The organism is Microbacterium sp. CGR1 (genome assembly GCF_051062835.1).
In the GTDB taxonomy this organism is placed as follows: Bacteria; Actinomycetota; Actinomycetes; order Actinomycetales; family Microbacteriaceae; genus Microbacterium.
The window spans coordinates 1364679-1421370 of sequence record NZ_JAOTPG010000001.1 but is presented as its reverse complement, the minus strand read 5'-3'; the positions used below and the strand labels follow the sequence as shown (position 1 = coordinate 1421370).

Here is a 56692-nt window from a genome sequence, read left to right as displayed (position 1 = left end):
CCCGTCGCACATGATGTGGCAGAACATCGATCCGGTCGGGTTCATAGTCGACTTCGCCGACCGGATCTACCACGTCGACTGCAAGGACACCCGGATGCGCCCGCACAACGGCCGTGCCGGGGTGCTCGGCTCGCATCTGCCGTGGGGCGACCCGCGCCGCGGATGGGACTTCGTCTCGACAGGTCACGGTGATGTGCCGTGGGAGGATGCATTCCGCGCCCTCGAGGCGATCCGCTACGACGGTCCCATCTCGATCGAATGGGAGGATGCCGGCATGGATCGGCTGCACGGCGCATCCGAGGCCCTCCACTACGTGCGGTCGCTGCTGTGGCCGCTGCCCACGGCATCCTTCGATGCCGCCTTCAGCAACCAGGAGACCGGAGCCGCCCCATGACCATCCAGCACACCGTCGTCTTTCGTCTGATCCACGAGGCCGGCTCGGCGGAGGAACGCGAGTTCCTCGCCACCGGCCGGGCGGTGCTCACCTCGATTCCCGGGGTCGAGGACTTCACGATCCGCAGGCAGGTGAGCCCGAAGAGCGACCTCGAGCACCAGTTCTCGATGGTTTTCCGGGACACCGACGCCTACCGGGCGTACAACGACCATCCGGCGCACACCGCGTTCGTGTCCGAGCGATGGGTGCCCGAGGTAGCGGCGTTCCAGGAGTACGACTTCGAGGCGTGAGCGGAGAGCCCTGACCTCGGTCAGGAGGCCGAATCGCGCAGCTTCACCAGGCGTTCGTGTCCGGTCTCCTCGAGCTCGGCGATGTTCTCGCGCGACTTCAGGAAGTCGGAGAACGACCGGTAGCCGAGAGCCTTCTCGCTGAACGACGGATCCATGCGTCGCATGTGGGTCTTCACGGCAGAGCTGTGCAGCCACTCGTCGGCATCGGTCTTGTCGTGGCCGAGTCGCAGTGCCCGCTGCAGCAGCTCGGTCGCCTCGCCCTGTTCGGTGCCGTCGCCCTGCTCGTCGACCTTCGCCGGCGCCTGAGCTGCGGCCTTCGCCTTGGTGGTCTTGGCGGGCTGCCTGGACTTGGCCTTCACTGCGGGCTCCGGTTCGGCGACCGTCTCGGCGATCTCCACGGCCGCGGGGGCGGCGGCGGGAGCGGTGGCCTTGGTCGGCCGCACGACGCCCGGAAGCGAGTCGTAGGCTTCGAACTCGTCGCACGCGGCGGCCAGCGACTTGGCGGTGGAACCGGCGACGCCGACGCCGATCACATAACGGCCCAGGCGCTTGCAGCGCTGCGCGAGCGGCACGTAGTCGCTGTCTCCGGCGACGATCACGACGTGCGTGAGATCGGGAAGCCGGAACATGTCCTCGACGGCGTCGACGGCCAGACGGATGTCGGCACCGTTCTTCGCATAGGCCGCCGCGGGGAACAGCTGCACGAGGTCGACCGCACGCGCGACGAGCTGCGATCGGTACACCGCGTTCACCGGAGACGACCAGTCGGCGTAGGCGCGCGTGAGCACGAGCGTGCCGAACGAGGCGGCGTAGTCGATGATCGCGCCGACCTCGATCATCGCGCGGGCCAGCCGCTCGGTGACCTCGGGGTCGGAGGGGTTCTCGGTGATGCGCTGACGGTCTTTGCCGTAGGCGTTGCGTCCGTGCACCCGGTCGTACCAGGAGATGACGATGTTGTCGAAGTCGAGATAGACGGCGACGCGCGCGTCGTGTGCCTCAGCCATTGGTGTCTCCTTCGCCCGGGTACCGCACACCGATCTGGGCGCGGATCTCGTCGAGGGTGCCCATGATGGCGACGCTCTCGGCGATCGGCAGGATGTCGCCCTCGAGCAGCCCGTCACGCACGAGTCGCTCGGCGGCATGCGCCTGGTACTCCATGCCGCGACCCGCCACGTCGGAGGCGTACTCCTCGGCGATCGTGCCGTCGGGCAGCACGACGCGGAAGGTCGTCGGGGCGTACCAGACCTGGTCGATGTCGATGCGCGCCTTCGTGCCGATGATGCTCGCGGCGTTCGGGCCGGCCGCCCTCGACGACGACAGGGTGGTCGAGATCGCGCCCCCCTCGTGCGTCATGATCGTCGCGACCTCGGCATCCGCACCGGTCTCGATCAGGCGGGCGACCGACTGGATGCCGGTGGGGGCGCCGAGGATGTCCCACACGAACGAGATCGGGTAGATCCCGAGGTCGAGAAGGGCCCCGCCGCCGAGCTCGAGCGCGTTCAGGCGGTGCGCGGGGTCGGTGGGCAGGAGCTGCGTGTGGTCGGCGCTCACCGCACGGATCTCGCCGAGCGTGCCGGCGGCGATGATCTCGCGGATGCGGACCATGTGCGGCAGATACCGCGTCCACATCGCCTCCATCGCGAGGAGCCCTCGTTCGGCTGCCAGGCGCTGCAGGTCTTCGGCCTCGCCTCTGTTGAGCGTGAAGGCCTTCTCGACCAGGACGTGCTTGCCGGCCTCGAGAGCCAGGCGCGCGCCCTCGTGGTGCATCGGATGCGGCGTCGAGACGTAGATGATGTCGACGTCGGGGTCGGCGACGAGAGCGTCATACGACGGGTGCGCGTGCGCGATGTCGAAGCGGGCCGCGAACGCGTCGGCGGATTCCTGCGAGCGGGAGCCGACGGCGACGAGATCGAGCCCGGCGGTGCGCAGATCGGATGCGAACGCGCCGGCGATGCCGCCGGTTGCGAGGATTCCCCAACGAAGACCAGTCATGGTCTCAGCGTAGAGGGTGCGGCCGACAGCCGGGACGATCAGGCGAGAGCCGCGAGCGTGCGCTGCGGTACGAGCGGGAAGACCTGCTCGGCGATCCGCTCGAGCTCCTCGTCGAGTGGTGACGCCTGGATCAACAGCAGGGTGATCCCGGCATCCGCGTAGTCGTGGATGCGCTCGGCCACCTGCTCTGCCGTGCCGACGAGGTTCGGGCGCAGGCCCCTGGTGCCGACCGAGTACTCGCGACGGGTGAGCTCGAGCGACAGCTTCGAGTTGCGCTGGAATTCCTCGAACGACGCGTAGCCGGGGGAATCGGGATCGACCGTGGTGATGCGGTCGAGCTCGCGCTGCGCCTCGGCCTCGGTGTCTCGGACGATCACGTACGCCGGCATCCCGAACTCGGCGATCGGGCGGCCGTGCAGCCGCTCGGAACGCGCGTTCATATCGGTCACGTTGGCGCGGACCTCGTCGAGAGTGCCGCCGTGCATGACGTAGGCGTCGGCGAAGCCGGCGATCGACTCGCGCCCCGCCTCGCTCTCTCCGCCCGCGAAGATCACGGGATGACTCGAGGGCTTCGGCTCGACGATCGTCCCGTCGAGGGAGTAGTGCGACCCCTCGAACGAGTACGGAGTCTTCTCCCACAGGCCGTTCAACACCGTCACGAACTCCTCGGCCTGCACGTAGCGCTCGTCATGGGTCGTGAACTGCCCGCCGAACTGTCGGGCCTCCTCGGCCCACCAGGCGGCGACGACGTTGAGGGAGACGCGACCCGGGGCGATCTGATCAAGGGTCCCGACGGTCTTCGCGAGCACGGCGGGCAGATGGAAGCCGGGGCGCACGGCGGTCATGACGCGCAGGCGCTCGGTGACGGCGAGGATGGCCGCCGACAGCGACCAGGCCTCGAGGCTCGGTGCGTCCGTGCCCTTGCGGTCGTTGAGGTAGAGCTCCGGCACGAGGGTGGTGTGGAATCCCAGGCGGTCGGCCTTCGCCGACACCTCGCGGATGTACCCCCACGTGGCAGCCATCCGGCCTTCGTCGGTGACGTTGCGCAGGAATCCGCCGTAGACGGGGGTCCAGTAGCCGAGATCGATTGCCATGATGGCCCCTTCTGTCAGACCAGCGCGAGCGCGTGGTCGAGGTCGGCGATGAGATCGGCCGGGTCTTCGAGCCCCGCCGACAGCCGGATCGTCGTGAGCGAGATGCCTGCGGCTGCCCGCTGCTCTGCGGTGAGGTGCGAATGCGTCATGGATGCCGGGTGGTTCACGAGGCTGCGTGCGTCGCCGATGTTCGCCACGAGACGGATGACCCGGAGTGAGTCGATCACACGAGCGACACTGCCCTGGGTCTCGGCATCGAGCGGGACGGCGAGGTCGAACGAGAAGACCGAGGGCCCTCCTCGCGGCAGATAGCGCTGGGCGAGCGGATGCCAGCGGTTGCCCTCGAGCCCGGGGTGGTGCACGGTCGCGACGGCCGGATGCCGCTGCAGGTGCTCCGCGAGCGCGAGCGCCGTGGCGGTCTGCCGCGCGACCCGCAGATCGAGGGTCTCGACGCCCTGCAGGATCTGCCAGGCGTTGAACGGCGAGAGCGAGGGACCGAGATCGTGCACGTACTTGGACTTCACGAGCGCCGCGAACGCCTGACCGCTGCCGAAGCGCTCCCACAGGGTGAAGTCCCCGACGCGTGCGTAGGGCTCGGTGAAGTGCGGCCAGCGTGCGGGCTCGCGGCCGAAGTCGAAGGTGCCCTGGTCGACGACCACACCGCCGAGAGACGTGCCGTGACCGCTGAGGAACTTGGTCGCGGAGTGCACGACGAAGTCCGCGCCGTGCTCACCCGGCCGCACCAGGTACGGGGTGCCGACGGTGTTATCGATCACGAGGGGCACACCGGCCTCGTGCGCGATGTCGGCGACGGCGCGGATGTCGAGGACCTGGGCGATCGGGTTCGCGATCGACTCGGCGAACAGCACGCGCGTCTCAGAGCGGATCGCCGCGCGCCAGGCATCGGGGTCGTCCTGATCGACGAAGGTCACCGGGATGCCGAAGTCGTCGAAGGTCTCCTGCAGCAGATCGACCGTGCCTCCGTACAGCTGCGAGGCGGCGACGATGTGACCACCGCGGCCCACGAGCGCGAGCAGGGTCACGGCGACCGCCGCCTGCCCTGACGCCACGGCCACCGCGGACACCCCGCCCTCGAGGGCGGCGATGCGCTCTTCGAGGATCTGCTGGGTCGGACTCGCGTTGCGGCTGTACAGGTTGCCGGCGGTGCGCAGCGCGAACAGGTCGGCGGCGTCGGCGAGCGAGGCGAACTCGTAGGCGGCCGTCTGATAGATCGGCGGGACGGCGCTGTTCTGCGGAGTCCCCGGGGTGTACCCCGCCTGGATCTGCCGCGTCGAGAACTCGGTCATGCGGTCGCCACCGCCGCCGTCTCATGCGTGCGGACGATCGCGGCGTGCACGTCGCCGCCCCGCAGACGTTCGAGCCACTGCACGAGCGCCGCCGCGACGCTGCGATGCGACTGGTCGTTGAGCGCATCGTGCAGTCCGCCGACGGTCTCGACGATCTCGAGGTCGGGAACGGCGCGCAGCGCGTCGATCACCTGGGTCAGCGGAGAGACGGTGTCGGCGCCGCCGTGCACGGCGAGCACGGGGACCTCGATCGCCGCGAGGTCGGCGGCTGCCGGGAGAGGCTCGGCCGGAGCGACGTCGACGGATGCGGCCTCGGCGGCCAGCACGCCCAGATGCAGCGGGCACGCCGTGCGCTCCTCGGGGGACGGAAGGTCGAGCTCGGCATCCACCAGAGTGCCGGCCACGACCGCCGCGTCGACGGAGACGCCCTGCGCGATGAGGCGCAGCACCGCGGATGCTCCGGCATCCGACCCGACGAGCACCCGCGGGGTGTCGGTCGCCTCCGAGAGCCAGGCGCTCGCGGCATCGGCATCCTCTTCGAAGACGGCGACGGTGTAGCCGTCCGAGCTCAGACGGCGGCCGAAGCGCTCGTACACGCCTGCGCGCTCGCCGCGTCCGGTGACGAGGGCCAGCGTGCCGCGAACGCGGGCGGGAGGCGTCCAGAGCGCGGGGGAGGAGGTCGTGGTCATGCCCCCATCCTCCGATCGGCCGCCGACACTCACCGACGATGTGTCGCCGTGTTGCGCCCCGTTTCGCTGCGCTTCCCCGGCTGTTGGCGGTCGGATCCGGGCGCTCATACTTTCGGGGGCATGACCGAACCCCTCATCATCGGCGCCATGGTGCGCACCCTCGGCGCGTACCCGTCCGGCTGGCGGCAACAGGGCGCGCACCGCGACCCCTCGTCGGATGCCGACATCCTCCGCCGCATCGCGCGCGAGGGCGAGGATGCGGGGCTCGACTACCTGTTCTTCGGAGACTGGCTGGCGACGGGACCGGACCTGGAGTTCCGCGACCCGTATCTGCTGGCTCGCATCGATCCGGTGAGCGCGGTGCTCTTCCTCGCGGGCGTCACCTCGCGCATCGGACTCATCGCCACCGTGAACACGACCTATGCAGACCCGTACGCGACCGCGCGCTCGCTCGCCTCGCTCGACGTGCTCACCCGGGGCCGCGCCGGCGTGAACCTCGTCACGGGCGCCGAGCCGCGTGCGGCGGGCAACCACGGCCGCGATGCGCACGCCGACAACGAGACCCGGTACGACCGCGCCGAGGAGTTCGTCACGGCGCTGCGCCGCCTCTGGGACTCGTGGGGCGAGGACGCCTGGATCGCGGATGCCGAGCGCGGCGTGCTGATCGACCCCGACGGGCTCCGCAGCGCCGACCTGCAGGGCGAGCATGTGCGGGTCTCCGGCCCGTTGAACGTGGCGCGCCCGCCGCAGGGGCAGATCCCGATCGTGCACGCGGGCACCTCCCCGCGTTCGCGGGCTCTCGCAGCCCTCGAGGCCGACCTGGCACTGATCGCCGCCCCGAACATCGCGGATGCGATCGCCACCCGTCGCGACCTGCGCGACATCGCGGCCGCCGCGGGGCGCTCGCCGGAGGCGCTGAAGGTCATCGCCCCGGTGCTGCCCGTCGTCGCGGACTCCGACGCCGAGGCGCACCGCATCGTCGAGCGACTGCTCGCCCTCGTGCCTCTCGCGGAGGGGCATCAGCCCGCGCGCACCGCGTTCCCGCCGAACCGCTCGGTCACGGCGCTCGCCGATGCGCTCGGGGTGGCGGCGGACGATCCGCTGCGCACGGCCGACTTCGATCAGGCCGTGTCCGCAGACGACGCATCCCGGCTGGGTGATGCCGGCGCGGCACTGCTCGACAGGCTCGACAGGATCGCCGGTGTGCGCGTCGAGGGGCGAGGCGGCAGCGGCGAGCTGACCTGGCGCCATCTGGTCGCGGCGCACGCCGTGCCCGCCGCCTTCGTCGTGGGCGATGCCTCGACGATCGCCGACCATTTCGAGACCTGGCGAGACGAGGGCGCGGCCGACGGATTCAACGTGCTCTCGGCGTTCCAGCCGGCGCAGTTCGAGGCCTTCACCCGGCTCGCCGCTCCCGAGCTCCGTCGCCGGGGACTCCTCGGCCGCGCCGATGACGGTGCCCGACCCACGCTCCGCGACCGGCTCGGGGTCGGAGTCCGCGACGGCGCCGCATCATCCCTCGCCGCACTCTGAACCGTCGCATCCGTTACGCCGCGTTGCGCCGGGTGACCGGTCATGACGCCTCGTGACAGGTCACGTCCGCGCATGACGACTCCATTCGCGACAGGCGTCGCAGAGTCCCTAGCGTGACCTTCACCCGCACACCACGAACCACAGCATCCCTTCTCAGGAGGACCCGCATGACCCGCCGTCTCATCCGCGCAGCAGCCGTCGCGCTTCCGCTCGTCCTCGCGGCGGGCCTCGCCGCCTGCGCATCGTCCCCCGCGCCGTCCGACACCTCGGCCGCAGCCGGCGACCCCATCACCGGGGGCACGCTGACGTACCTGGAGCACCAGACGTTCACGAACCTCTACCCGCCGCAGGCGGGCTTCTACCCGAACGGCGGCGTGGTCAACAACATCACCGCCCGCCTCACCTGGCAGAACCCCGACACACTCGAGATCGAGCCGTGGATCGCCTCCGACTGGACCGTGAACGACGACGCCACCGAGTACACCTTCACCCTGAAGCCGGACGTCACGTTCTCGGACGGCACGCCCGTGGATGCCGCCGCTGTCGCGAAGAACTTCGACACCTACGGTCTCGGCGACGCCGAGCGCGGCCTGACCGTCTCGGAGGCGATCAACAACTACGCCGCCAGCGAGGTCGTCGACGAGGACACCGTCACTTTCCGCTTCTCGGCTCCCGCCCCCGGCTTCCTGCAGGCGACGTCGACGATCAACTCGGGACTCCTCTCGCCCGAGACCCTCGACGGCACGATCGAGGACTTCGGCGCCGGCAACGCCGAGGCCATCATCGGTGCGGGGCCCTTCACCGTCACCGACGAGAAGCTCGGCACCGAGTTCACGCTGACGGCCCGCGAGGACTACGCCTGGGCGCCGGAGAGCGCCGAGAACCAGGGTCGTCCGTACCTCGATGCCGTGCACGTGCTCGTGACCCCCGAGGACTCCGTGCGCATCGGCTCGCTGCTCGCAGGTCAAGCCGACTACGTGCGCTACGTCCAGGCCTTCGACGAGGACCGCGTCGAGAGCTCCGGCTTCACGCTCTACGCGCCGCAGACCCGCGGAGTGAACAACTCCATCTCGCTGCGCCCAGAGAACCCGCTGCTCACCGACATCCGGGTCCGCCAGGCGCTCGTCGCCGCCGTAGATGCGCAGGAGGTCGTCGACACCCTGTTCACCGAGAACTACCCCGTCGCGACGTCGGTGCTGTCGCAGGAGGCCCTCGGCTACAAGGACGAGTCGGAGCACTACGCCTACGACCCCGACAAGGCCGAGAAGCTGCTCGACGAGGCGGGCTGGGAGCCCGGTTCCGACGGCATCCGCGAGAAGGACGGCGAGCGCCTGTCGATCACCGTCTACGAGGCCGCCCCTCAGCCGCTCTCGAAGCAGACCCTCGAGCTCGTCGCCCAGCAGCTCGCCAAGGTGGGCGTCGAGCTCACGGTGAAGCCCGCCGACGCCGGCTCGTACGCGGCGGACACCCGCGATCCGCTCAAGACCGGCTTCTACCACTCGATGGTCGGACGCGCGGACTTCGACGTGATCAAGAGCCAGTACTACACGAAGAACCGCGACGCGCTGATCTCGAACGATGCCGAACTCGACGCCCTGCTCGAGGCCGTGGCCTCGGAGCCCGACACCGAGAAGCGGGTCGAGGCCTCGCAGGCCGTGCAGGACTACATCGCCGAGCAGGCGTACGTCATCCCGCTGTTCGAGGAGCCGCAGGTCTACGGTGCCGCCACCTACGTGCACGGTGTGGACTTCGAGTCGGTCGGTCGCCCCACCTTCTCGGGCGTCTGGCTCGCCGAGCACTGAGCCCGACTGACACGGTGCATCGATGAGCTTCGTCCTCCGACGAGCCGGGCAGGCCGCGATCGTTCTGATCGCGGCCTTCACGGCCACCTTCTTCCTGCTGCAGCTGCTGCCGGGCGATGCGATCCTGATCAAGTTCTCCGACCCCAGCCTCGGGCTGTCGCCGGAGCAGCTCGACGGGATCCGCGCCACCTACGGCACCGACCTGCCCTGGTGGCAGCAGTACGTGCACGCGGGGCTGGGCTTCGCGGCGGGTGACTTCGGATACTCGACGCAGTTCGGCACGCCGGTGCTGACCATGCTCGCCGAGGCGCTGCCGTCGACGCTGCTGCTCGCGTCGCTCGGACTCGTCGTGGCGCTGCTGATCGCGGTGCTCGTCGCAGGACTCTCCTCTCTCGCACCGTTCGCGTGGCTGCGCAACGGCATCCGCCAGGTGCCCGGCCTGTTCGTCGCAGTGCCGGTCTTCTGGCTCGGCATCCTGCTGATCCAGGTCTTCTCGTTCGGTCTCGGGTGGGTGCCGATCGTCGGCGCCGACCCCGTCGCGGGGCTCATCCTCCCCGTGCTCACTCTGGCCGTGCCCATCTCGGCCCCGCTCGCGCAGGTGCTGGTGCGGGCGATCGATCAGGTGCAGGCGCAGCACTTCATCACGGTCGTCCGGGCCAAGGGCGCACCGCCGTCGTGGGTCCTCACCCGCTCGGTCGCGCGCAACGCCGCACTGCCCACCCTCACGATCGCCGGTGTGCTCTTCGGAGAGCTGGTCGGCGGCGCGGTCGTCACCGAGACCGTTTTCGGTCGCACCGGCATCGGCCGGCTCACCGAGCAGGCGGTGTCGAACCAGGACATCCCCGTGCTGCAGGGCGTCGTGCTGCTGTCGGCCCTCGGCTTCGTGCTCATCAGCTTCGCCGTCGACCTCGTCACCCCGCTGATCGATCCCCGCCAGCGCGCCCTCTCGAAGGCAGGAGTCTCGGCATGACCGTCGCCGCCATCGCCGCATCGACCGACCCCGCCGTCGAGCCCCCGGAGCAGGATGCCACGGCATCCGTCCCGAGAAAGAGGGCCCGCGTTCTGCGATCCCGGCCCTGGGGTCTCTACCTCGCGATCGTCGTGGTGTCGCTCGCCGTGCTCTGGGCGCTGATCCCCGGTGTCTTCGCACCAGGCGACCCGCTCACCGGAACCCCCGCCGACAAGCTGCTGCCCCCGAGCGCGGCGCACTGGTTCGGCACCGACACCCTCGGCCGCGATCTGTTCGGGCGCGTCGTCCACGGCGCGGTGCACTCGCTCTCGGGTGCCCTCATCGCCGTCACGGTCGGGCTCGCACTCGGGACGCTTCTCGGCGCGATCGCCGGAGCCCTCGGCGGCGTCGTCGACGACATCCTGATGCGCGTGGTCGACGTGCTGCTCGCGATCCCCGGTCTGCTGCTGTCGCTGTCGGTCATCATCCTGCTCGGGTTCGGAACCGTGAACGCGGCGATCGCGGTGGGCCTCGGCAGCGTCGCCGCCTTCGCTCGTCTGATGAGGTCGGAGGTCGCACGCGTGCGGCGCAGCGAGTACGTCGAGGCGGCGTACGGCAGCGGAGGGACGTTCTTCACCGTCCTGCGGCGCCACGTGCTCCCCAACTCGCTCACGCCGATCGTCGCACTCGCGGCGCTGCAGTTCGGCACCGCGATCCTCGCGATCTCGACGCTCGGATTCCTCGGCTACGGTGCACCGCCCCCCACGCCCGAATGGGGGCTGCTCATCGCGGAGGGCCGCAACTACACCGCCACCGCCTGGTGGCTGACCGCTCTGCCCGGCCTCGTCGTGGTCGCGGTCGTGCTCAGTGCCAACCGCATCTCGCACCGCATCGGAAGGAACTCGCGATGACCGTTCTCGCCGTCGATGACCTCAAGGTCTCATACGCCACCCGCGCCGGTCAGCGCGAGGTCGTGCACGGCGTCTCGTTCGAGATCGCCGAGGGCGAGGCCCTGGCGCTGGTGGGGGAGTCCGGGTCGGGCAAGTCCACGACCGCGCATGCGCTGCTCGGCCTGCTGCCCGCCGGCGGTCGGGTCGAGGGCGGCACCGTGCGCCTCGGCGACCTCGACATCTCGGGGTGGACGGATCGCTCGCTGCGGAGCATCCGCGGGCCCGAGATCGGTCTCGTGCCGCAGGACCCGGTGACGTCCCTCGACCCCGTGCGCCCGATCGGCGCGCAGGTCGAAGAAGTGCTGAAGCTGCACGGGCACCGCGACCGTCGTGCGCGTCGGGCGCGGGTGATCGAGCTGCTCGATCGCGTCGGCATCGACGACCCCGACCTGCGCGTGCGCCAGTATCCGCACGAGCTCTCCGGCGGCATGCGGCAACGGGTGCTCATCGCGTCGGCGATCGCGCTGCGACCCCGGCTGCTGATCGCCGACGAGCCGACCAGTGCGCTGGACGTCACGGTGCAGCGCAAGGTGCTCGACCTGCTCGACGAGCTGCGCCGCGACGAGGGGACGAGCATCCTGCTGGTCACCCACGACCTCGGCGTTGCCGCGGACCGCGCCCAGCGCCTGGTCGTGCTCAAGGACGGACGCATCGTCGAGCAGGGCGAGAGCGAGACCGTGCTCGCGGCGCCGTCCGACGCCTACACGAAGCAGCTGCTCGCCGATGCCCCGGCGTTCATCACGGGGTTCCGCCGGCCCGAGGCTCCGCCCTTCCTGCGGGACGCGGCGGCAGTGGCCGCCGAGAACCCGTTCGCGATCACCGCCACCGGGCTCGTCAAGGAGTTCAGGGTCGCCGGTCGTGAGCGCTTCCGCGCGGTCGACGACGTCTCGTTCCGGGTGCGCCGCGGTACGACGCACGCGCTGGTGGGGGAGTCCGGGTCGGGCAAGACCACCACGGCGCGTCTGATCACGCGGTTCCACCAGCCGGATGCCGGTGCCATCGAGATCGACGGCGAAGACGTGACCGTGCTGTCGGGTCAGAGGCTGCGGGCGCTGCGCCGCCGCATCCAGCTCGTCTACCAGAACCCGTTCGCATCTCTGGACCCGCGGCAGCAGATCGTCGACATCATCTCCGAGCCGCTGCAGAACTTCGGTGTCGGCTCGCGTGCGGAGCGCAAGGACCGGGCGCTCGCGCTGCTCGACCGGGTGTCATTGCCGAGCGACGTCGCCACGCGCACTCCTCGCGAGCTCTCGGGCGGTCAGCGCCAGCGCGTGGCGATCGCCAGGGCGCTGGCGATCGACCCCGAGATCGTCGTTCTCGACGAGGCGGTCTCGGCCCTCGATGTGACGGTGCAGGCGCGCATCCTCGAACTGCTCACCTCGCTGCAGGCCGAGCTCGGTCTGACCTACCTGTTCATCTCGCACGATCTGGCGGTCGTACGCCGGATCAGCCACACGGTCTCGGTCATGCGCCGCGGTCGCATCGTCGAGGAGGGCAACACCGAGGAGCTCTTCCACGCCCCGCAGCACGAATACACCAGGGAGCTGCTCGCAGCCGTCCCCGGACGAACGGAGCAGCCCGTATGACCGCCCCCACGATCGCCTTCTTCACGCGCCTGCTCGACGACGCGGCCCCTGCCGAGCGGTACGCGCTGGCCGCCGAGCAGATCCGGCACGCCGAGCGATACGGCGTCGGCCGCGCCTGGGTCGCCCAGCACCACTTCCGTGCGGCGGAGGGCGGGCTCCCGTCGCCGCTCGTCTTCCTCGCCCATGTCGCGGCGCAGACGTCGCGCATCCGCCTCGGCACCGGCGTGATCACGCTGCCGCTCGAGGATGCGGTGCGCGTCGCCGAGGATGCCATCGTCGCCGACCTTCTCGCCGGCGGGCGCCTCGACCTGGGCCTGGGAAGCGGAGGGACGCCGTCGTCGTTCGTCCCGTTCGGCGAGGACGTGCGCGACAAGGCGCCGACCTACGACCGCAAGCTCCGCCTGCTGCTCGACGCCCTCTCGGGGCATGACATCGGCGCCGAGAACACCCTCTATCCGGATGCCGGCACGCTCGCAGACCGCATCTGGCAGGCGACGTTCTCGGCACCGGGCGGCCACCGGGCAGGCATCCACGGTCACGGCCTGCTGCTCTCCCGCACCCAGCCGCGGTCGACGGACGCGCTGCATGCGCCACTCTCGGCGCTGCAGGATCCGATCATCGACGCCTACCTCGCGGCGCTGCCCGACGGTGTCGCCCCTCGCGTGACGGCCTCGCGCACGGTGTTCGTCGCGGACGACCGCGCCGAGGCCCTGCGCTTCGCGGAGGTCGGACTGCGTCGCGCCGCCGAGGGCTTCCGACGCCAGGGGCAGACGATCCCCGGCGACGACCTCGACGAGCTGATCGTCGCGCTCGACACCCATCTCGGCACCCCCGAGGAGGTCGCCGAGTCGCTCGCCGCCGACGCCACCCTGGCGAGGGCCACCGAGGTGGCGTTCCAGGTGCACTCCGTCGACGCACCGCACGAGCACGTGCTGCGCTCGATCGAGCTCTTCGCCGAGCAGGTCGCCCCGGCCCTCGGCTACACCCTCACCGACACCATCAAGGAGAAGGCATGACCACCGACATCGTCGATCAGATCGTAGGGGTGACGCCCGAGCTGGATGCTCTGCGCCGGCGCCGCCCCGTCACCAGGGAGCAGCTCCAGGCGAGCTTCGACGCTCTCTTCGCGCCGGTGTCGACGACGGAGGTGTCACAGGCCGAGCGTGAGCTGGTCGCCGCGTTCGCCACGCGTCTCGCCGGCGACACCGACGCGACGGGCACGTTCTACGCCGACCGGGCCCTGGCGGCGGATCCGCAGCGCGCGACCGTCGTGATCGCCGAGGCCACGGACGCCGCGGTGACGGGACCCTTCGGCTCGTACACCGAGGCGGGCCTGCAGGACGAGAACACCGAGGGCGAGCGCTACACGCCGTCGCCCGAGGTCGCAGAGGTGCTCGGGGAGCGGCTCGCCGCGGCCCTCGCGCACACGCACCTGCTTGTGTTCCGGCCGCGCGAATCCGCGGCCGCGGACATCCAGCGGCTGGTGGATGCGGGATGGTCGGCCGACGGCATCGTCACCCTCTCGCAGCTCGTCTCGTTCCTCGCGTTCCAGCAGCGAGTCATCACCGGACTGAGGGTTCTCGCGGCCGCCGGCATCGCCGCGGCATCCGACTCCCAGGAGGAAGCAGCATGACCGAGCTTCTGCATGATGACGCACCGCACCCCGAGGCCTTCACCCGCGCCGAGGTCGGCTGGACGCCTCATCTTCCCCCTCTCGCCGAGGAGGATCTGACCGAGCGCCATTACGACGGACTCGTCGACGCCGCCCGTGCGAAGAACGACTACTTCCGGCTGCTGGCGCGCGACCCCGAGGTGCTCAAGGCGCGCACGCTCGTCGACAAGGACATCTTCTACAACGCCAAGGAGGGGCTTCCGCGTGCCGAGCGCGAGCTCTCGGCGACGGCGGCCTCGCGTCGCAACGGCTGCGTGTTCTGTGCCTCGGTGCACTCGCGCTTCGCGGCGCACCACAGCAAGCGCGTCGACGACGTCGATCTCCTGCTCGACGAGGGCGTGGACGCCGACCTCGGTGAGCGGTGGAACGCGGTGGTGGCCGCCTCCGTCGCCCTGACCGACACCCCGAGCGCCTTCGGCCCCGACGAGATCGCGCATCTGCGCGCAGCGGGGCTCGACGACCTCGAAGTGGCCGACGTCATCCACGGCGCGGCGTTCTTCAACTGGGCGAACCGTCTGATGCTCTCGATCGGGCGCCCGGTCGCGCCCGCCTAGACCCGGACGAGTTCTGCGTCAGCCCCCTCCCGCCGTCGAGGCCGGAGGGGGCTGATCGCTTTGGCGAGAGTATCGGCATTCTGCCTAGCGTCCTCATATGACGACGTATAGATTGCTAACGTCGACGCATGGCATCTGGGGGCGGAACTTCGTACGACGTCGACACCGACGTGTTGAGGGCGATGTCGTCGAAGGCCATTCGTGTCGTCGGAGAGTTGACCTCGCGTGAGGTGACGAAGCTCGGTGACGCCGGCTACGAGTGGGTGGTCGCAGCAGCGGCACGTTTCTGCACTGCGTGGTCCGACGGGCTGTCCGCCCGCGTGACCGACACCGACGACTTCGCCGACAGGTTGCGAACGACCGCACGGGTCTTCGACGAGGGCACCGATGCGGCGAAGGCCGAAGTCGACGCGATGATCTGGGCCGACTGATGGAGCTGGGGCAGACCCAGTCGCCGACCGACCTCGTGCCGGGGTCCGTGTCCGACGTCCGGGCAGCCGCGGAAGCGTGGAAGGCGCGTGGCACAGAAGCGACGCGGGTGCGCGATGACCTCGCCACGTTGGATGACGACGGCACGTGGAAGGGCGCCGCCTACGACGCATACCTCGAACGGTTCGAGCGCCAGCTGCTGCACTGGAAGCGCGCGGGGGAGTGGCTCCGTGCCGGAGCGAGCGCACTGTTCACGTGGGCCGACGCAGTGCAGTGGGCGCAGGACGAAGCCGACCGTGCGATCACGCTCTGGAACGAGGCGGAGCAGCAGGCGGCGGCGGCGCTGACCGCCCACCGTGCGCACGTGCGCGAACTGCGCGTCGGCCAAGGACTGCGGCATCCCGATGCGGACGTGCCCTTCATCGATCCGTCAGGTCCGGCGCACGACGAGGCGCGTGAAGTCCTGTTCAACGCGCGGATGACTCTCGAGGTGTACGCGGGACTGCGCGATCCGGTTGGACGAGGCCGCGGATGCGGCACGGATGCCGCTGACCGACGCGGAAGCCGCGACGCAGACCCAGCACGCGATGACCGAGGCGATCTTCACCCTCGCCGTCGTCCAGCCGTTCCAGGCGACGATGGACATGCTCGCGATCTCGGCGCAGACGCTGTGGGAGCACCCCGACATCATCCTCGAGCTCCTCGGCGGCGCTGCCACGTTCCTCGGCGGTGCCGCCGTTGCAGCCGGAGGTGGGGCTATCACCATCACCGGTGTCGGTGCGCTGGCAGGGGCTCCCGCACTCGCCGTCGCCGGAGTGGGAGTCGCCGGCGCAGGCGCGACGATTATGGGCGATGCCGCGGGACGGTGGCTCACCGAGAACCACGCGGGTGGTGATCGGATCAGGGGTCTGGATCGCGGTGACGGCCGTGACTACCTCGGCCATTTCGCCAAGGGGCAGAACAGTCCGCTGTGGGTGGATAAAGAAAGGATCGGTCTCGACAAGTTCGCGGATGAGCGCCATGTCGATGTGATCAGAACCAAGGTCAGAGTGGACTTCGACAATTCGCCGCAAAACGGTCGGTATTACGACGGCCTCGTTGAGAACTCCGACGGGACCTACACTGCAGTCGAGATCAAATCGGGGTCTGCCTACGACGAATACTTCCGCCCAGGAAGCACACAGAGGCAGTTCGACGAATTGGTCAACGGCGGCACGTCCGCGACTGGAAGGCTCGACGGCAATGACATAGCGATCACGCGGGTGATCGTGAGGAAGGAACCATGACCTCCTACGGACCGTTCGCCGAGAGAACACCTCGCGGCCAGGACGGATGGATCGATGAGGCCTTTCGAACGGCCGCGGAACACCTTCGTCTGATGCTCGGAAGCTTGGACGGTGAGGAGAAGCACACGTACATCGTCTGGCGCGGAGACGACCCCACAAGCATCGTCGGTTTCGGAGACCAGGCCAGCGATTCATTCATGCAGGCCGCAGGCTCCGCCGACGCGATGACCGTGGAGGTGCGGCTCCCGGGCCCTGAAGGTGAGACTCACCTCTACACCGTCGGCAGGCCCGATCCTGCTGACGGCGCGACCACTCTCCTCCCCATCAGTGATGACCGCGCGGTGCGAGTGTTCTCGAACGAGGTGTTCACCGCCGATGAGGCCGCGGTCATCTTCTACACCTACTACCTCACGGATTCCGTCTCGCAGCCCTATGTGCTGCGCGAACTGGATCTCTCGCACGAACTCTCGGAGGAACGATGACGCTCTACGGTCCATTCGCTCAGGCGACATCCAGCGGTCAGACAGGGTGGTTGACGGACGACTACCGGCCGATTCTCGATCAACTGCGCCGCATGCTCGACCTCCTTGGCTCAGAAGAGAGATACACCTACTCCATCTGGCGCGGCGCTGATCCGACGAGCATTGTCGGGTTCCGCGACTCTGCGACTGACTCATTCATGCAGGCCGCGGGTTCGGATGAGGGGGTGACCGTGGAGGTGCGACTGCCTGGCCCCGATGGTGAGAGCCACCTGTATGCGGTGGGACGTTCGGAACCTACTGATGGCACTACCACTCTCATCCCCATCAGCCATGACCGTGCGGTACGCGTGTTCTCGAACGAAGTCTTCACCGCCGACGAGGCCGCGGCGATCTTCTACACGTACTACCTGACGGACAGCGTCGCGCAGTCCTACGTGCTGCGCGAACTTGACCTCGCACAGGAACTCTCGGAGTTACGATGCCAGACAGTGCCGGACGCACGTACTCGGGACTGGTGAAGAACGGCGACGGCCCGAACACCTATACCGGCATCGTGATCCTCTTCGGTCCCGCGGTCGACGACTACTGCAGCCCGGAGAGCTTCGAGAGGCAATTCGACGAGGGGGTCAACGCCGGCACACCCGCGCATGGGGAACTCAATGGGTAAGCGATCGTCATCACTCGAGTGGAAGTGGAGATCATGCCGTGACAGATCACAGAACTCTCGCACGGGACCTCTCTGAGCTGCGATGAAGGTCTCGGTCCGCCACGACGCGGTCGTGGAGACGGTCGCGCAGCTCGCACTCGCAGTGAGAGCTTTCGAGCACGAACTCGACACCCTCGATTCCGAGATCGAACGGCTGGAGGCCGCGTGGGACGGGGAGGCACAGCGTGCCTACGACCTCGCACAACAGGAGTGGTCCGCTGCGATCGAGACCATGAACGGCCTGCTCGCCGAAGCCACGCGCCGACTGATCACGGCGAACTCGATATCGCTGGCCACAGCATCCACTGCGGCAGGCGTCTGGTCCTGACGCCTCTACGGGATCAGGACGATCTTGCCCGAGGCGGCACCGGACTCCACGAGTTCGTGGGCCTGCGCCGCTTCGGCGAGGGGAAGCTCGGGACCGAGCTCGATCGTGAAGTCACCGGCGGCGAGCAGGTCGACGGTCGCCGCGAGGGCCTCGGCGCGCCAGGCGAGCTCCTGCTCGGTCAGCGGCACGGGGGAGCCTCCGGAGAACGCGCGGATGCCGAACGATGCGGCGTCGGGTCCGCGCACGATCGTCGCGATGCGTTCGCGGTCGGCGACGAGTGCGAGCGACGTCTCGATGGCCTCGTCGGTGCCTGCACAGTCGAGCGCGACGGTCACGCCCTCCGGGGCAGCCTCGCGCACGCGCTCGAGCAACCCTTCGCCGTAGGCGACCGGGATCGCACCGAGTTCACGCAGCTGATCGTGCCGGGCGGGGCTGGCTGTCGCGATCACAGTGGCGCCCCAGGCGACGGCGAACTGCACGGCCGCCTGCCCGACCGATCCGGAGCCGCCGTGCACGAGCACCACGTCGCCCCTCGTGACGCCGAGCGAGCGGAGCGCCTGGTACGCCGTCCCCGCGGGGATGCCGATGCCGGCGCCCTCCGCTGCGGTGACCGCATCAGGGAGCGCGACGAGCTTCTCGACCGCCACGGCGAGCAGACTCGAGTACGTGCCGAGGGTGTCGCGGATCGCCACGCGGTCGCCCACCGCGAAGGCGTCGACGTCGTCGCCGAGAGACTCGATCACGCCGGCGCCGTCGAAGCCCACGCCGCGCGGTTCGGTGATGGGCGGCGACGGGCGCTTGGCCCCGCGGAGCTTGGCATCGATCGGGTTGACCCCTGCGGCTTCGATGCGCACCACCGCCTCGCCGCTCAGGGCGATCGGATCGGGGGTCTCGATCAGATGCAGCACGTCAGGGGAACCGAACTCTGTGTAGACGATCGCGCGAGCCATGCCTTCAGGCTACCCCCGTGCGGACAGCACCTTCATGATGCGCTGCGGGGAGACCGGCTGTGCGGTGCCGAGACGCTGCGCGAACACGCTCACGCGATACTCCTCGAGCAGCCAGCGCGTCTCGATGAGCGCGGGCGACGCATCCGGAGCGAGCGGGATCGTGCCCCCGGCATCCTCGAACACCTTCGCCATGCGCTCGAACTCGCTCATGCGGGTGCGATCCTTGCCGGGCTCACTCGCCAGGGTCTTCAGCCGATCGAGCATCCCGTCGAGGTAGCGCGGGAAGTGCGCGAGACGGTCGACGCCCGCCGCCGAGACGAACCCCGGATGCAGCAGGCCCGAGAGCTGCGTGCGGATGTCGTTCAGAGGCCCGAGCAGCGCGAGCGAGTTCTGCGACTTGATGCCGCGTTCGACATCACGCGTCTTGGTGAGGATGCGGGCGACGAGAGATACGCAGGCGAACAGCTGGTCGACCAGCGATGCCGACACGGTGTCGCGCACGCGCACGAACTCGGCTTCCGTGCGGATGATGCCGCCCGGGTGCTCCCGGTCGATCAGGTTCTGCACGACGGCTGCTCGGCAGTCCTCGATGAGTGCCGCGGCCGACTGATAGGGAGATGCGGCGAGTGCGAGCTTCTCCTGGCTGGTGAGGTGCTGCTGCACGTACGACGACGGCGAGGGTACGCCGAGCAGCACGAGGCGCAGGACACCTGCGCGGGTGGCTGCGGCCGCTGCATCCGCCGTGGACTCCACACGCACCGAGACGGTCTTGCCCTGATCGACGATCGCCGGGTAGCCGCGGACGACGCCGCCGGCGACGCGGGTGTCGAGCACGTCGGGCAGGTCGCCGAAGGTCCAGGTGGTGAGGCCGTCCTTCTCGATCGAGGAGGCGGCGGCAGCGGGCTGCGGTCCTGTCGACGGGCCGGGGCGGCGGGGCGGGGCCGCGATCGATCGTGCCACGCTGCTGCGCGCCCGGTCGGCGAGCTCGGCCTGCAGTGTGCTGAGGTCGCGGTTCGATCCCGCGACGCGCCCACGCTCGTCGACGGCACGGAAGTTCATGCGCAGATGCGCCGGCACCCGGTCGTCCTCGAAGTCGGCCGCAGAGACGAGCTGGTTCGCGAGCGGCTGGATCAGGCGGGCGAGTGCCTCTTTGAGCGTGCGGCCGGGAAGGCCCCCGTGCGACTCCGGACCTTCTCCCGTGAGCTCGGCGCCGAACTTGTCCGCCCAGTCCGCAGCGGGGACCACGTGACGACGGATCGCCTTCGGCAGCGCGCGCAGCAGACCCGTGACGAGTTCCGCACGAAGCCCCGGCACCTGCCAGTCGAAGCCCCGGTCCTCGATCTGAGCGAGCAGGGGGAGCGGGATCACGACGCTCACGCCGTCGTCTGCCGCGCCCGGTTCGAAGCGGTACGCGAGCCCGAGCACCTGATCGCCCTGCGTCCACCTCGTGGGGAACTCGTTCTGGTCGGCGCGGCTGTCGTCGTCGAGAAGGTCGGCCTCGCGCATCACGAGCAGCTTCGGCGTTGCGGCGAGCTGCTCGCGCCACCACTTCTCGAACGAACGCACGTCGAAGACGTCGGACGGGATGCGCTCGTCGTAGAAGCGGAAGACCGCCTCGTCGCCCGCGAGGATGTCGCGGCGGCGCTCCCTCTCCTCGAGCTTCTCGAGGCGCTTGCGCAGCTCGGCGTTGCTGCGCCAGAACGCGCTCACCCGCTTGTCGATGCGCGTCGGATCCCATTCGCCCTCCACCAGCGCGTGCCGGAGGAACAGCTCGCGTGAGGCGGGGCGGTCGATCCGGGCGAACTGCACGCGGCGGCGCGGGATGATCTCGACGCCGAACAGGGTCACCTTCTCGTAGGCGACGGCGGCCCCTGCATCCTTCGACCAGTGGGGCTCGGTGACCTGGCGCTTCGCGAGGTCGCCCGCGAGCGCCTCGGCCCAGGCCGGATCGATCGCGGCGACCGTGCGTGCGTAGGTGCGGGACGTCTCGACGATCTCTGCGGCCATGACCGCCGGCGGGCTCTTCTTGCGCAGGGCCGATCCGGGGAAGATCGAGAAGCGGATGCCGCGGGCGCCGCGATACTCGGCCTGACGGCGCTTCGCATCCTTCGGCGGGGTCTTGCTCTGGCCGCGGCTGGGCGTGTTCCGCTCGTCGAGGATGCCGATCTGCGACAGCAGGCCGGCGAGCAGGGCGCGGTGGATCGCGTCCGGATCCGCGGTGCCCGAGCCACCGGCATCCTTCTCCCTGACGAGCGATCGCAGCTGGCGGTGCACGTCGAACCACTCGCGCACTCGGACGTAGTTGAGGTGCTCGGAGCGGCAGAGGCGTCGGAAGGCGCTCGAGCCGAGTTCGCGCTGCTGCTCCCTGAGGTGGTTCCAGAGGTTGAGGATCGAGAGGAAGTCGCTCGTCGGGTCGGCGAAGCGCGCGTGCATGCGGTCCGCCTCGTCGCGCACGCCCTGAGGGGCGTCCTGCGAAGGTCGCTCGCGCACGTCCTGGATCGACATCCCGGCCACGATCGCCAGCACGTCGCGCGTGACGTTCGACGAACCCGATGCGGTGCGCCCCGCCTCGATGAGCATGCGGGCGAAGCGGGGGTCGATCGGGATGCGCGAGATGTCTCGGCCGATGCGGGTGAGACGAGGAGAGTCGCCGCTGCCGCTCACCGCGCCGAGCTCGGTGAGCAGGTCGACGGCCGCCTTCACGCCACGGGAATCGGGAGGGGTGAGGAACGGGAACGCGGTGATGTCGCCGAAGCCGAGCGACAGCATCTGCAGGATGACCGACGCGAGAGAGGTGCGCAGGATCTCGGGTTCGGTGAACTCCGCCCGCTTGTCGAAGTCCTCTTCGCCGTACAGACGGATCGCGATGCCGTCGCTCGTGCGCCCAGCGCGACCGGAGCGCTGGTTCGCCGAGGCCTGCGAGATGGCCTCGATCGGCAGGCGCTGCACCTTCGATCGGCTGCTGTAGCGCGAGATGCGCGCGGTGCCGGTGTCGATCACATACCGGATGCCCGGCACGGTGAGGCTGGTCTCGGCGACGTTGGTGGCGAGCACCACGCGGCGACGCACACCGGCGACCCGGCTCTTCTCGAACACCCGATGCTGTTCGGCGGCCGACAGGCGCCCGTAGAGCGGCAGCACCTCGGTGGGTGAGCGATCCTTCGAGTACGCGCCGCGCACGGCATCCGCCGCATCCCGGATCTCGGCCTCGCCGGGGAGGAACACCAGCACGTCGCCCGGCTCTTCCCTGTCGAGCTCGCGCAGCGCCGCGACGATCGCGGTCACCTCGTCGGACTCTTCGGTCTCCTCCGTCTGCGCCCGGTAGCGGATCTCGACCGGATACGTCCGTCCGGACACCTCGATGACGGGCGCGGGCTCGCCCTGCGGTGTCGCGAAGTGCCTCGCGAAGCTCTCGGGGTCGATCGTCGCCGACGTGATGATGACCTTCAGGTCGGGGCGCTCCGGCAGGATGCGCACGAGATACCCGAGCAGGAAGTCGACATTGAGCGAGCGCTCGTGCGCCTCGTCGATGATGATCGTGTCGTAGCGGCGCAGCAGACGATCGCGGTGGATCTCGTTCAGCAGGATGCCGTCGGTCATCAACGCGATGCGCGTCTCATCCGACACCTTGTCGGTGAAGCGCACCTTGTAGCCGACGAGCGTGCCGAGCTCCACCTGCAGCTCCTCGGCCACGCGTTCGGCGATCGTCCGGGCGGCGAGCCGGCGGGGCTGAGTGTGCGCGATGCGCTCGCGACCGAGGTCGAGGCAGATCTTCGGCAGCTGGGTGGTCTTGCCCGACCCCGTGGCACCGGCCACGATGACGACCTGGTTGTCGCGGATGGCGTCGGCGATCTCGTCCTTGGCGGCGCTGACGGGCAGCTCGGGAGGATAGATGATCACGGGGGAGGACATAGAACTCCCATCGTACGATTCATCCGTGAGCACTGTGTCGACGTCCTTCCCCGCAACGCGGTGGTTCCATGAGTTCGGGCGGGCTCCCCGCATCCTCGGTCTCGACGTCGCGAGAGGGCTCGCGATTCTCGGCATGGCGGGGGCGCACATCGGCGAGACCGAGGCGTTCGACCCGTTCGACCTGTCGACCTGGACCGACCTCGTGCACGGGCGCTCGTCGATCCTGTTCGCGGTGCTCGCGGGCATCTCGATTGCGCTGATGACGGGGCGAAGCACCCTGCCCGCCCCCGAACGGATGCCCACGATCCGTCTGCAGCTCGTCGGACGCGGTGCGGTGATCTTCGTGATCGGACTCGCGCTCGAGATGCTGAACACGCCGATCGCCGTGATCCTCACCCTGTACGGGCTGCTCTACGTCGCCGTCATCCCGGTCCTGCGCTGGCAGCCGTGGAAGCTGCTGCTGGCCGCAGGCATCCTCGCTCTCGCAGCGCCGACGCTGCTGGCGCTGCTCGCGGCACTGACGCTCAACCCCTACGGCGCCGGCATCAGCCTCGTGCTCTACGGCTCGTACCCGATCACCGCGTGGCTCGCCTTCGTGCTCGCAGGCATGGCCCTCGGTCGCCTGCACGTCGAGAAGCTCGAGACCGCCGCCATCGCGTTCGGTGCGGGCGTCGGCCTCATGATCACCGGCTACGGCCTCGGCCTCGTCGGAGCGGTCGCGGGGATCAACGGCTCGACGTCGGACGGCGGGTGGTCGTCAGGGTCGGGAGCGGTGTCGGGCTGGAGCACCTACCCGGATGCGCTCGCCGCAGCGGATCCGCTGGGCGCGGTGCTCCGGGCGATCTTCGGAGTCGATCCACACTCCGGCGGCACGGCCGAGATCCTCGGCTCGGGTGGTTTCGCGCTGTGCGTCATCGCGCTGTGCGTGCTGCTCAGCCGGCCGCTGCGCTGGGTGCTGCTCCCGCTGGGCGCACTCGGATCCATGCCGCTGACGGCATACAGCGTGCATGTGCTCTCGGTCGCTCTGATCGGCGGCCCCGGCGGGTTCTTCTCGAGCAACGCCTTCTGGGCGGCGACAGCGATCTGCCTTCTGCTCGCCACGACCCTGTGGTCGATCCTGTACGGCCGCGGCCCCCTCGAACGGCTGGTGGGCAGGGCCGCGCAGAAGATGGCTTCGGCGCCGGCGGGCCCGCCTGTCATCACAGGGTCATAGGGTGGGATCATGACGATTCCTGCACTCGAACTGAACGACGGCCACTCCATCCCGCAGCTCGGCTACGGGGTGTTCAAGGTTCCGGCCGACGAGACCGAGCGGGCCGTGAGCGAGGCGCTCGAGATCGGCTACCGCCACATCGACACCGCCGCCATCTACGGCAACGAAGAGGGTGTCGGCGCGGCCATCGCCGCCTCCGGCATCGCCCGCGACGAGCTGTTCATCACCACCAAGCTCTGGAACGACCGTCACCACGACGACGAGCCGAACGCGGCGATCGCCGAGAGCCTCGAGAAGCTCGGCCTCGACGTCGTCGACCTGTACCTCGTGCACTGGCCGACCCCGGCGAAGGACGACTACGTGCATGCGTTCGCCAAGCTCATCGAGCTGCGCGACGCCGGCCTCACCCGCAGCATCGGCGTCTCGAACTTCCTCGTGCCGCACCTCGAGCGCGTGGTCTCCGAGACGGGCGTGACCCCCGCGGTCAACCAGATCGAGCTGCACCCCGCATACCAGCAGCGCGACGTCGTCTCCTGGGCCACGGAGCACGGCATCCGCATCGAATCGTGGGGTCCGCTCGGACAGGGCAAGTACGACCTGTTCGGCACGCCGGCGATCGCCGAGGCCGCTGCCGCCCACGGTGTCACCCCTGCGCAGGCGGTGCTGCGCTGGCACCTGCAGAAGGGCTTCATCGTCTTCCCGAAGTCGGTGCGCGCCGAGCGACTGCGCGAGAACCTCGACGTGTTCGGCTTCGAGCTGACGGATGCCGAGATCGCATCGATCGACGCCCTCGACCCGCTCGACGGCTCGGGCCGGGTGGGCTCGCACCCGAACGACGTCAACTGAGACGCACTGCTTCGGCAGATGACGCCCCGTGTCGCTTCTCGCGACACGGGGCGTCGTCGTGAGTAGCGTCAACGGCATGACAGCTCCCTACCGCGTCGTCGCCGTGTCCGGCTCCCTGCACGAGCCCAGCAAGACCACGGCGCTCGTCCGTGCGATCGCCGCGGCCGTCGCCGAGCGCGCCGAGGTCGAGATCGAGGTCATCGAACTCACCGACATCGGCCCCTCGCTCGCGGGAGCCCTGCGCCGCGACCATCTTCCGGCGAACGTCGAGGAGAAGCTCCTGGCCATCGAGGCGGCAGACCTGCTCATCGTCGGCAGCCCCGTCTACCGGGCCTCGTTCACGGGCCTGTTCAAGCACCTGTTCGACTTCGTCGGTCAGTACGAGCTCGTCGGCAAGCCGGTGCTGCTCGCGGCGACCGGCGGCGGCGAGCGTCACGCGCTGATCATCGAGCACCAGCTGCGTCCGCTGTTCGCGTTCTTCCAGGCGCTGACCCTTCCGCTCGGCGTCTACGCCAGCGACACGGATTTCGACGGCTACGTGATCGCCTCGGACGTGCTGCATTCGCGCATCGCCCTCGCTGCCGAACGCGCGCTGCCCCTCGTCGGCTATGCGGCATCGCGGCCCGCGGAGCAGCTCCTCGTCTCCTGACCGGCGTAGCGTGAGCCCATGACCAACAGGCTCGCCGACACGCTCAGTCCGTACCTGCGGGCACACGCCGACAACCCCGTCGACTGGTACCCCTGGGGGTCCGAAGCCTTCGCCGAGGCGCAGCGTCGCGACGTGCCGCTGCTGATCTCCATCGGCTACTCGACCTGTCACTGGTGCCATGTGATGGCGAGGGAGTCGTTCGCCGACCCGGCGACCGCCGCGCTGATCAACCGCGACTTCGTGGCGATCAAGGTCGACCGCGAAGAGCACCCGGACGTCGACGGCGCCTACATGGCCGCGGCGTCCGCGTTCACGCAGAACCTCGGGTGGCCGCTGACGGTCTTCACGACGCCCCGCGGCCGCACGTTCTACGCCGGCACGTACTGGCCACCGGAGGCGCGGCAGCCGATGCCGGCGTTCCGCGACGTGCTCGCGGCCGTGCACGAGGCATGGACCGTGCGCCGCGCGCAGGCCGAGGAGTCGGCGGATGCGGTGACCGAGGCGCTTGCCAGGGCGGCGGCCTCGACTCCCTCCGACCTTCCGGATGCGGCGGCCCTCGCCGCGGCCGCCGACACGATCGCCCAGCGCGAGGACACGCTGTTCGGCGGGTTCGGCGGTGCGCCGAAGTTCCCGGTCGCGACGACCCTGGGGCTGCTGCAGACACCGCTCGTGCGGCGCGAGGCTCCGGACGCCGCAGCCGCGGCCGGTCGGGCGCTCGCCGCCATGTCGGCATCCGCTCTGCGCGACGCCGACGGCGGCTTCTTCCGCTATGCGACGCAGCGCGACTGGACCGTGCCGCACTACGAGCGGATGCTGACCGACAACGCCCAGCTGCTGCTCGTGGCTCTGGATGCGGGGGACACCTCGACCGCGCACGGTGTCGCTGCGTTCCTTGTGGGCACTCTGCGCCGCGAAGGCGGCGGATTCGGTTCCGCGCAGGATTCGGAGTCGTGGATCGACGGGCAGCGCAGCGAGGGCGGGTACTACCTGCGGCCGGTGTCGGAGCGGGCGGGGCTCGAGCCGCCGGCCGTCGACGGCAAGGTCATCACGGGGTGGAACGGGCTGGCCATCGCAGCCCTCGCCCGAGCGGGGGCCGCGCTCGGGGAGAGCTCGTGGGTGCAGGCGGCGGCCGATGCCGCCGAGTTCGTGCTGCGGGTCAACCGGGATTCGACGGGAGCCCTCGTCCGCGCGTCTCTCGACGGTGGCGCCTCGGGTGCGGTCGCGACCACCGCCGATGTCGCGCTCCTGGCCGACGGACTGTTCGCGCTCGCCGGGGCCACCGGCGAGGCGGTCTGGGCCGTCGAGGCGCGCCGTCTGCTCGACACGGCGATCGAGGGACTCGACGGCGATCCGCTGCTCGCCGCTCACGGCATCTCGGCGTCGCCCGATCAGACAGACGGAGACCTGCCGTCGGATGCGGCGGCCGTGGCTGCCGCATCCCTCACGGCGTGGCGGCTCGGCGCGGGGGATCGGTATCGGGAGGCAGCCGCCCGACGGGTGCGCGAGCACGCAGCACAGGCCGTGTCGCAGCCGTTCGCGCACGGCAGCCTGCTGCGCGTCGCAGCGGGTCTCGTCGATCCGCCGAGGCAGCTGGTCGTCGTGACGGAGGCGCGGGAGGGCGCACTCGCCTCCGCCGCGCGCACGGCGGATGCCGACGTGATCGCGATCGTCACACCGGTGCAGGCGAGGGCGTTCGCGGACGCCGGCTTCGAACTGTTCGAGGGCAAGGGGCGCGGTGGCGAGCAGGCGTTCGACTGCCGCGCGTTCGTGTGTCGGCTCCCGGTGAGCGACCCCGCCGAGCTTCCCCTCTCGCGCTGAGTCGTCAGCGAGCGTTGCGCGGGTGCTGCCGCGCGGCGCGCTCGTTGCCTCGGCGATAGTTCCCGGTCAGTCGTGCCATCAGCAGCTGCGCGTCGCCCTGATCCACCTGAGCCAGGAACTCGCTCGCCCTGGCTCCGCGCAGCACTGTCGCGGTGACCCCGTGATGACGGATGACCACGTCGTCGCCGCGCACCGCGAACTCGAAACCTGAGGGGCTGCCCATGCTGAGATCGTAGACCGCCCGCTTCACCGCGTAGGATGTGCAGTCTGCTCAGCGGTTCGGGGATCGCACCCCGCCGGTTGCGCGCGTTGCGCACCGGATGCTGCACCGATTGCCCACCCTCCGATTTTCGGTCTAGTGTTGCGCGACAGCAGGCGCCGCCACCAGGGGCGCCGCTGGATCACAGCAAGGATGCTCTGAGAATGCCCCTCCCCACCCGCGCCGGCCTCGACGCCGTGCCCGCCTACCGCCAGGGGCGCTCCGCCCCCGCCGGTGCCTCGAAGCTCTCGTCCAACGAGTCGCCGCACCCGCCGCTCCCGTCCGTCGTCGAGGCCGTGCAGCAGCGCCTGGCGTCGATGCATCGCTATCCCGACATGAGCGCCGCGGCTCTCCGAGAACGTCTGGCCGCACGCTACGACGTCGACCCAGCCGTCGTCACCGTGGGCGCGGGCTCGGTCGAGCTCGCCTCCCAGCTCATCCACGCGGTCGCCGGCGACGGCGACGAGGTGATGTTCGCCTGGCGCTCGTTCGAGGCATACCCGTCGCTGGTGCGAATCGCCGGGGCGACTCCCGTCGCGGTGCCGTTGAACGCCGACCACGTGCACGACCTCGACGCGATGCTGGCCGCGATCACCCCTCGTACACGCCTGATCTTCGTATGCAACCCGAACAACCCGACCGGGACGGTCGTCGCTGCCGCTGCGCTGGAGGCCTTCGTCGCCGCAGTGCCGCACGACGTGCTGGTCGTGATCGACGAGGCCTACGTGCACTTCGACCGCACCGAGTCCTACGGCGCGGGCATCGAGCTGTTCCGACGGCACCCGCACGTCGCGGTGCTGCACACGTTCTCCAAGGCGTACGGACTCGCGGGCCTGCGCATCGGGTATGCGCTCGCCCCGGTCGAGATCGCCGACAACCAGCGAAAGGTCGCCGTGCCGTTCGGCGTGACCGACCTCGCGCAGACGGCGGCCCTCGCCTCGCTCGACGCCGAGGACGAGCTCGCCGTGCGCATCGACGAGGTCGTCGTGCAGCGCGATCGGCTGCACTCGCTGCTCGTCGCGGCGGGCTGGCCCGCCGTCGCCTCCCAGGCGAACTTCGTGTGGGTGCCCGCGGGTGACCGCACCGACGAGCTCGAGCTCCTTCTTCGCGAGGGCGGCGTCGTCACGCGGGCGTTCCCCGGCGAGGGCGTGCGCACCTCCTCGGGTTCGAGCGAAGACATCGACCGCGTGCAGGCCGCGCTCCACATCCAGACCGCTCCGCAGGAGGCACACGCATGACCGAGGTCCCCACCACCACGACGACGACCAAGGGGCTGCACCCGGGCCTCACCCGTCGCCAGATCTCGATGATGGGGCTCGGCGGTGCGATCGGCGCCGGTCTCTTCGTGGGCTCGGGGCAGGCGATCAGCATCGCCGGCCCCGCTGTGCTGATCTCGTATCTCGTCGCCGGTGGCATCGTGGTGCTGGTCATGGCGATGCTCGCCGAGATGGTCGCCGCCCGTCCGAGCTCCGGGGCATTCAGCTCATACGCCCAGAAGGCGATGGGACGCAGCGCCGGCAGCGCGGTCGGCTGGCTCTACTGGATCCAGCTGGTCGTCGTGATCGCAGCCGAGGCCACGGGAGCCGGTGGCATCATCTCGGCGTGGATCCCCGGCATCCCCGCGTGGGTGTGGGTGCTCGTCTTCGTCGTGGCGCTGACCGCAGTGAACCTCTTCGGAGTGCGCAACTACGGCACATTCGAGTTCTGGTTCGCCGCGATCAAGGTCGCCGCGATCATCGTGTTCCTCGTCGTCGGCGTGTGCGCGATCGTCGGATTCATCCCCGGGGTGCCCGCCACCGGAATCAGCAACCTCGTCGACAACGGCGGCTTCGCCCCGAACGGCATGACCGGGATCGCTGCTGCTCTCCTGATCGTGGTCTTCGCGTTCGGCGGCACCGAGGTCGTCGCGATCGCGGCCGCGGAATCCGACGACCCCGCGCGCAACATCCGCCGCATCGTGCGCGAGGTGCTCGTGCGCATCCTGATCTTCTACGTCGGCTCGATCTTCGTGATCGTGTCGGTGCTGCCGTGGAACGACCCGGCCGTCAAGGACGGTCCCTTCTCGGCCGTGCTCGACACGCTGCAGCTGCCGGGCGTCGGGCTCGTCATGGACCTCATCGTCGTGATCGCGCTGCTTTCGGCCATGAACGCGAACATCTACGGGGCGTCGCGCATGGCCTACTCGCTCGGCGAGCGCGGTCTCGCGCCTCTCGCGGCGACCCGCACCACCCGCAACGGCGTGCCCGTCGTGGCCGTCCTCGCCTCCGTCGCGTTCGGCTTCATCACGGTGGGACTGAACTGGGCGTTCCCCGATGTGGTGCTCCCGGCGCTCCTCAACGTCGTCGGGTCGACGCTGCTGGTCATCTGGACCGCGACCGCGGTGTCGCAGATCATCCTCCGCCGCCGTGCCGATCGTTCGGGCGAGCAGATGCCGATGCGCATGTGGGGCTTCCCCTGGCTGTCGTGGCTGTGCCTGGCGCTGCTCGCCGGCGTCATCGCGCTCACGATGATCGACGAGGCCGCACGCGTGCAGCTGCTGCTGACCATCGGTCTCACCGCGATCCTGCTCATCGTCGCCCGACTGACGCGCGATGTCTCGCGCCCCGGCGTCGCCAGGGAGCGCGGGGGAGCGGTCGAGGACTGACCGTGCGCATCGATCGCCTCGACGCCGAGCTCATCCGGATGCTCACGGAGTCGCCGCAGCTGCCGATCCTCGAGTGCGCGCGCCGACTCGGCGTCGCCCGCGGAACGGCGACCAGTCGTCTCGCCCGTCTGCACGAGGGCGGTGTGATCGAGGCGATCGTGCCGAGGGTCGACCCCGCAGGCTTCGGCTACGGGGTGGTGGCGTTCTGCCTCGTCGAGATCGATCAGAAGGTCGGTCACGACGAGGTCGCCTCAGCGCTCGCCGATGCTGTGCCGGAGATCGTCGACATGCACACCGTCACCGGGGCGAGCGACATGCAGCTGCGGCTGGTCGCGCGCGACGCGACGCAGCTGCAGGAGGTGCTCGACCGCGTCGCGCTCGTGCCGGGCGTCTCGCGCACGGCGTCGTCGATCGCGATGCGCACGCATCTGTCGGGTCGGGTGCTGCCGCTGGTCGAGCACGTCGCCGGCGAGGTCGACTGAGGTCTGCTGACGCGTCAGATCCAGCCCGGCATCCAGTTGTGCAGGAGCCAGAAGTCGTACGGCACGCTCATGCCTGTCCACACGGGATAGAAGAAGGCCGAGACGAGCACCACCACCGCGAGGATGATGATCACGGTGCGCTCACCCGACTGCCGTCGGTGCAGGGGATCCTCTCGACGCCCGGCGATCTGACGCAGCACCACGGCCAGTCCGATCACGAGGAACGGCGCCATCGCCACCGTGTAGAACTGGAAGATCGTGCGCTCGGGGAACATCAGCCAGGGAAGGTAGGTCGCGGCCAGCCCCACCAGCGGGAAGGTGAACGCCGGACCCATCGGCTGCCGATCGATCCATCCCCGCACAAGCCGGTAGAGCAGGTAGACGGCTGCCGCGACCCCGGCGTACCAGATGATCGGGTTCGGGATCGTCGAGATCACCGCGATGCAGTGGTCGACGCCGCAGGGCGCCGGGTCGTCGCTCACCCACACCGCGGTCGGTCGCAGCAGCAGCGGCCACTCCCACGCGGGGCTCGCGTAGGGGTGGCCTTTGACCAGGCCGACATGGAAGTTCAGGATCGCCTCGTGGTAGTTCCACAGCGCGATCAGCGGGTTCGGGTCGCTCTGGCGCGCATAGCCGCCGGAGGTCACCAGCCATCCCGTCCAGCTGGCGAGATACACCCCGACGGCGGGGAGCACGAGCAGCACGAACGACACCGGACCCTGGCGGAACGCCGCGGCGGTCGGCCACAGCACGACCCCCGCGCGGCGCCTCGCGAGAGCATCCGTCACCACCACGTAGAGCCCGAAGGCGGCGAGCGCATACAGGCCCGACCATTTGACGGCGCAGGCGGCGCCGAGGGCGAGACCCGCAGCGATCAGCCACGGGCGACGCCACAGCACCGGCCCCCACATCGGGTCGGGGGAGTCGGGGTCCGGGCGTTCGAGCAGCGGGATCGCGCGGTCGCGGTCGTACAGGATGAACAGGGCGCCGAGCAGCAGGAAGAAGGTCAGCGGACCGTCGAGCAGTGCGGTGCGGCTCATCACGATGCTCAGGCCGTCGATCGCCAGCAGCGTTCCGGCGACTGTCGCCACGACGATCGATCCGGTCAGGCGCCGGGCGACCAGATAGACGAGCAGCACGGTGGCGGTGCCGAGCAGGGCTGTCGCGATCCGCCATCCGACCGTGTTGTCCGGGCCGCCGACGGCCATGCCGAGGGCGATCAGCCATTTGCCCAGCGGCGGGTGCACGATGAAGGAGCCGACGTCCGACAGCGGCAGCTCCTGCAGGGTGATGAACGCCTCGTTGGCGTCCTTTCCCCACGTTCCCTCGTAACCCAGGGTCCACAGCGACCACGCGTCCTTGACGTAGTACGTCTCGTCGAACGCGAGCTGGTGCGGGTGGCCGAGATTGACGAGGCGCAGCACCGCGGCCAGCGCGGTGACGACGAGCGGCGCGAACCACCGCATCATCCGTCCCCAGTCGGGGTCTCGCAGGATGCGGTCGCGCAGCTGGCCATAGCGCGTCAGCCGCTCCTCGGGGGGAGGCAGCAGAGGCACGGGCGCGGTCACCGCTCCAGCCTAGACAACCCGCAGCGGACGTCCCGCCTAAGCTGGGCGGGTGATCATCCTCGCTGCGACACCGATCGGAAACCTCGGGGATGTCTCGCGTCGCCTCGTCGAGGTGCTGGAGAACGCCGAGGTGGTCGTCGCAGAGGACACGCGCACCACCGGACGGCTGCTGCAGGCACTGCAGATCGCCAATCGGCCGCGGCTGATCGCGCTGCACGACCACAACGAGAAGCAGAAGGCCGGCGAGCTCGCCGCGCTCGCCGTCGAGACCGACGTCGTCGTTGTCAGCGATGCCGGGATGCCGGCGATCAGCGACCCCGGCTACGGACTGGTCGCCGAGGCCGTGGCGCTGGGCGTGACCGTGACGGCGATCCCCGGGCCGAGTGCCGTGCTGATGGCGCTCTCGATCTCGGGGCTGCCGACCGATCGCTTCACGTTCGAGGGGTTCCTACCGCGCAAGCCGGGGGAGCGGCGGTCGGCCCTGCGGGCGCTCGCCACAGAGCCCCGCACCATGATCTTCTTCGAATCGCCCGCACGCCTCGCCTCGTCGCTCGCCGACATGGGGGCCGCCTTCGGCGACGACCGCCGCATCGCGGTGTGCCGCGAGCTCACGAAGTTCTACGAGGAGGTGCGCCGCGGCACGTCGGCCGAGCTCGTCGAGTGGGCGACAGCCGGGGTCAAGGGCGAGATCGTCGTCGTGGTCGAGGGTGCGCCCCATCGCGAAGCCTCGGCGGACGACGCGCTCATGCAGGTGCAGACGCTCGTGGCATCCGGGGTCCGCCTCAAGGACGCATGCGCGGAGGTCGCCGCAGCCACCGGACTGTCATCTCGCGACCTGTACCAGGCAGTGCTCGCCGCGCGCAGCTGATGGTGCACGCCCAGGACGGTGCCATCGCGGCGGCGTACGACGCGCGTGCGGCGGAGTACGTCGCGCTGGCGGGCTCGATCGAGCAGATGGATGCTCGGGATGCGGCGGTCATAGCGGCCTGGCGTGACGGCACTCGGGGCTTGCTGTTGGATGCCGGCTGCGGGCCGGGCCAATGGACGGAGTTCCTGTCGCGCGGAGGCCGTGAGGTGCACGGCATAGACCTGTCGGCCGAGTTCATCGAGACGGCGCGGCGGCGGCACCCCGGCATCCCGTTCGAGGTCGGCTCGTTCCGCGACCTGCCGTTCGAGGCAGGGTCGCTCGGCGGAATCCTCGCCTGGTACTCGCTGATCCATATCCCACCCGCCGACGTACCCGAGATCCACGACGAGTTCGCCCGCGTGCTGGCCCCCGGCGGCAGCATCCTGATCGGGTTCTTCGACGGCGAGCCGCGCGAGCCGTTCGCGCATGCCGTCGCCCCGGCGTGTTTCTGGTCCGCCGACGCGCTCGCCGCAGTACTCGCCGACGCGGGCTTCGAGGTCGTGGCGAGCGAGGCCCGCGGCCGGGAGCCCGGCGAGGTCAGCGCCCGCCCCCATGGCTCGCTCATCGCCCGCCGCTGACGGCGGGTACCCTGGTGCACACGCAACCGGAGGAGGACCGAGCGTGAGCAAGAAGGCGACCGTCTACGACGTCGCGGAGCGCGCCGGAGTGTCGATCGCCACCGTCTCGCGGGTCCTGAGGCAGCCGGATGCCGTGCGCCCGGCCACCCGTGAGCGTGTGCTCGACACGGTCGCCGAGCTCGGCTATGTGCCCAGCGGCAGTGCGCGCGGGCTGGCCGAACGCCGCACCGGCGTTCTCGGGCTCTACTTCCCGGGCTTCGACGCGTCGGAGGACGCGCCGGTGCTCGATGTGCTCGCCGATGAGCAGGCCGACGCGCCGCCGTTCACGGTCGAGCAGGCGTCGGCGGACACCGATGCGCCGCATCCGACCATGCTGTTCCTCGACGAGGTGCTGCGCGGCGCCGAACTGGAGGCATGGAAGCAGGGATTCGTACTCATGATCGGTGTGGGCCGTGACGACCCCACCCGTGAGACGGTGCGCGACATCGCCGGTCGCGTCGACGGGTTGATGGTGCTGGCGCAGAGCGTGCCGGCCGATGTGCTCGCCCGGCTCGCCCAGCGGATCCCGGTGGTCGTGCTCTCGGGCCCCGCGCGGGGCGACAGCTACGACCACGTGACGGTCAACAACGCCGAGGCGATGACCGAACTCACCCGACTCGTGCTCGCAGAGGCCGACCCCGGGGGTATCGCCTTCCTCGGCGGCCCGGAGGACTCACCGGACGGTGCGCAGCGCTGGGACGGCTTCGCTGCCGCCGTCGCCGAGGCGGGGCTCGCCATCGACGACGTGACGGTGCTGCGTGGCGACTTCACCCGCGCCTCGGGTCATGCCGCCGCGGAAGAGCTCATCGCCCAGGGGGCGCCGTCGGTGCTGGTCGCGGCGAACGACCAGATGGCTCTCGGTGCGATCGACGCGTTCCACTCGGCGGGCATCCGCGTGCCGGACGATGTGAGGGTCACCGGCTTCGACGGACTCGAGGCGGCCGCGCTCTCGCGCCCCGCGCTCACGACCGTCCGCCAGCCGATGATCGATCTCGGTCGTGCCGCCGTGCAGCTGCTCGCACGACGCCTCGAGCACCCGGACGCCGATCCGATGACCGTGCGCCTGCCCCTGCAGATCCTCGTCCGCGAGAGCTCGCAGCGCCCCTGACGGAGCCCTGGCGAGGAGTCCGTGCTCAGGCGCGGTCGTGCAGCGTGATGCGGTAGCCGTCGGGGTCGGCGAACGTGAAGGTGCGGCCGAACGGGCCGTCGATCGGATCCGCGACGATCGTGTGTCCGTCGGCGGCGAGAGCGTCGTGGATCTCCTGCACATCGGTGGCGTGCAGCCAGATCGCGGCGCCGATCCCCGGCTGGTCGACCCCGTCGAGGTCGGTGCCCGGCGCGATGTCGCGCAGCGCGAAGGCGATCGGCGTCGTCTCGAAGACGACGGCGTGCGGGGGCCCGGCCTGCGAGCGGACCAGGCCGAGGTACTTCTCGTAGAACGCCTGGGAGGCGGTGAGGTCGCGGGTCTGGAGGGAGACGAAGTCGGGGCCGGTGACGGGCATGGTGGGACTCTTTCCTTGGTGTGTGTCAGTTATCTGACATGAATCAATGTATGTCAGAATACTGACATGAGTCAAGACGGCGTGGGCATCGACCTGGACACATCGCTCGGGTACCTGCTCAAGGAGGCTGCGAGTGCGCTCCGTGCGGCGATGGAAGAGGTGCTGCGCCCGCTCGGCATGACCATCACGCACTATTCCTGCCTCGAACTGCTCGCTCAGCGCCCAGGGCTGTCGAACTCCGAGCTGGCCCGCGGTGCGTTCGTCACCAGGCAGTCGATGAACGTCCTGCTGCAGGGGCTCGAGCGCGACGGCTTCGTCACGAGGCCCGCCGAACCTCCGACCGGCAAGGCTCTCCCGACGACACTCACCCCGCGGGGCAGGCGGAGTCTGGCGGCTGCGACGGCCGCGGTGCGATCGGTCGAGGTCAGGATGCTCTCGGGCATGACGGATGCCGAGCAGACGGCGGCGTTCCGGGCGCTCCAGAGCATGGCGCGCTCGCTGCGCGGCGGCGCCGGGTAGTCGCGAGTTTGGCACCGCTCCCATCCCTGTGGCTGAGGGGGATGGCGGCGCCTGGCCCCCTTGTCAAGGGGTTGCAATCGCAAAATGTATGCGCTTACAATCACTCATGCGGCTTCGGCCGCGGGGTGCCCCGACCCCCGGGACCCCCTTCATGACACAGACGACATGAGGTGGCAGTGTGGCGAAGACGCACATGCTCCGACGCTGGCGGAGAGCCGCGATCGTGGGACTGGCGGCAGCAGCCGTCGTGCTCAGCGGTTGCAGCATCCAGATCAGTTCGCAGCCCGATCCATCGATCGGCGACGACACGATGCTCATCAATGCGGACAAGGGGAACCCGTTCTTCACGCGGAACTTCAACCCGTACCTCACCAACACGCGCACGGCGTCGAGGTGGATCTATGAGCCTCTGATCCTGGTGAACCCGCTCGACGGAACCGAGAACCCGTGGCTGGCGAGCGAATGGTCGCAGCCCGATGCCCGCACGGTCGTGATGACGATCCGCGACGACGTCGAGTGGAGCGACGGCGAGAAGCTGACGCCCGATGACGTGGCGTTCACGTTCCAGCTACTCAAGGACAACCCCTCGCTCGACATCAAGGGCGCCTGGCAGCACCTCGAGACCGTCGAGGTCGACGGAGACGACGTCATCATGCACCTGCAGGCGGATGACGCGCCGTCGCTGCCGATCCTCGGTCAGACCATGATCGTGCCCGAGCACCTCTGGGCCGACGTGAAGGACCCCGGCACCTACCGCAACGAGAACCCGGTCGGCACCGGCCCGTTCGTGCTCGGCAACTACAACGACCAGCAGTACTCGGTGGACAAGAACCCCGACTACTGGCAGGCCGACAAGATCGAGATCGAGCACATCATCCTGCCGTCCACGAACTCGCAGCTCGACACCGTCACCCGCGGCTACGACTGGGCATACTCCTTCATCTCCGACGTCGAGGGCACCTGGGGTGCGGCCAGCGAGCACAACGCGTGGTGGTTCCCGCCGGGCGGCGTGATCGCCCTGATGCCGAACCTCGAGGTCGCACCGTTCGACGACGTGAACGTGCGCCGAGGCATCGCCCTCTCGCTCGACCGCGAGGAGATCGCCGAGACCGCATCCGAGGGGTACATGGAGCCCGCCGGACAGACCGGCCTCGTCCTTCCCAACCAGGAGGAGTACCTCGACCCGAGCATCCCCGATGGGGGCATGATCACCCAGGACACGGATGCCGCACTCGCCGCGTTCGCCGAGGCGGGATACACGCTCGACGGGGACCGGCTCGTGGGGGCCGACGGAAAGCAGCTCGAGTTCGCGTTGACCACGGCCAACGGCTTCTCCGACTGGACCCGCGCGGCGCAGACCGTGCAGAGTCAGCTGGCGAAGGTCGGCGTCAAGGTGACGCTCAAACTCCCGCAGCCGGCCGGCTACCAGAGCGCCATCAGCAACGGCGACTTCGAGATGGCCATCGGCGGCATGGGCAACGGCGACGTCTACCAGGCATACAACAACCTGCTCTCGAGTGAGTTCTACGTGCCCTCCGGTGAAGCCACTGCGAACAACTTCGAGCGGTACCGCTCGGACGAGGCCGATGCTCTGCTCAAGGAGTACCGCGAGACGGTCGACACCGCGCGCCAGGCAGAGATCGTGAAGGAGCTGCAGGCCATCGTCTATGAGGAGATGCCGGTCATCGGCCTCTACTACGGCGGCATCTGGGGCCTGTTCAACGATTCCAAGTTCACCGGATGGCCCACAGAGGACGACCCGTACATGATCCCGCAGAACTACGACTCGGCGCCGCTGGGCATCTTCACCCGGCTCGAGCGCGTGAAGGAGGATGACCGATGAAGTACGTCCTCCAGAAGGTCGGACTGTTCGTCCTCACGCTGTGGGCGGCCATCACGCTGAACTTCTTCCTTCCGCGTCTGATGCCCGGCTCGCCGGCCGACGCCGCGATCGCGAAGCTCTCGCAGAACGGCCCGGTGTCCGATGCGACGCGGGCCGCGATCGAGGCCCAGCTCGGTGTTCCGACCGGTTCCATCTGGGACCAGTACGTGGCCTACCTCGGTCAGGTCGCCCGACTCGACTTCGGCGTCTCGTACACGTTCTACCCGCAGACCGTGTCGAGCATGGTCTCGACCGCGCTCCCGTACACGATCGGCCTGGTCGGAATCGTCACGATCCTCGCGTTCGTGGTCGGCACCCTGATCGGCACCGCCGCCGCCTGGCGGCGTGGCACGTGGCTGGACTCGCTGCCGACTCTGACCGGGTCGTTCCTCAGCACCTTCCCGTACTTCTGGACCGCGCTTCTGCTGCTGTTCTTCTTCGGGTACGTGCTGCACTGGTTCCCGACGACCGGCGCCTACTCGGCGACCACCACGCCGGGCTTCACCTGGGACTTCTTCATCGACCTCGTGCAGCATGCGATCCTCCCGGCGGTCACGATCCTGTTGACGTCGCTCGGCGGATGGATCATCGGCATGCGCAACGCGATGATCAACACGCTGGGTGACGACTATGTCACCTTCGCCGAGGCGAACGGGCTGCACGGACGTACGATCGCCCTCCGCTACGCCGCACGCAACGCGATCCTGCCGAACCTCACCGGCTTCGGGCTCACGCTCGGCGGCGTGGTCGGCGGATCGATCCTCGTGGAGCAGGTGTTCGGCTATCCCGGTATCGGATATCTGCTCTTCAACGCCGTGATCGGGCAGGACTACCCGCTCATGCAGGCGCTTTTCCTGATGATCACCGTGAGTGTGCTCGTCGCCAACTTCCTCGTCGACATCCTGTACGGCGTGCTGGATCCAAGGACCCGCCGATGACCTCCACCATGAATGTCAAGGTTCCCTCCGACCGGATCGCGGCTCCCAGCCCGTGGCGCTCGTTCGCCCGGATGGTGGGCACCCTCTGGTCCAACGGCAAGGCTCGCCTCGGCCTCATCATCCTCGGTCTGTTCGTGCTCGTCGCGGTGTTCGCTCCGCTGATCGCGCCGTACGGCCCGAAGGACAACTCGTTCGAGCGCAACGCCGACGCGTCGGCCGCGCACTGGCTCGGCACGACGGCTGCGGGCGAAGACGTCCTGAGCCAGCTGATCTACGGTTCGCAGATCAGCCTGCTGGTCGGCATGGCCGCCGGCATCCTCTCGACGATCGTCGCAGTGCTGATCGGACTCAGCTGGGGCTACATGCGCGGATTCGCCGGAGAGGTGGTCGGCTTCATCGTCAACCTCTTCCTGGTGATCCCCGGGCTGCCGCTGATGATCGTGATCGCCGCGTACCTGCAGAACGGCGGCATCCTGATGATCATCGCGGTGATCGTCGTCACCGGCTGGGCGTGGGGCGCGCGAGTTCTGCGCAGCCAGACCCAGTCGCTCCGAGGCAACGACTTCGTCACCTCGGCGCAGTTCTCGGGCGACAGTCGGGCGCGCATCGTGTTCCGCGAGATCCTGCCGAACATGACGTCGATCATCGCGGGCACGCTCTTCGGAGCGGCGACCGCGGCGATCCTCGCAGAGGCGGGGCTCGAGTTCCTCGGGCTCGGCGACTCGAGCATCGTCAGCTGGGGCACCATGCTCTACTGGGCGCAGAACTCCAACTCGCTGCTCACCGGGCAGTGGCTGCTGCTCTTCGCCCCCGGTCTCTGCATCGCCCTGCTCGCTCTGAGCCTGACACTGATCAACTTCGGCGTGGACGGAATCTCCAATCCGCGCCTGCGAGAGGGGAAGGGACGATGAGCGCCATGGAAGCGAACACGCCCACGGATGACGTGCTGCTGGATGTCCAGGGGCTGTCCGTCGAGTACGCATCGCCCGGAACCACGCCGGTCACCGCGGTCGAGAACGTCTCTTTCACGCTGCGTCGCGGCGAGTTCGTCGGTCTCGTCGGCGAGTCGGGCTCGGGAAAGTCGACCCTCGGCTTCGCGCTGACACGGCTGCAGAAGCCTCCGGCCCGCATCAGCGGCGGACGCATCCTGTTCGACGGCCGCGACATCCGCGAGCTGGACGCCGAGGAGCTGCGTCGTCAGCGCCAGGGCGGGTTCGCGATGGTGCTGCAGTCCGGCATGAACGCGCTGAACCCTGTGCGGACGATCGGCAACCACTTCCGCGACATCTTCGCCGCTCACGGGCACGTCGCCCGTGAGAACCGCGATGCCAGGGCGCGCGAGCTGGTCGGCAAGGTCGGCCTCGACCCCGTGGTGCTCTCGCGCTACCCGGGTGAGCTCTCCGGCGGTATGCGCCAGCGCGCCTCGATCGCTCTCGCCCTCTCGCTCGAGCCGCAGCTGATGGTGTTCGACGAGCCGACCACGGCGCTCGACGTGCTCGTGCAGCACGCGGTCATGGACACGATCAAGGATCTCCAGCGCTCCGAGCACTTCACCGCGATCCTCATCAGCCACGACCTGGGCATCGTGCTCGAGGCGACCGACCGTGTGATGGTGATGCACGAGGGGCGGATCGTCGAAGACGCGCCGAGCCTCGACATCCTGCACCGCCCGCAGGACGAGTACACGCGGATGCTGCTGAGCCACTACGCCGACCCCCGGGCCGAGTCGATCTCGATCCCCGGGTTCGTCGACCTCGGCACCCGGCGACGCGAGGGACGCTCGCGCACCGACCTGACCGAGACCCTGCCCACGGTGTCGCAGCGCGACACCCGACGGGCAGACGCCGCGATCGTGGTCGAGGGCGTGTCGAAGCGCTACCCGGCTCCCCGTCGAGGGGAGAAGCCGGTCGTCGCGGTCGACGACGTCTCCTTCCGGCTCGAACCCGGCGAGGCTCTGGCTCTCGTGGGCGCCTCCGGATCGGGTAAGTCGACGATCGCGAAGCTCATCACGGGAGTCGAGAAGCCGACAGAGGGCACCGTGCGCTTCGGAGACGTCGACGTGGCCACGCTCCGCCGCACGGGGCTCCGGGATCTGCGCAAGGACGTGCAGATGGTGTTCCAGGACCCGTATGCGGCGCTGAACCCGCTGCACACGGTGGAGTACGCGCTGAGCCGGCCGATCCGCAACTACACCCCTCTTCGCGGTGACGAGGCCAGGGCCCGCGTGCTCGAGCTCCTCGAGACGGTGGGGCTGACCCCCGTCGAGCAGTTCGCCGCCAAGCTGCCGCATCAGCTGTCGGGTGGCCAGCGCCAGCGCGTGGTCATCGCCCGGGCGCTCGCGAGTGATCCGCAGGTGCTGATCGCCGACGAGCCCGTGTCGATGCTCGACGTATCGCTCCGAGCCGGCGTGCTCGCCCTGCTCGAGGACCTGCGCGAGAGGTGGGGCATCAGCATGCTCTACATCACGCACGACCTGCTCAGCGCGCGCCTGGTCACCGAGAACATCCTCGTGCTCAACGGCGGTCGCGTCGTCGAACGCGGCGAGACCTCGCAGGTGCTCCAGCATCCCGAGGACGAGTACACCGTGCAGCTGCTCGACGCCGTCCCGAATCCATCCCGAATCTCGAAATAGAGAGGAGAGCACTCGTGCTCACATTCCCTGACGGCTTTCTCTGGGGCGCTGCGACCGCAGCCCATCAGGTGGAGGGGAACAACACGACCAGCAACTGGTGGGCCATGGAGCATGCTCCCGGCTCGCCGATGGTCGAGCCCTCGGGCGACGCCGCCGACCACTTCCACCGGTACCCGGAGGACATGCGTCTGCTGGCGGACGCCGGTCTGAACTCGTACCGCTTCTCGATGGAGTGGGCCCGCATCGAGCCGGAGCGCGGTTTCGTGTCCCGCGCGATGCTGGATCACTACCGCCGCATGATCGACACGGCCCGCGAGAACGGGCTCGACCCGACGGTGACCCTGATGCACTTCACGGTGCCGCAGTGGTTCCAGAAGGACGGCTTCTGGCGCGCGGATGACGCGGTCGACCTGTTCTCCCGCTACGTCGAGACGGTCCTCCCGATCCTCGAGGGCGTGAAATACGTCTGCACGATCAACGAGCCGAACATCGCGGCGATGCTCGCCGGGGGAGAGGATGCGGCGAACCTCGTCGCATTCGGTCTGCCGAACCCCGACCTCGCGGTCGCCGACACGCTCCTCGACGCGCACCACCGTGCCTCCGAGATCCTGCACTCCGTCTCGGGTGTGCAGGCCGGATGGACGATCGCGACCCAGGCGTTCCACTCCACGGGCGAGCCGGGGGCCGACGAGATGGTCGCCGAGTACGGCGATCCTCGCGACCACTGGTATCTCGACCAGTCGGCCGGCGATGACTTCGTCGGTGTGCAGGCGTACACGCGCACCTTCATCGGACCCGAGGGCCCTCGGCCGGTCGCCGACGATGTCGAGACGACGCTCACCGGGTGGGAGTTCTTCCCCGAGGCTCTCGAGATGGGAGTGCGCAGCGCGTGGGAGCGCAGCGGCGGAGTGCCGGTGCTCGTGACCGAGAACGGCATCGCGACCGGCGACGACACCCGGCGCATCGCCTACACACAGGGCGCTCTCGAGGGGCTGCACCGCGCGATCTCCGACGGCATCGAGGTGAAGGCGTACCAGCACTGGAGCGCGCTCGACAACTACGAGTGGGCCAGCGGATTCCGCCCGACCTTCGGTCTGATCGGCTTCGACCACGAGACGTTCGAGCGCTCCCCGAAGCCCTCGCTCGCGTGGCTCGGAGAGGTCGCCCGCCGCAACGGGCTCTGAGCCGGACGACCCCGGGGCCCTGCCCCGGGGTTACCCTCGGATCATGAGCCATACAGCCGGTACGACGCGCGGTGACAGGCTCCGGTCGGCGGCCGCCGGGCTGAGCGCGGCTGTCGTCGCGGTCGGCCTGGCAGAGCTCGTCGCCGCGGTGGTCGAGCCGAGCGCGAGCCCGTTCGCCGTGATCGGCAGCGGTCTGATCGATCTCGCCCCGAGCTGGGCGAAGGACGCCGCGATCGCGCTGTTCGGCACGGGTGACAAGATCGCGCTGATCACCGGGATCGCGATCGTGCTCGTGGCGGTGGCCGCTATCGCCGGCATCCTGGAGTCCCGCAGGGCGGGTGTGGGGTCGGCGATCCTCGGCGCCCTCGGCGTGCTCGCCCTGGTGGCGGCGATGATCCGCCCGGGCGCCGGCCCCTTCGCCTGGCTCCCCGGACTCGTCGCAGGCGTCGCCGCGGTGGTCGCGCTCAGGCTGCTGATGCGCACCGTGCATCCGGTTCCGTATCTGCGCGCCGAGCACGAGGAGCGTCGGCGGTTCCTGCTCTGGACCGCGGGCGTCGCCGTCACCGGAGTCGCGGCACTCGTGATCGGCTCGGCCGCGCGCGGAGCCACCCGCTCGATCGAGGCGGTGCGCACGATGCTCCGACTGCCCTCTCCGACGCGGGCCGCCGCGGCGGTGCCGGCCACCGCCGAGCTGGGCGTCCCCGGCCTCGCCTCGGTCGTCACCTCGAACACCGAGTTCTACCGCATCGACACCGCGCTCATCGTGCCGCGCATCGACCCCGCCGACTGGTCGTTGCGCATCCACGGGATGGTGGAGCGCGAGGTCGTGATCTCGTGGGATGAACTGCTGACGCTGCCGATGACGGAATCGCACGTGACGCTCGCGTGCGTGTCGAATGAGGTCGGTGGTGATCTGATCGGCAACGCCCTCTGGCTCGGCCATCCGATCCGTGAGCTCCTCGCCCGCGCGGGGGTCGATTCGGATGCCGACATGGTGCTGTCCCGGTCGTCCGACGGGTTCACGGCGTCGACGCCGATCGAGGCTCTCACCGACGACCGCGACGCACTGCTCGCCGTCGGAATGAACGGCGACCCGCTGCCGATCGAGCACGGATTCCCGGTGCGCATGGTGGTGCCGGGGCTCTACGGCTATGTGTCGGCCACGAAGTGGGTGACTGAGCTGGAGGTCACTCGCTTCGATCGGGCATCCGCATACTGGACCGACCGCGGGTGGTCTGAGCGCGGACCCGTCAAGCTGCAGTCGCGCATCGACGTGCCGCGCCCTGGCCAGCGGATCGACGCGGGTGATGCCGTGATCGCCGGGATGGCGTGGCAGCAGCACGTGGGCGTCGACGGGGTCGAGGTGCGCGTCGACGAGGGGCCATGGCGCCGTGCGGAGCTCGCGACCGCGATCTCCGCCGACACCTGGGTGCAGTGGCGTCTGCCCTGGTCGGCCGAGAGCGGCGCGCACACGGTCGAGTGCCGCGCGATCAGCGCCGACGGCGAGACCCAGACGTCCGACCCGGCCGACGTCGTGCCCGACGGTGCCCAGGGGTGGCACCGCATCCAGGTGTCGGTCGCCTGAGCGTAACGACCCCCGTCTTCCCACCTAGAATTGACCGCATGCCCGCAGGCGAATCGTTCTACATCACCACGCCCATCTACTACCCCTCCGATGTGCCTCACATTGGCCACGGGTACACCTCGGTGGCGGTCGACGCGCTCGCGCGCTGGCACCGTCAGGGCGGCGATGACACGTGGATGCTCACGGGCACCGACGAGCACGGCCAGAAGATGCTCCGCGCGGCGGCGGCGAACAACGTCACCCCGCAGGAGTGGGTCGACAAGCTCGTCACCGAGGCGTGGTTCCCGCTGCTGAAGACCCTCGACGTGGCGAACGACGACTTCATCCGCACCACGCAGGAGCGTCACGAGACCAACGTGCAGACGTTCTTCCAGCGTCTCTACGACCGCGGCTACATCTACGCGGGCGAGTACGAGGCGCTGTACTGCGTGGGCTGTGAGGAGTTCAAGCCCGAGTCCGAGATCGTCGACGGCACCGGCCCCTTCGAGGGCCTCAAGGTCTGCGCGATCCACTCGAAGCCGCTCGAGCTGCTGCAGGAGAAGAACTACTTCTTCAAGCTCAGCGAGTTCCAGGACCGCCTGCTCGAGCTCTACAAGACCCAGCCCGACTTCGTCCGCCCGGATTCGGCGCGCAACGAGGTCGTCTCGTTCGTGAGTCAGGGACTGAAAGACCTGTCGATCTCGCGCTCGACGTTCGACTGGGGCATCCCGCTCCCGTGGGACGAGTCTCACGTCATCTACGTGTGGGTCGATGCGCTGCTGAACTACGCCACGGCCGTCGGCTACGGCTCCGACCAGGAGACCTTCGATCGCCGCTGGCCCGCGTACCACGTGGTCGGAAAGGACATCCTGCGCTTCCACGCCGTGATCTGGCCCGCGCTGCTGATGGCCGCAGGCCTCGACGTGCCCCAGGGCGTGTTCGCGCACGGCTGGCTGCTGGTCGGCGGCGAGAAGATGTCGAAGTCGAAGCTCACCGGCATCGCGCCGACCGAGATCACCGACGTCTTCGGATCCGACGCGTACCGGTACTACTTCCTGTCGGCGATCGCGTTCGGTCAGGACGGCTCGTTCTCGTGGGAGGACCTCTCGGCCCGCTATCAGGCCGAACTCGCGAACGGCTTCGGCAACCTGGCCTCGCGCACGACGGCGATGATCGAGAAGTACTTCGAGGGCATCGTTCCGCCGCCCGCCGAGTACACCGAGAAGGATCTCGCGATCCAGAAGATCGTGGCGGATGCCGCATCGAACGCGGATGCCGCGATCGAGCAGTTCCGCATCGACGAGGCGATCTCGTCGATCTGGACGATCGTCGACGCCCTCAACGGCTACATCACGGCAAACGAGCCGTGGGCGCTGGCCAAGCAGGCGAACAGCGGAGACGAGGCTCAGCGCGGTCGCCTCGGCACCGTGCTGTACACGTGTGCCGAAGGCCTGCGTGCCCTCGCGGTGCTGCTCTCGCCGGTCATGCCGCAGTCGACCGAGAAGCTGTGGGTCGCCCTCGGCGCCGCCGAGAGCCTCGGACGCCTGCAGGACCAGCCGATCCGCGAGGCGGGTTCGTGGGGCGTGCTGCGCCCCGGCACGAGCGTCAACGGTCTCGCGCCGCTGTTCCCGCGCGTGGAGTCCACCGCCTGAGCATGACGTACGTGCAGCAGCGAGACGGCGAGGGGCGCAAGGACCTCCACTACCCGGCGGCACCAGAGCCGCTCTCGGTGCCCGTCTACGACAACCACGCGCACCTCGAGATACTCGACGGCGATGAGCCGCTGTCGTTGACCGAGCAGCTCGACCGCGCAGCGGCCGTGGGCATCGCGGGCGTCGTGCAGGCCTCCGGCGACATCGAGTCGTCACGCTGGGCCGTCGAGGCGGCGGCATCCGACCCCCGCGTGCTCGCGGCCGTCGCGATCCACCCGAACGACGCGCCCGCGTATGCCGAAGCGGGGCGCCTCGGCGGTGTCGGTCTCAGTGACGCGATCGCGGTGATCGACGAACTCGCCGCGCACCCGCGCACCCGGGCGATCGGTGAGACCGGTCTCGACTTCTTCCGTACCGAACCCGAACGCCGTGCACCGCAGTTCGAATCATTCGAGGCGCACATCGCACTCGCCAAGAAGCACGGCATCGCGATGCAGATCCACGACCGCGATGCGCATGAGGCGGTGCTCGAGACGCTGACTCGCGTCGGCGCTCCGGAGAAGACGGTCTTCCATTGCTTCTCCGGTGATGATGCGATGGCGAGGATCTGCGCCGAGGCCGGGTACCACCTGTCATTCGCCGGCAACGTGACGTTCAAGAACGCGCAGAACCTGCGGGACGCCCTCAGAGTGACGCCGCTCGATCGCATCCTCGTCGAGACCGATGCTCCGTTCCTCACGCCGACGCCGCTGCGCGGCCGGCCGAACGCCCCCTATCTCGTGCCGATCACGGTGCGGTTCATGGCGGCGGAACTCGGCATCGAGGTCGATGAGCTGTCTGCCCAGCTCGCCGCCAACACCCTGCGGGTCTACGGCTCGTTCGACTGAATCTCGATCGCCTGCGTGTCGGAGACCGGCTTCGCCGAGACGATCTGCGAGATCGGCTTCCAGACCAGGAGCAGCGTGAGCGCGGCGCCGACGAACGCGAACCACCAGGGAGCGGTGAGCCCCCAGACCTGGGCGATCACACCGCCGAGGGCCTGGCCGATCACCATGCCGCCGAACACGCCGACCATGTTGACGGACGCGACCCGGCCCTGCAGCTCGGCCGGCACCAGACGCTGACGCACCGTGGTCGAGATCGTGCCCCAGACGAAGGCGTAGGCGCCGAACACGAACATGATCACGAGCGCCACCCATCCGACGGTCGTGAGCGCGAAGGCCAGGTGCATCAGCACCTCGAGCGACAGCACCACGCGCATGAGCGTCGCGAACGACACGTGGCGTTCGAGCCACCCGAAGCTCAGCGTGGCGAGGATGCCGCCCGCAGCGGATGCCGTCGTCAGCGCTCCGTAGCCCACCGCGCCCATGTTCAGGTGCTCGGTGGCGTAGAGCACGAGCACGCCCCAGGGCGCCGCCCACGTCACGTTGAACACGAGGATGATTAGCACGAGCATCCGCACCGGCGGGTTCTGCCACAGCCAGCGGAGCCCCTCACCGATGTCGGTGTGGACGTGTGACTTCACGCCGTCTCCTGCAGACCGGGGAGGGACGGGCGTCCGCGCCATGCGCGAGATCAGCACGACCGCGAGCAGGACGCAGAGGATCTCGAGCAGGAACGGCCAGGCGGTTCCCGCGGCGAAGAGGAAGGCGCCGAGCGGGGGACCGGCGAACTGGTTCGCGACCAGGTATCCGGCCTGCAGCCGGGCGTTGCCGATGCCGAGGTCGGCGGGCTTCACGAGCATCGGCAGCAGCGTGCTGCCTGCCGTGTCGACGAACACCTCGGCGGTGCCGTAGAGGAAGGCCACCGCGAGCACGATCCAGATGTTGGCCGTGCCGGTCAGTAGGAAGACGCAGAGGCCGGCGAGCACGACCGCGCGCGCGGCGTTGGCCACCATCACCAGCCGACGGCGGTCGAACCGATCGGCGATCGCCCCCGCGTGCAGGCCGAAAAGGAGCCAGGGCAGGAACTGCAGGATGGCGCCGGACGCGACGAGGATCGGCGACGACGTCATCGACGCGATGAGCAGGGGAGCGGCAGCGAGAGCGACACCGTCTCCGACGTTGCTCGTCCACGATGACGCGAGCAGCCAGCGGAAATCCCTGCCCATGCGCTGTGGTGCGATCAGTTCACCGAGGGAGGGCATCACAGAAGACTACTGGCCGGTTCGGACACTGATGGTGGTGGGGGACAATGGAGCAATGACAGTCACCCTGCTCGGCGCCACCGAGATCCGCCGGCTCGCGGCCGAGCTCGATGTCACCCCGACCAAGAAGCTCGGACAGAACTTCGTCGTCGACGCGAACACGGTCCGCAAGATCGTGCATGCAGCGCGGGTGCAGCCGGGGGAGCGGGTCGTCGAGGTCGGGCCGGGGCTCGGCTCGCTCACCCTCGCGATCCTTGAGGCCGGGGCGTCCGTCACCGCCGTCGAGATCGACCACCGGCTCGCAGCCAGGCTGTCGCAGACCGTCGTCGAACACGGAGTGCCGGCCGAGATGCTGACGGTCGTCGATGCCGACGCGCTGCGCATCACCGAGCTGCCCGGCGAACCGACCGTGCTCGTGGCCAACCTTCCCTACAACGTCTCGGTCCCCGTGCTGCTGCACTTCCTCGAGAACTTCTCGTATCTGAAGCGCGGTGTCGTGATGGTGCAGGCCGAGGTCGCCGAGCGCATCGCGGCCAAGCCGGGCTCCAAGATCTACGGCACCCCGAGCGTCAAGGCAGCCTGGTACGGCGAGTGGAAGCTGTCGGGCACCGTGTCTCGTCAGGTCTTCTGGCCGGTGCCCAACGTCGACAGCCTCCTTGTCGGCTTCGACCGGTCGGAGGGCGAGCGCGGCACGGAGGACGAACGCCGACTCACCTTCAAGATCGTGGATGCCGCCTTCAACCAGCGCCGCAAGATGCTGCGTCAGGCGCTGTCCGACCTCTTCGGCAGCTCAGCCGCGGCATCCGAGATCCTGATCGCCGCCGGGGTCGCGCCGACCGCTCGTGGCGAGGACCTCACGGTCGATGACTATCACCGTGTTGCGCGGCACGTCGCTCAGATCGAAGACGCCGTCGTCACCGACTAATCTGGCACCGTGACCGACTCTCCCCGCTTCCGTCCGAACATCCCCGAGCTGCACCGGCCGTACGCCGCCGACGAGAGCCGCTACCAGCAGTTCGAGTACCGCCAGGTGGGCACGTCCGGCCTGTTCCTGCCGCCGATCTCGCTCGGGCTGTGGTGGAACTTCGGCGACAACATCCCGCTCGACAACCAGCGCGCGCTGCTGCGCCACGCGTTCGACCGCGGCATCACGCACTTCGACCTCGCGAACAACTACGGCCCGCCGTACGGCTCGGCCGAGAAGAACTTCGGGCGGATCTTCGCCGAGGACTTCCGCCCCTACCGCGATGAGCTGATCATCTCGTCGAAGGCCGGCTGGGACATGTGGCCCGGACCCTACGGCGACTTCGCGAGCCGCAAGTACATCCTCGCGAGCGCCGAGCAGTCGCTGACCCGCATGGGGCTCGACTACGTCGACATCTTCTACTCGCACCGTGCCGACCCGGTGACGCCGGTCGCCGAGACGGTCGCTGCGCTCGACACGCTCGTGCGCCAGGGCAAGGCCCTCTACGTCGGCATCTCGTCGTACAGTGCCGAGCGCACGGCCGAGGCCGTCGCCGTCGCCACCGAGCTCGGCACGCCGCTCGTGATCCACCAGCCCGCGTACTCGATCCTCAACCGCTGGGTCGAGGACGGTCTCACCGAGACCCTCGAGCAGGCGGGAGTCGGTGCGATCGCGTTCACGCCGCTCGCGCAGGGTCTGCTCACCGACAAGTACCTCGGCGACGGCACCGCGGCGCGCGCGCAGAAGCGCGGGTCGCTTCCTGAGGCTCCGCTGTCGGATGCCGCGGTCGAGACGCTCCGCTCGCTGAACGACATCGCGAAGGAGCGTGGGCAGTCGCTCGCGCAGCTGGCGATCCAGTGGACGCTGCGCAACCCCGTGGTCGCCTCCGCGCTGGTCGGAGCGTCGCGCCCCGAGCAGCTCGACGAGAACATCGCCGCGGTGAACGGTCCCGACTTCACCGCCGAGCAGCTCGCACGCATCGACGAGGCGGCGGGCGCCATCGACGTCGACCTGTGGGCGTCGTCCACGGAGCTGTGACAGGAACGCCCAGATGAGCTTCGCCGCCCCCGTCGACTCGGTCCACGTCCGCGCTCCGGGAAAGATCAACGTCTACCTCGGTGTGGGTGGTCGTCACGACGACGGCTACCACGCGCTCGCGACGGTGTTCCAGGCGGTGTCGCTGTACGAGGACGTGATCGCCAGGCACGCCGACGACTTCTCGATCACGGTATCGGGTGTCGATGACCCCGACTCGGTGCCGTTGGATGATCGGAACCTCGCCATGCGGGCGGCGAAGCTGCTCGCCACCGCGGCGGAGTACGACGGGGGCGTCGCGCTGGAGATCCGCAAGAGCGTGCCGGTCGCCGGCGGGATGGGCGGCGGATCGGCGGATGCGGCCGCAGCCCTCGTCGCGTGCGATGCCCTGTGGGGCACCGGCTTCTCGACGGCTCGCCTGCACGAGCTCGGCGCACGTCTCGGCGCCGATGTCCCGTTCGCGCTGCACGGCGGTACCGCGGTCGGCACCGGTCGGGGTGACCAGCTGAACCCGGCGCTCGCCCGAGGGCGCTTCGACTGGGTGCTCGTCCAGAGCGACGAGGGGCTCTCGACGCCGGTGGTCTACGCCCGGCTCGATTCCCTGCGGGACGACGAGGGCGCTCTCGCCGATGATCCGCCGCTGTCCCTGGAGGTGCCGGCGCCGGTGCTCCAGGCGTTGCGTTCGGGCGATCCGGATCTGCTGGCCGAGAGCATCTACAACGATCTGCAGGAGGCCGCTCTGTACGAGCGCCCGGAGCTCGAGACCACGATCCTGCGCGGCATCCACGCCGGAGCCCTGCAGGGGATCGTGTCCGGCTCCGGCCCCACGGTCGCTCTGCTCTGCGCGAGTCCCGAAGGGGCGCAGGAGGTGCAGTCGCTGCTGCGTGAGCACGGCCTCGAGTCGCTGCATGTGCACGGCCCCGTGCAGGGCGCCCGCATCATCTCCTGAGCGATCCCGGCACCCGCGCGGCACCGGCCCGACGTGCGCTCAGTGCGCCTGGCGTACATAATGTAGAGACGATGTGACCGTGCACATACGAGGAGGTCTGTGATGTCGACCGCCTCTGAGCGCGCGCGGATGCCGAGCATCCGCGACGTCGCCCGACTCGCGGGCGTCTCGCATCAGACCGTCTCTCGTGTGCTGAATGATCACCCCAGCATCCGCCCCGAGACCAAGGCCAAGGTCCTCGACGCGATCGCGGTGCTCGACTATCGCCCCAATCTCGCGGCGAGAGCGCTGGTGACGAGCAAGTCGAACATGCTCGGCATCCTGGCGGCGACCGTCGGCGAGTTCGGCCCCACGTCGGCGATCGTCGGCATCGAGGACGCCGCGCGTGAGGAAGGCTATTCGGTCTCGACGCTGAACCTCTCGGCTACGACGCCCGAAGCCATCGGCAGTGCGCTGAGGCAGCTGGCGCGAGAGCAGGTCGACGGCATCGTGGTGCTGGCACCGCAGGTGCGCGCGTTCCATGTGCTGCGTGGAATGGCGGTCGAGATCCCGTTCGTCTCGCTCCAGACGGCGTCGGGGTCCGACGGCGTGAGCCTGTCGGCCGACCAGGTCGCCGGTGCCCGCACCGCGACGGAGCACCTGATCGGGCTCGGGCACAGCGACATCATCCACATCGCGGGCCCACAGGACTGGATCGAGGCGGAGTCGCGCATGCGCGGGTATCTGGATGCCCTGCGCGAGGCCGACCTGCCGACCTTCCCGCCCATCCGCGGGGACTGGACGGCGGACTTCGGCTATTTCGCGGGGCAGGAGCTGTCGCGCAGGCGTGACTTCACCGCGGTGTTCGTCGCCAACGACCAGATGGCGATCGGCCTGCTGCACGGTTTCCGTGACGCCGGCATCCGTGTGCCGGAGGACGTGAGCGTCGTCGGGTTCGACGACATCCCGGTCGCGGCGCACGTGGCGCCGACTCTCAGCACGGTGCATCAGGACTTCCCCGAGCTGGGGCGCCGTGCCGTGCGCATCCTGCTCGCGCAGATCAGAGGCGAGCAGGTGCCCCAGTTCGGGCCGCTGCAGACGGCCCTGCGCACCAGGGAATCGTCGGCCGCTCGATAAGGCCACAATTTCGCTCGTGGTCTTGACACGGCCTGAGCGAGCGTAGACTATGTAATCCAATGTGAACGGTCACATCGAAGGTGACCGCCCGTCGCGAGGAAGATCTTGTGAGCACCACAGCAACGTTGCCGGTCGTGTCAGGCCCCATCCTGGAGATGCGCAGCATCACCAAGGAGTTCCCGGGTGTCAAGGCGCTGTCCGACGTGTCCATCACCGTCCGCGCAGGAGAGATCCATGCGATCTGCGGGGAGAACGGCGCCGGGAAGTCGACCCTGATGAAGGTCCTCTCCGGCGTGTACCCCTACGGCACGTACGACGGGGAGATCCTGCTCTACGGCGAGGAGCAGCGCTACCGCGACATCGCGGCCAGCGAGCAGGCGGGAATCGCGATCATCCACCAGGAGCTCGCGCTGATCCCCGAGCTCTCGATCACCGAGAACATCTTCCTCGGCAACGAGATCCGTCACTTCGGCCGTATCGACTGGCAGGCGCAGCGCCAGCGCACGGTCGAGCTGCTGGCTCGCGTCGGTCTGCGTGAAGACCCCGATGTGGCGATCAAGACCCTCGGTGTCGGCAAGCAGCAGCTCATCGAGATCGCGAAGGCGCTCAACAAGGACGTCAAGCTGCTCATCCTCGACGAGCCGACCGCGGCGTTGAACGAGAACGACTCGCAGCACCTGCTCGACCTGATCCTCGGCCTCAAGGCCAAGGGGATCGCGTCGATCATGATCAGTCACAAGCTCAACGAGATCGAGCAGATCGCCGACGAGATCACGATCATCCGCGACGGCCGCACGGTCGAGACCCTCGACATCTCGCGCGGCGAGATCAACGAGGACCGCATCATCCGCGGCATGGTCGGCCGCTCGCTCGAGAGCCGCTACCCCGACCGCACGCCCGAGATCGGCGAGGTCTTCTTCGAGGTCAAGGACTGGTGGGTGCAGCACCCGACGGTCTCCGAGCGCATGGTCGTGAAGGGCTCGAGCATCAACGTCCGCCGCGGCGAGGTCGTCGGCATCGCCGGCCTCATGGGCGCGGGTCGCACCGAGTTCATGATGAGCCTGTTCGGACGCTCGTACGGCACCTTCCTGGGTGGCCAGGTCATCAAGGACGGCCGCGAGATCTCGATGCCCGACGTCGCATCCGCGATCAAGCACGGTCTCGCCTATGTCAGCGAGGACCGCAAGGTGCTCGGGCTGAACCTTCTAGACACCATCAAGCGCTCTGTCGTCGCCGCGAAGCTGTCGAAGATCTCCCGCCGCGGCGTGGTCGACGAGCGCCAGGAGTTCGCGATCGCCGAGCAGTACCGCAAGGCGCTGCGCATCAAGGCGCCGAGCGTCGAGGAGGGCGTCGGCAAGCTGTCCGGCGGCAACCAGCAGAAGGTCGTGCTGGCGAGGTGGATGTTCACCGACCCCGACCTGCTGATCCTCGACGAGCCCACTCGTGGCATCGACGTCGGAGCGAAGTACGAGATCTACGCGATCATCAACGAGCTCGCGGCCCAGGGCAAGGGCGTGATCGTCATCTCCAGCGAGCTGCCCGAGCTTCTCGGCATCTCCGACCGCATCTACACAGTCTTCGAAGGTCGGGTCACCGACTGCATCCCGGCCGACCAGGCGACACCCGAGGCCCTCATGCGCAGCATGACCTCCGCGAACCAGAAAGCATCCGCATGACCACCGACCTCACGACAACGAAGCGTGGCTTCCACTTCAGCGACATCCGCAAGATGTTCGGGAGCAACGGCACTTCGTCGCTGCGCCAGTTCGGCATCCTGGGCAGCCTCATCGTCATCATCCTGTTCTTCGAGGTCATGACGCTGCTGAAGAACCCGGCCGGCGCGACGCTGACTCCGGGCAACCTGATCAACGTCATCAACCAGTACTCGTTCATCCTGATCCTCGCGATCGGCATGGTGATGGTCATCATCATGGGCCACATCGACCTGTCCGTCGGATCTGTCGCGGCCTTCACCGGCATCATCGTGGCGAAGTCGATGGCCGACTGGAACCTCCCCTGGCCGCTGGCGATCGTGCTCGGCCTGGGCGTGGGAGCTCTGGTCGGTGCCTGGCAGGGATTCTGGGTCGCCTATGTCGGCGTGCCCGCGTTCATCGTGACGCTCGCCGGAATGCTCTTCTTCCGTGGAGCCCAGCAGTTCATCGGTGATGCGCAGACCATCCCGGTGCCCAAGGGCTTCCAGTACATCGGAACCGGATACCTGCCGGAGGTCGGCCTGCCGCTGCCGTTCAACGTGCCGACGATGATCCTCGCGCTGCTCGGTGTCGCCTGGCTCGTCTTCTGGGAGATCCGCACCCGCCGCATCCAGCACAAGATGGGCTCCGACAGTGCGCCCGTGTGGGTGAGCACGGTCAAGGTCGTGCTGCTCTCGGTCGTCGTCCTCGCCGCCGGCTGGATGTTCGCCACCGGTCGCCCCGGCACGAGCTTCCCCGTCCCGGGCATCATCCTGCTCGCGCTCGTGGTCATCTACTCGTTCGTGACCCGCAACACGGTCTTCGGCCGCCACATCTACGCCGTGGGTGGCAACCGTCAGGCCGCGCGCCTCTCGGGTGTGAAGGACCGCTGGGTCGACTTCTTCGTCATGATGAACATGTCGATGATGGCCGCTCTCGCCGGAATGATCTTCGTCGCCCGTTCGCAGGCATCCGGCCCGAACGACGGTACCGGCTGGGAGCTGGATGCCATCGCATCCGTCTTCATCGGTGGCGCTGCCGTCGCCGGTGGTATCGGAACGGTCATCGGGTCGATCATCGGTGGTCTCGTCATGGCCTTCCTCAACAACGGTCTGGCCCTTCTCGGCCAGGGCGCCGACGTCGTCTCGATGATCAAGGGCCTCGTGCTGCTGCTCGCGGTCGGCATCGACGTGTGGAACAAGCAGCAGGGCCGCCCCTCGCTGATCGGCTTCATGATGCGTCGTTCGAATCGCAAGGACGACCCGGAGGCCACGCCGACCTTCGAACCCAACAGGACTTACCAAGCCCCGCCCGTCGACAAGACGAGGGCCGAGTAAGCGGACTCTCCGCGCAGTGCTCGCACGCAGAATCCGTCACATCACACAGAAAGAGATCACATGAAGAAGATCATCGTCACAGCGACAGCGCTCGTCGCGACGGCTGCCTTCGCCCTCACCGGCTGCTCGGCAGAGCGCGGTGGAGACACCGGCTCCGGCTCCGGCGACGAGGCCGCAGCAGGCTTCGCTGCCGACTCCTCGATTGGTGTCGCGCTTCCCGACAAGACCAGTGAGAACTGGGTCCTCGCCGGTCAGCTGTTCACGGACGGACTGGAGAAGGCAGGCTTCAAGGCCGACGTCCAGTACGCTCCCGCGAGCAACACGGTCGCCGAGCAGCAGAACCAGATCCAGGCCATGGTCACCAACGGTGCCAAGGTCATCATCATCGGGGCCAAGGACGGCAAGCAGCTCGCCACGCAGGTGCAGGCGGCCAAGGACGCCGGTGCGTACGTGATCGCGTATGACCGTCTCATCGAGAACACCGAGGCTGTCGACTACTACGTCGCGTTCGACAACTTCAAGGTCGGCCAGCTGCAGGGCCAGGCTCTGCTCGACGGTCTCGCCGCACGTGCGGGCCACGAGGCTCCGTACAACATCGAGCTCTTCTCGGGTTCGCCTGATGACGCCAACTCGAAGGTCTTCTTCGACGGCGCCATGGATGTCCTGCAGCCGGAGATCGACAACGGCAACCTGGTCGTCGTCTCGGGTCAGACCGAGATCGCGCAGACCGCGACCGAGGGCTGGCTCGCGGAGAACGCTCAGAACCGCATGGACACGCTGCTCACCGGTTCGTACAGCGGTGACACGGTTCTCGACGGCGTGCTGTCCCCGAACGACACCCTTGCTCGCGCCATCATCACCTCGGTGCAGCAGGCCGGCAAGCCGGTTCCGGTCGTCACGGGTCAGGACTCCGAGGTCGAGTCGGTGAAGTCGATCATGGAGGGCATCCAGTACTCCACGATCAACAAGGACACCGCGCTGCTCGTCGAGCAGTCGATCAAGATGGTCGGCCAGCTGCAGAAGGGCGAGGAGGTCGACGTCAACGACACCGAGTCGTACGACAACGGCGCCAAGGTCGTTCCGGCGTACCTGCTCGACCCGATCATCGTCACCAAGGAGAACGCTGCCGAGGCTTACGCCAACGTGCCGAGCCTCCTCGAGATCGTGAAGTCGTACCAGTAAGCGATTCCGCTCGAACAGCGACGAGCCGTCCGGACCTTCGGGTCCGGGCGGCTCTTCGTCGACCGGAAGCGAACGTGCTGTCGGAAGATCTGCACGCCGTGCGCTAGCCCCAGAGGGGGTCGTCGGGATCGGGAGAGTCTGTGCCGTCGGCATCTGTCATGATGCGCGCTTCAGCGATCCACGACGTCAGCGGGCCATCGCGGAGGAGTTGAGGTCGCGGTGTGTCGAGCAAAGTGGAGGCGGTCACCTTGTCCAGCGGCTTATCGCTCGCGAAAATGACGACGTTGCCGAGCGGCCCTTCCGCATCTTCCGGCTCTGCGTCGAGCACGACAGCGACGTGATCGAACACGGTGCTCAGGGTCGCGGCCTGTCGTCGTGAGTATTCGAACGGATGCCCGTCGAGCAGGTTCACGGCGACTACGCCCGCTGCTGCGGAGCGCGCGGCGACTCGGCGATAGAACTCCTGGCTGGCCACACGATGCCGGATGACG

54 protein-coding genes and 1 pseudogene (2 of these 55 only partly in view) are annotated in these 56692 nt (G+C 68.9%); 43 read left to right on the top strand and 12 right to left on the bottom strand.

All coding sequences use genetic code 11. The annotated features are described in order from the left end of the window. Together OD997_RS06960 and OD997_RS06955 are read left to right on the top strand one after the other, a co-directional pair. Positions 1-394, top strand: the 3' portion of a protein-coding gene (locus OD997_RS06960) for a sugar phosphate isomerase/epimerase family protein (protein WP_434330957.1). 632 nt of this gene lie to the left of the window's left edge; the window shows 394 of its 1026 coding nt (coding positions 633-1026); its start codon lies off the left edge, out of view; the stop codon is at positions 392-394. Then, complete coding sequence (locus OD997_RS06955; RefSeq protein ID WP_434330956.1) at positions 391-684, top strand: Dabb family protein; 294 nt, start codon at positions 391-393, stop codon at positions 682-684. Before OD997_RS06960 ends, OD997_RS06955 begins: the two co-directional genes overlap by 4 nt. Before the next feature lie 20 nt (positions 685-704). Here OD997_RS06955 and OD997_RS06950 read toward each other — a convergent pair whose 3' ends face one another. From OD997_RS06950 to OD997_RS06930, 5 genes are read right to left on the bottom strand one after another with little or no spacing between them, the layout of a single operon-like run. Then, complete coding sequence (locus tag OD997_RS06950; RefSeq protein ID WP_434330955.1) at positions 705-1688, bottom strand: NYN domain-containing protein; 984 nt, start codon at positions 1686-1688, stop codon at positions 705-707. Then, positions 1681-2676 carry a Gfo/Idh/MocA family protein gene (locus OD997_RS06945; protein WP_434330954.1) on the bottom strand — a complete coding sequence of 332 codons (996 nt, stop codon included), beginning with the start codon at positions 2674-2676 and terminating at the stop codon, positions 1681-1683. Before OD997_RS06945 ends, OD997_RS06950 begins: the two co-directional genes overlap by 8 nt. Positions 2677-2714: 38 nt before the next feature. Then, positions 2715-3770 (bottom strand): LLM class flavin-dependent oxidoreductase, encoded by a 1056-nt coding sequence (locus OD997_RS06940; protein ID WP_434330953.1) that lies wholly within the window; start codon positions 3768-3770, stop codon positions 2715-2717. A gap of 14 nt (positions 3771-3784) precedes the next feature. Further along, positions 3785-5077, bottom strand: coding sequence for an O-acetylhomoserine aminocarboxypropyltransferase/cysteine synthase family protein (locus OD997_RS06935; protein WP_434330952.1), 1293 nt, complete (start codon positions 5075-5077; stop codon positions 3785-3787). Then, positions 5074-5766: an alpha/beta hydrolase gene (locus tag OD997_RS06930; RefSeq protein WP_434330951.1), complete on the bottom strand. Its 693-nt coding sequence runs from the start codon at positions 5764-5766 to the stop codon at positions 5074-5076. Before OD997_RS06930 ends, OD997_RS06935 begins: the two co-directional genes overlap by 4 nt. A gap of 120 nt (positions 5767-5886) precedes the next feature. Between OD997_RS06930 and OD997_RS06925 the strand changes: the two genes are divergently transcribed. From OD997_RS06925 to OD997_RS06855, 15 genes and pseudogenes are all read left to right on the top strand, one after another. Then, on the top strand, positions 5887-7299 hold the full coding sequence (locus OD997_RS06925; protein WP_434330950.1) for an NtaA/DmoA family FMN-dependent monooxygenase: 1413 nt from the start codon (positions 5887-5889) through the stop codon (positions 7297-7299). 167 nt (positions 7300-7466) lie between these two features. Beyond that, complete coding sequence (locus OD997_RS06920; protein ID WP_434330949.1) at positions 7467-9101, top strand: TIGR04028 family ABC transporter substrate-binding protein; 1635 nt, start codon at positions 7467-7469, stop codon at positions 9099-9101. Positions 9102-9123: 22 nt separating this feature from the next. Beyond that, positions 9124-10071 carry an ABC transporter permease gene (locus OD997_RS06915; RefSeq protein ID WP_434330948.1) on the top strand — a complete coding sequence of 316 codons (948 nt, stop codon included), beginning with the start codon at positions 9124-9126 and terminating at the stop codon, positions 10069-10071. Beyond that, on the top strand, positions 10068-10961 hold the full coding sequence (locus OD997_RS06910) for an ABC transporter permease (protein ID WP_434330946.1): 894 nt from the start codon (positions 10068-10070) through the stop codon (positions 10959-10961). Before OD997_RS06915 ends, OD997_RS06910 begins: the two co-directional genes overlap by 4 nt. Next, positions 10958-12586, top strand: coding sequence for a dipeptide ABC transporter ATP-binding protein (locus tag OD997_RS06905; protein ID WP_434330945.1), 1629 nt, complete (start codon positions 10958-10960; stop codon positions 12584-12586). The genes OD997_RS06910 and OD997_RS06905 overlap by 4 nt, the downstream gene beginning before the upstream one ends. Continuing rightward, positions 12583-13602, top strand: a complete 1020-nt coding sequence (locus tag OD997_RS06900) for a putative FMN-dependent luciferase-like monooxygenase (protein ID WP_434330944.1) — start codon at positions 12583-12585, stop codon at positions 13600-13602. Before OD997_RS06905 ends, OD997_RS06900 begins: the two co-directional genes overlap by 4 nt. After that, on the top strand, positions 13599-14219 hold the full coding sequence (locus tag OD997_RS06895; protein WP_434330943.1) for a CMD domain protein: 621 nt from the start codon (positions 13599-13601) through the stop codon (positions 14217-14219). The genes OD997_RS06900 and OD997_RS06895 overlap by 4 nt, the downstream gene beginning before the upstream one ends. Continuing rightward, a complete protein-coding gene (locus tag OD997_RS06890; RefSeq protein ID WP_434330942.1) occupies positions 14216-14812 on the top strand; it encodes an alkylhydroperoxidase domain protein in 597 nt (198 codons plus the stop codon). Before OD997_RS06895 ends, OD997_RS06890 begins: the two co-directional genes overlap by 4 nt. Positions 14813-14940: 128 nt before the next feature. Then, positions 14941-15243, top strand: coding sequence for a hypothetical protein (locus tag OD997_RS06885; protein WP_434330941.1), 303 nt, complete (start codon positions 14941-14943; stop codon positions 15241-15243). After that, positions 15243-15710, top strand: a pseudogene (locus OD997_RS06880) (putative T7SS-secreted protein); the annotation flags it as partial. The gene OD997_RS06885 and the pseudogene OD997_RS06880, both read left to right, overlap by 1 nt. 118 nt (positions 15711-15828) lie before the next feature. After that, entirely contained in the window at positions 15829-16527 is a 699-nt protein-coding gene (locus tag OD997_RS06875) for a hypothetical protein (protein WP_434332388.1), read from the top strand. Further along, the gene (locus OD997_RS06870) at positions 16524-17009 is read left to right on the top strand and encodes a hypothetical protein (protein WP_434330940.1); all 486 of its coding nucleotides are present in this window, start codon (positions 16524-16526) and stop codon (positions 17007-17009) included. Before OD997_RS06875 ends, OD997_RS06870 begins: the two co-directional genes overlap by 4 nt. Before the next feature lie 50 nt (positions 17010-17059). After that, positions 17060-17527: a hypothetical protein gene (locus tag OD997_RS06865; RefSeq protein WP_434330939.1), complete on the top strand. Its 468-nt coding sequence runs from the start codon at positions 17060-17062 to the stop codon at positions 17525-17527. Beyond that, entirely contained in the window at positions 17524-17676 is a 153-nt protein-coding gene (locus tag OD997_RS06860; protein WP_434330938.1) for a hypothetical protein, read from the top strand. Before OD997_RS06865 ends, OD997_RS06860 begins: the two co-directional genes overlap by 4 nt. A gap of 82 nt (positions 17677-17758) precedes the next feature. Continuing rightward, on the top strand, positions 17759-18043 hold the full coding sequence (locus tag OD997_RS06855) for a WXG100 family type VII secretion target (protein ID WP_434330936.1): 285 nt from the start codon (positions 17759-17761) through the stop codon (positions 18041-18043). Between the two features lie 5 nt (positions 18044-18048). Here the strand turns inward: OD997_RS06855 and OD997_RS06850 are convergent, their stop codons facing one another. Then, on the bottom strand, positions 18049-18993 hold the full coding sequence (locus OD997_RS06850) for a quinone oxidoreductase family protein (RefSeq protein WP_434330935.1): 945 nt from the start codon (positions 18991-18993) through the stop codon (positions 18049-18051). Positions 18994-19002: 9 nt separating this feature from the next. Further along, positions 19003-22905, bottom strand: coding sequence for an ATP-dependent RNA helicase HrpA (gene hrpA / locus OD997_RS06845; protein WP_434330934.1), 3903 nt, complete (start codon positions 22903-22905; stop codon positions 19003-19005). Positions 22906-22930: 25 nt separating this feature from the next. Between hrpA and OD997_RS06840 the strand changes: the two genes are divergently transcribed. The 4 genes from OD997_RS06840 (at position 22931) to OD997_RS06825 (ending at position 27431) form a co-directional block, all read left to right on the top strand. After that, positions 22931-24118, top strand: coding sequence for a heparan-alpha-glucosaminide N-acetyltransferase domain-containing protein (locus OD997_RS06840; RefSeq protein ID WP_434330933.1), 1188 nt, complete (start codon positions 22931-22933; stop codon positions 24116-24118). Positions 24119-24127: 9 nt separating this feature from the next. Beyond that, complete coding sequence (locus tag OD997_RS06835) at positions 24128-24964, top strand: aldo/keto reductase (RefSeq protein ID WP_434330932.1); 837 nt, start codon at positions 24128-24130, stop codon at positions 24962-24964. A gap of 76 nt (positions 24965-25040) precedes the next feature. After that, positions 25041-25613: an FMN reductase gene (msuE, locus tag OD997_RS06830; protein ID WP_056313590.1), complete on the top strand. Its 573-nt coding sequence runs from the start codon at positions 25041-25043 to the stop codon at positions 25611-25613. An 18-nt stretch (positions 25614-25631) separates the two neighbouring features. Continuing rightward, a complete protein-coding gene (locus tag OD997_RS06825; RefSeq protein WP_434330931.1) occupies positions 25632-27431 on the top strand; it encodes a thioredoxin domain-containing protein in 1800 nt (599 codons plus the stop codon). Positions 27432-27435: 4 nt separating this feature from the next. On the opposite strand, the gene OD997_RS06820 is transcribed toward OD997_RS06825, so the two are convergent. Beyond that, entirely contained in the window at positions 27436-27654 is a 219-nt protein-coding gene (locus OD997_RS06820; RefSeq protein ID WP_434330929.1) for a hypothetical protein, read from the bottom strand. Between the two features lie 200 nt (positions 27655-27854). On the opposite strand from OD997_RS06820, the gene hisC reads away from it, so the two are divergent. The 3 genes from hisC to OD997_RS06805 are packed head-to-tail and all read left to right on the top strand — an operon-like array spanning position 27855 to position 30816. Then, a complete protein-coding gene (gene hisC / locus OD997_RS06815) occupies positions 27855-28928 on the top strand; it encodes a histidinol-phosphate transaminase (RefSeq protein WP_434330928.1) in 1074 nt (357 codons plus the stop codon). Continuing rightward, on the top strand, positions 28925-30334 hold the full coding sequence (locus tag OD997_RS06810) for an amino acid permease (RefSeq protein WP_434330926.1): 1410 nt from the start codon (positions 28925-28927) through the stop codon (positions 30332-30334). Before hisC ends, OD997_RS06810 begins: the two co-directional genes overlap by 4 nt. 2 nt (positions 30335-30336) lie before the next feature. Further along, on the top strand, positions 30337-30816 hold the full coding sequence (locus OD997_RS06805) for an Lrp/AsnC family transcriptional regulator (RefSeq protein ID WP_056312405.1): 480 nt from the start codon (positions 30337-30339) through the stop codon (positions 30814-30816). A gap of 14 nt (positions 30817-30830) precedes the next feature. Here the strand turns inward: OD997_RS06805 and OD997_RS06800 are convergent, their stop codons facing one another. Further along, a complete protein-coding gene (locus OD997_RS06800) occupies positions 30831-32384 on the bottom strand; it encodes a dolichyl-phosphate-mannose--protein mannosyltransferase (protein ID WP_434330925.1) in 1554 nt (517 codons plus the stop codon). Positions 32385-32433: 49 nt separating this feature from the next. Here OD997_RS06800 and rsmI point away from each other — a divergent pair, with 49 nt between their 5' ends. From rsmI to OD997_RS06785, 3 genes are read left to right on the top strand one after another with little or no spacing between them, the layout of a single operon-like run. Continuing rightward, entirely contained in the window at positions 32434-33252 is an 819-nt protein-coding gene (rsmI, locus tag OD997_RS06795) for a 16S rRNA (cytidine(1402)-2'-O)-methyltransferase (protein ID WP_434330924.1), read from the top strand. Continuing rightward, positions 33252-33869: a class I SAM-dependent methyltransferase gene (locus OD997_RS06790; RefSeq protein WP_434330923.1), complete on the top strand. Its 618-nt coding sequence runs from the start codon at positions 33252-33254 to the stop codon at positions 33867-33869. The genes rsmI and OD997_RS06790 overlap by 1 nt, the downstream gene beginning before the upstream one ends. Positions 33870-33912: 43 nt before the next feature. Then, complete coding sequence (locus OD997_RS06785; RefSeq protein ID WP_434330922.1) at positions 33913-35016, top strand: LacI family DNA-binding transcriptional regulator; 1104 nt, start codon at positions 33913-33915, stop codon at positions 35014-35016. A gap of 25 nt (positions 35017-35041) precedes the next feature. On the opposite strand, the gene OD997_RS06780 is transcribed toward OD997_RS06785, so the two are convergent. After that, positions 35042-35410, bottom strand: a complete 369-nt coding sequence (locus OD997_RS06780; RefSeq protein ID WP_056513531.1) for a VOC family protein — start codon at positions 35408-35410, stop codon at positions 35042-35044. Between the two features lie 66 nt (positions 35411-35476). Between OD997_RS06780 and OD997_RS06775 the strand changes: the two genes are divergently transcribed. From OD997_RS06775 to OD997_RS06735, 9 genes are all read left to right on the top strand, one after another. After that, positions 35477-35929, top strand: a complete 453-nt coding sequence (locus OD997_RS06775) for a MarR family winged helix-turn-helix transcriptional regulator (RefSeq protein WP_434330921.1) — start codon at positions 35477-35479, stop codon at positions 35927-35929. Positions 35930-36107: 178 nt separating this feature from the next. Continuing rightward, the gene (locus OD997_RS06770; protein WP_434330919.1) at positions 36108-37772 is read left to right on the top strand and encodes an ABC transporter substrate-binding protein; all 1665 of its coding nucleotides are present in this window, start codon (positions 36108-36110) and stop codon (positions 37770-37772) included. Further along, positions 37769-38749, top strand: a complete 981-nt coding sequence (locus OD997_RS06765) for an ABC transporter permease (protein ID WP_434330918.1) — start codon at positions 37769-37771, stop codon at positions 38747-38749. The genes OD997_RS06770 and OD997_RS06765 overlap by 4 nt, the downstream gene beginning before the upstream one ends. Further along, entirely contained in the window at positions 38746-39660 is a 915-nt protein-coding gene (locus OD997_RS06760) for an ABC transporter permease (protein WP_434330917.1), read from the top strand. Before OD997_RS06765 ends, OD997_RS06760 begins: the two co-directional genes overlap by 4 nt. Beyond that, positions 39657-41381: an ABC transporter ATP-binding protein gene (locus tag OD997_RS06755; RefSeq protein WP_434330916.1), complete on the top strand. Its 1725-nt coding sequence runs from the start codon at positions 39657-39659 to the stop codon at positions 41379-41381. Before OD997_RS06760 ends, OD997_RS06755 begins: the two co-directional genes overlap by 4 nt. 14 nt (positions 41382-41395) lie before the next feature. Further along, entirely contained in the window at positions 41396-42565 is a 1170-nt protein-coding gene (locus OD997_RS06750) for a glycoside hydrolase family 1 protein (RefSeq protein WP_434330915.1), read from the top strand. Between the two features lie 43 nt (positions 42566-42608). Then, complete coding sequence (locus OD997_RS06745) at positions 42609-44150, top strand: molybdopterin-dependent oxidoreductase (RefSeq protein WP_434330914.1); 1542 nt, start codon at positions 42609-42611, stop codon at positions 44148-44150. 38 nt (positions 44151-44188) lie between these two features. Then, complete coding sequence (gene metG, locus OD997_RS06740) at positions 44189-45781, top strand: methionine--tRNA ligase (RefSeq protein ID WP_434330913.1); 1593 nt, start codon at positions 44189-44191, stop codon at positions 45779-45781. Positions 45782-45783: 2 nt separating this feature from the next. Continuing rightward, entirely contained in the window at positions 45784-46668 is an 885-nt protein-coding gene (locus OD997_RS06735) for a TatD family hydrolase (RefSeq protein ID WP_434330912.1), read from the top strand. Here the strand turns inward: OD997_RS06735 and OD997_RS06730 are convergent. Beyond that, a complete protein-coding gene (locus OD997_RS06730) occupies positions 46650-47927 on the bottom strand; it encodes an MFS transporter (protein WP_434330911.1) in 1278 nt (425 codons plus the stop codon). The two genes, OD997_RS06735 and OD997_RS06730, sit on opposite strands and share 19 nt — an antisense overlap. 55 nt (positions 47928-47982) lie before the next feature. Here OD997_RS06730 and rsmA point away from each other — a divergent pair, with 55 nt between their 5' ends. The 7 genes from rsmA to OD997_RS06695 all read left to right on the top strand — a co-directional run bounded on the left by rsmA (position 47983) and on the right by OD997_RS06695 (position 56201). Next, positions 47983-48852: a 16S rRNA (adenine(1518)-N(6)/adenine(1519)-N(6))-dimethyltransferase RsmA gene (gene rsmA / locus OD997_RS06725; protein WP_434330910.1), complete on the top strand. Its 870-nt coding sequence runs from the start codon at positions 47983-47985 to the stop codon at positions 48850-48852. A 9-nt stretch (positions 48853-48861) separates the two neighbouring features. Continuing rightward, entirely contained in the window at positions 48862-49929 is a 1068-nt protein-coding gene (mgrA, locus tag OD997_RS06720) for an L-glyceraldehyde 3-phosphate reductase (RefSeq protein ID WP_434330909.1), read from the top strand. 13 nt (positions 49930-49942) lie between these two features. Next, positions 49943-50875, top strand: coding sequence for a 4-(cytidine 5'-diphospho)-2-C-methyl-D-erythritol kinase (locus OD997_RS06715; protein ID WP_434330908.1), 933 nt, complete (start codon positions 49943-49945; stop codon positions 50873-50875). 102 nt (positions 50876-50977) lie between these two features. Next, the gene (locus tag OD997_RS06710; RefSeq protein WP_434330907.1) at positions 50978-51991 is read left to right on the top strand and encodes a LacI family DNA-binding transcriptional regulator; all 1014 of its coding nucleotides are present in this window, start codon (positions 50978-50980) and stop codon (positions 51989-51991) included. Positions 51992-52146: 155 nt separating this feature from the next. Continuing rightward, complete coding sequence (mmsA, locus tag OD997_RS06705) at positions 52147-53667, top strand: multiple monosaccharide ABC transporter ATP-binding protein (protein ID WP_434332351.1); 1521 nt, start codon at positions 52147-52149, stop codon at positions 53665-53667. Further along, positions 53664-55019 carry a multiple monosaccharide ABC transporter permease gene (mmsB, locus tag OD997_RS06700; RefSeq protein WP_434330906.1) on the top strand — a complete coding sequence of 452 codons (1356 nt, stop codon included), beginning with the start codon at positions 53664-53666 and terminating at the stop codon, positions 55017-55019. The genes mmsA and mmsB overlap by 4 nt, the downstream gene beginning before the upstream one ends. A gap of 60 nt (positions 55020-55079) precedes the next feature. After that, positions 55080-56201 carry a substrate-binding domain-containing protein gene (locus OD997_RS06695; protein WP_434330905.1) on the top strand — a complete coding sequence of 374 codons (1122 nt, stop codon included), beginning with the start codon at positions 55080-55082 and terminating at the stop codon, positions 56199-56201. Between the two features lie 103 nt (positions 56202-56304). Here OD997_RS06695 and OD997_RS06690 read toward each other — a convergent pair whose 3' ends face one another. Next, on the bottom strand, positions 56305-56692 hold the 3' portion of the coding sequence (locus tag OD997_RS06690; protein WP_434330904.1) for a hypothetical protein. The gene runs 539 nt beyond the window's last position; 388 of the gene's 927 nt are visible here — the last part of the coding sequence; its start codon lies beyond the right edge, outside the window; its stop codon occupies positions 56305-56307.

Excerpts from the sequence above, each read along its gene's own strand:
- OD997_RS06955 (WP_434330956.1), top strand. The coding sequence starts at position 391 with ATGACCATCCAGCACACCGTCGTCTTTCGTCTGATCCACGAGGCCGGC.
- OD997_RS06950 (WP_434330955.1), bottom strand. The coding sequence starts at position 1,688 with ATGGCTGAGGCACACGACGCGCGCGTCGCCGTCTATCTCGACTTCGAC.
- OD997_RS06945 (WP_434330954.1), bottom strand. The coding sequence starts at position 2,676 with ATGACTGGTCTTCGTTGGGGAATCCTCGCAACCGGCGGCATCGCCGGC.
- OD997_RS06940 (WP_434330953.1), bottom strand. The coding sequence starts at position 3,770 with ATGGCAATCGATCTCGGCTACTGGACCCCCGTCTACGGCGGATTCCTG.
- OD997_RS06935 (WP_434330952.1), bottom strand. The coding sequence starts at position 5,077 with ATGACCGAGTTCTCGACGCGGCAGATCCAGGCGGGGTACACCCCGGGG.
- OD997_RS06930 (WP_434330951.1), bottom strand. The coding sequence starts at position 5,766 with ATGACCACGACCTCCTCCCCCGCGCTCTGGACGCCTCCCGCCCGCGTT.
- OD997_RS06925 (WP_434330950.1), top strand. The coding sequence starts at position 5,887 with ATGACCGAACCCCTCATCATCGGCGCCATGGTGCGCACCCTCGGCGCG.
- OD997_RS06920 (WP_434330949.1), top strand. The coding sequence starts at position 7,467 with ATGACCCGCCGTCTCATCCGCGCAGCAGCCGTCGCGCTTCCGCTCGTC.
- OD997_RS06915 (WP_434330948.1), top strand. The coding sequence starts at position 9,124 with ATGAGCTTCGTCCTCCGACGAGCCGGGCAGGCCGCGATCGTTCTGATC.
- OD997_RS06910 (WP_434330946.1), top strand. The coding sequence starts at position 10,068 with ATGACCGTCGCCGCCATCGCCGCATCGACCGACCCCGCCGTCGAGCCC.
- OD997_RS06905 (WP_434330945.1), top strand. The coding sequence starts at position 10,958 with ATGACCGTTCTCGCCGTCGATGACCTCAAGGTCTCATACGCCACCCGC.
- OD997_RS06900 (WP_434330944.1), top strand. The coding sequence starts at position 12,583 with ATGACCGCCCCCACGATCGCCTTCTTCACGCGCCTGCTCGACGACGCG.
- OD997_RS06895 (WP_434330943.1), top strand. The coding sequence starts at position 13,599 with ATGACCACCGACATCGTCGATCAGATCGTAGGGGTGACGCCCGAGCTG.
- OD997_RS06890 (WP_434330942.1), top strand. The coding sequence starts at position 14,216 with ATGACCGAGCTTCTGCATGATGACGCACCGCACCCCGAGGCCTTCACC.
- OD997_RS06885 (WP_434330941.1), top strand. The coding sequence starts at position 14,941 with ATGGCATCTGGGGGCGGAACTTCGTACGACGTCGACACCGACGTGTTG.
- OD997_RS06875 (WP_434332388.1), top strand. The coding sequence starts at position 15,829 with ATGACCGAGGCGATCTTCACCCTCGCCGTCGTCCAGCCGTTCCAGGCG.
- OD997_RS06870 (WP_434330940.1), top strand. The coding sequence starts at position 16,524 with ATGACCTCCTACGGACCGTTCGCCGAGAGAACACCTCGCGGCCAGGAC.
- OD997_RS06855 (WP_434330936.1), top strand. The coding sequence starts at position 17,759 with ATGAAGGTCTCGGTCCGCCACGACGCGGTCGTGGAGACGGTCGCGCAG.
- OD997_RS06850 (WP_434330935.1), bottom strand. The coding sequence starts at position 18,993 with ATGGCTCGCGCGATCGTCTACACAGAGTTCGGTTCCCCTGACGTGCTG.
- hrpA (WP_434330934.1), bottom strand. The coding sequence starts at position 22,905 with ATGTCCTCCCCCGTGATCATCTATCCTCCCGAGCTGCCCGTCAGCGCC.
- OD997_RS06835 (WP_434330932.1), top strand. The coding sequence starts at position 24,128 with ATGACGATTCCTGCACTCGAACTGAACGACGGCCACTCCATCCCGCAG.
- msuE (WP_056313590.1), top strand. The coding sequence starts at position 25,041 with ATGACAGCTCCCTACCGCGTCGTCGCCGTGTCCGGCTCCCTGCACGAG.
- OD997_RS06825 (WP_434330931.1), top strand. The coding sequence starts at position 25,632 with ATGACCAACAGGCTCGCCGACACGCTCAGTCCGTACCTGCGGGCACAC.
- OD997_RS06820 (WP_434330929.1), bottom strand. The coding sequence starts at position 27,654 with ATGGGCAGCCCCTCAGGTTTCGAGTTCGCGGTGCGCGGCGACGACGTG.
- hisC (WP_434330928.1), top strand. The coding sequence starts at position 27,855 with ATGCCCCTCCCCACCCGCGCCGGCCTCGACGCCGTGCCCGCCTACCGC.
- OD997_RS06810 (WP_434330926.1), top strand. The coding sequence starts at position 28,925 with ATGACCGAGGTCCCCACCACCACGACGACGACCAAGGGGCTGCACCCG.
- OD997_RS06790 (WP_434330923.1), top strand. The coding sequence starts at position 33,252 with ATGGTGCACGCCCAGGACGGTGCCATCGCGGCGGCGTACGACGCGCGT.
- OD997_RS06780 (WP_056513531.1), bottom strand. The coding sequence starts at position 35,410 with ATGCCCGTCACCGGCCCCGACTTCGTCTCCCTCCAGACCCGCGACCTC.
- OD997_RS06775 (WP_434330921.1), top strand. The coding sequence starts at position 35,477 with ATGAGTCAAGACGGCGTGGGCATCGACCTGGACACATCGCTCGGGTAC.
- OD997_RS06765 (WP_434330918.1), top strand. The coding sequence starts at position 37,769 with ATGAAGTACGTCCTCCAGAAGGTCGGACTGTTCGTCCTCACGCTGTGG.
- OD997_RS06760 (WP_434330917.1), top strand. The coding sequence starts at position 38,746 with ATGACCTCCACCATGAATGTCAAGGTTCCCTCCGACCGGATCGCGGCT.
- OD997_RS06755 (WP_434330916.1), top strand. The coding sequence starts at position 39,657 with ATGAGCGCCATGGAAGCGAACACGCCCACGGATGACGTGCTGCTGGAT.
- OD997_RS06745 (WP_434330914.1), top strand. The coding sequence starts at position 42,609 with ATGAGCCATACAGCCGGTACGACGCGCGGTGACAGGCTCCGGTCGGCG.
- metG (WP_434330913.1), top strand. The coding sequence starts at position 44,189 with ATGCCCGCAGGCGAATCGTTCTACATCACCACGCCCATCTACTACCCC.
- OD997_RS06735 (WP_434330912.1), top strand. The coding sequence starts at position 45,784 with ATGACGTACGTGCAGCAGCGAGACGGCGAGGGGCGCAAGGACCTCCAC.
- OD997_RS06730 (WP_434330911.1), bottom strand. The coding sequence starts at position 47,927 with ATGCCCTCCCTCGGTGAACTGATCGCACCACAGCGCATGGGCAGGGAT.
- rsmA (WP_434330910.1), top strand. The coding sequence starts at position 47,983 with ATGACAGTCACCCTGCTCGGCGCCACCGAGATCCGCCGGCTCGCGGCC.
- OD997_RS06715 (WP_434330908.1), top strand. The coding sequence starts at position 49,943 with ATGAGCTTCGCCGCCCCCGTCGACTCGGTCCACGTCCGCGCTCCGGGA.
- OD997_RS06710 (WP_434330907.1), top strand. The coding sequence starts at position 50,978 with ATGTCGACCGCCTCTGAGCGCGCGCGGATGCCGAGCATCCGCGACGTC.
- mmsA (WP_434332351.1), top strand. The coding sequence starts at position 52,147 with ATGCGCAGCATCACCAAGGAGTTCCCGGGTGTCAAGGCGCTGTCCGAC.
- mmsB (WP_434330906.1), top strand. The coding sequence starts at position 53,664 with ATGACCACCGACCTCACGACAACGAAGCGTGGCTTCCACTTCAGCGAC.
- OD997_RS06695 (WP_434330905.1), top strand. The coding sequence starts at position 55,080 with ATGAAGAAGATCATCGTCACAGCGACAGCGCTCGTCGCGACGGCTGCC.